This window comes from Salegentibacter flavus, assembly GCF_900115145.1.
Taxonomy (GTDB): Bacteria; Bacteroidota; Bacteroidia; order Flavobacteriales; family Flavobacteriaceae; genus Salegentibacter; species Salegentibacter flavus.
On the sequence record NZ_FOVL01000014.1, the window covers coordinates 57,672 to 106,104 of the forward strand.

Consider the following 48,433-nt stretch of genomic DNA (forward strand, 5'->3'; position numbering starts at 1 on the left):
TACCGGTTTTGCACATCTTTTTGAACACCTATTATTCCTTGAATCTGAAAACCTTGGCAAAGGCGGACTTGATAGGATGAGTGCCCGTATTGGCGGTTCAGGGGCAAATGGTTCTACCAGCCGGGATCGCACGAATTATTTCCAAACAGTGCCAAAGGATGCCTTAGAAAAAATGATCTGGGCAGAAGCCGATAAACTCGGGTTCTTTATCAACACCGTAACCGAGCCGGTGCTTGCCAAGGAAAAACAAGTAGTAAAAAATGAAAAGCGCCAGCGGGTAGACAACAGTCCGTACGGGCATACCTTCGCCGTGATCGATAAAAATCTATATCCCGAGGACCATCCCTATAATTGGCAGGTTATTGGTTCCCTGGAAGATCTACAAAGCGCTACCCTGGCAGATGTAAAGGAATTCTATAACAAATGGTATGTTCCCAATAATGTTACCTTAACGATAGCCGGCGATTTCGATACGGAACAGGCTAAGGAATGGGTGCACAAGTATTTTGACGAGATCCCGGCCGGAGAAGAAATAGAAAGACAGGAGAAACAACCCGTAGAACTTACAGAAACCGAAAAATTATATTATGAAGATAATTTTGCGCGCTTACCGGAACTTACCCTGGCCTGGCCAAGTGTTTATTCTTACCACGAAGATTCCTATGCCCTGGAAGTTCTGGCAAATTACCTGTCTCAGGGGAAAAACGCCCCACTTTATAAAAAGCTGGTAGAAGAAAAACAACTTACAGACCAGGTGCAGATGTTCAATTACACCTCAGAACTCGCAGGGCAGACTATGCTCCAGGTTAGGGCCTATGACGGAACTGACCTGGATTCTGTACAACGGGCTATCAAAGAAACTTTTGCTGAATTCGCTAAAATCGGGATTTCAGAAAAAGACCTGAAACGCATAAAAGCCGGGCAGGAAACCAGGTTTTACAACAGCCTTTCCAGCGTCATGGGAAAAGGCTTTCAGCTTGCGCAATACCAGATTTTTGCCAATGATCCCAATTACATCAATAAGGATGTGGAAAACATCCTTGCAGTGACCGCTGCCGACGTGAAAAGGGTTTTTGAAAAATATCTCTACAACAAAAACTATGTAGCCACTTCTTTTGTTCCGAAGGACCAGAAAGACCTTGCCCTGGAAGGAGCCATTGAGGCCGATATTATCGAGGAAGAAATAAGGGAAGATGCCGAAGCCGAGGTCAACCCCAATGCGGAAGTTACCTACGAAAAAACTCCCTCGAGTTTTAACCGAAGTACAGAACCTCCTTACAGTGCTGCTCCGGAATTAAATGTGCCGGAAATATGGGAAAGCAGAATGCCCTCAGGGCTGGAGATCCTTGGTATCACCAATTCTGAAGTTCCTCTGGTGAAATTCAGCCTGGAAATCGAGGGTGGGCTAATGCTGGAAGAGCCCGGGAAAATCGGCGTTTCTAATCTGTTGGCCAATTTAATGACAAAAGGCACGAAAAATAAAACTCCGGAAGAACTTGAGGAAGCCATTGAACTGCTGGGAGCCGATATCCGGGTAAGTGCAGGAGAAGAAAAAATCACTATTAGTGGCAGCACCCTGGCCCGAAACTATTCAGAAACAATGAAACTGGTAGAAGAAATCCTTCTGGAGCCACGTTGGGATGAAGCCGAATTTAAACTGGTAAAACAACAGGCCCTGAGCCAAATTAAACAACAGGACGCTAATCCTAACAGCATTGCGACCCGGGAATTTCAAAAACTCATCTATGGGGAAAATCACATTCTATCCAATCAGATTGTTGGGACCGAAAAAGGTCTGGAAAAAATAAGCCTTCAGGATCTTAAGACTTACTACAGAGATAATTTATCCCCGCTTAATGCCACTTTTCATATCGTGGGAGATATAGAAAAGGAAGACGCGCTGGATGCGCTTAAAAGTATCTCGGCAAACTGGCCACCACAACAGGTAAGAATACCGGAGCTCTCCCAGCCTCAAAAACCGGAGCGATCTCAAATTTTCTTTTACGATGTCCCCGGGGCGAAACAATCAATCCTGAGATTTGGCGCCCCTGCCCTCTCAGCAACCGATGAGGATTTTTACCCGGCTGAAGTGATGAACTACCGTCTGGGCGGAGGTGGTTTTGCCTCGCAACTCACCCAGCAACTCCGGGAAGGAAAAGGCTATACCTATAATATCCGGTCGGGATTCTATGGAGAAAGAAATACCGGGCCTTTTATGATTAGCAGCGGGGTTAGGACCAATATTACTTACGATGCCGTTAAGCTCATCAAGGAAATTCTGGAAGATTACCCCTTAAATTATAATCAGGAAGATCTGGAAATCACGAAGGGTTTTATGATAAAAAGCGCGGCCCGGAAATTTGAAACTCTCAATTCCAAACTCGGAATGCTAAGCGACATCAGCAATTATAATCTGGACCATAATTATATCAAGCAAAGGGAGAACCTGGTAAATAATATTTCGGCTCTTGAAATTCAGGAATTAGCCGAAAAATATATCAATCCTGAAAAAATGTATTTTCTAATTGTTGGCGATGCTGAAAGTCAATTAGAGAAGCTGGGAGAACTCGGCCTGGGAAAACCTGTTTTACTAAATAAAGAGGAACAGTAATGATATTGCCCTCCGTTTTATTGGTTTTAGGTCTTCTGGTGCTCATATTCGGGGCGAATTATTTAGTAGAAGGTGCTTCCGCCCTGGCAAAGAAGTTCAATGTTTCCGATCTGGCCATAGGACTTACCATAGTCGCTTTCGGAACTTCTGCTCCGGAGCTCGTAGTAAACAGTATTGCCTCTTTCCAGGGACACCAGGATATCGTTTTTGGGAATGTAATTGGCAGCAATAATTTTAACCTGTTCATCATTCTTGGCATCACAGGACTCATCACTCCGCTGGCGGTACAATCCAGCACGGCCTGGAAAGAGATTCCAATTTCACTTGTGGCGGTCATCATTTTATTCATGTTGGTGAATGACGGAATACTCACCTCCGGTGCCGAAAATATTCTGGAGAGATGGGAAGGCTTTATTTTGCTCGTCTGTTTTTTAGGCTTTTTATTTTACGTCTACAAACAGCTAACTTCAGAAGAAAGCCTGGAAACGAGTCCGGAGAAAAAATTGTCCAATCTCAAAATGAGTCTGTTTATCGCAGGAGGTCTGGCAGGACTTGTTATCGGGGGGCAATTGGTGGTGAACAACGCTATCGACATTGCAGAAAATTTAGGCATCAGTGAAAAAATTATCGGATTAACAGTAATCGCTGCCGGCACCTCCTTACCTGAACTGGCAACCTCTATCGTCGCGGCGGCAAAGAAAAATGCCGATATCGCGGTAGGAAATATCATTGGCTCCAATATTTTCAACATCCTTTTGATTCTGGGGACGGCTTCAGTGATAAGCCCTGTGAGTTATACCGATTCCTTCAATACCGATCTTTACATCCTGGCCGGGGGAACCCTCTTTCTTATGCTTGCCATGTTTACCGGAAAACGCAAAATGCTGGATCGATGGGAGGCCGCAGTGTTGCTTATCTTCTTTTTAGCTTATACAATATACCTGGTGGCCCGGGAATTATAAGAATTTTAACGGAAGAGAATAAAAATCAGTTTAATTTTATACTGATGAAAAAACTACTTTTAATTCTTACCGGAAGCCTCTTGCTGAGTTGCAGCAATGAAGCTGAAGAGGAAAAGACCAATTTGAAGATCAACGACCTCAAGGCTCAGGTAGATGCCTTGAAAGTTGAAAATGATTCTTTACAAAAAGAATTGTTCCTGCTGGAAAGTCGGAATCCGGTGGTGTTTTCTGAGGCTTTTGATACAATTCCAAACCCGGAAGCCTTTATCGTGGAGGCTCTAAAAAGCGATCCGGAGCTAATTCCTGAAAAAGGCGTGTTAGGAGGAACCATGCAGTTCATAAATACCGAAATTCTCAATGAGCGCTTTATCTGGGCTGAATTTGAAGATGGACACATAAACGGGCAGGCCATTTATCAATACAGACTTTCAAGAGAAGGAAAGCCTCAATTCAGGCTGATTTCTAAAATCCCTCAATAAAAAAGTTAGTTTGGCGAAAAAGATATCTTACATCCTAACTGCGACTATTATTCTCGGGCTGCTCATTGCCTATTTTACCTATCCTCCATTTGGAGATTTCATCAATAAATCCTGGGAGATCCTATTAAGTAAAGATGAGGAAAGGATCAGAGATTATTTCAAAGGTTTCGGTTTCTGGGGACCTTTGGCCATAGTAATTCTAATGATCCTACAGATCTTTTTAATTGTTTTCCCCAGTTGGCTACCCATGATTGTCGCGGTGATGGCTTATGGTTTTATTGGCGGAGTGCTTATTTCGGTGATCGGGGTCTTTCTGGCTTCCAGTTTGGGTTATACAATAGGCAGACTTTTAGGGGAAGACAATCTGGCTAAGATCCTGGGTAAAAATAAGAATAAGAAAGTAAATAATATGGTAGAAGAATACGGCTTCTGGGCAATTGCCCTATTCAGGGTTTCCCCTTTTCTTTCCAACGATGCCATCAGTATTATCGCCGGAATGCTAACTATGAGTTACCGGAAATTTATTCTGGCTACTCTCTCCGGAATTATTCCACTGGCAATCGCAATTGGTTATTTTGCTGAAGATCCTGATACTTTAAAAAACGGGCTTTACTGGATAGGTGGTGTCGGGTTTGTTATGTATGGACTCTATATCTATGTGGACAGACGAAAACAAAGAAAGAAATAGATATTTTTTAAATAATTAAAAACCTTCTTTTAATCTCCCTGATTAAAATAGATAGTTAATTCTTCCTTAAGCCGCTTAAGTTCTTTTGCTTTAAAATCTTTTAATTCAAGCATTGTACCTGCCGCAGCACCCGATTTAATAGTAAGATTATTTTTTGAGAAATGGATGGAGTCAATTTGTTCCCGGGTATAGATTTGAGGCTCATTATACAACTGGCCTATTTCAATTCTATCCCTGTCCCATGCGATGTACTCATCAGTCTTGTCCTTTTTACTAAATCCATAGATAAAATAGGCAATTCCAAAACCACCATAACCCAGGCCAAGCCAATTCTTATCTTCAAAATAGAGCATCAACACGCCGCCAACCAGCCAGAATACTCCCATGAGATAAAAATAATTACGCCGGAAAAAGGAGTTTGATTTAGAAATCTTTTGCATCAAAACAAAGCAACTTTACAGATACGTAAATTTAAACTATCTTTTTAAATATGAAAACGGTCCTGAAAATACTTGTTTTGCTGATCTTCGTGCCACTTTTGATCTATATAATTGCTGTAATTACAGGGATGCTCATCCCGGTTAATTCAGATTTTCAGGAAACTAATGACGGGGTAGAAATATACCTCCAAACCTCAGACGTACATACAGATATCGTGGTTCCTCTAAAAAATGATTTGAAAAACTGGGAGGAAGATATTTCGCTGCAGCATAGCCTTTCAGGAGTTCCCGGGGCAAAGTATATTTCCTTTGGCTGGGGTGACCTTGAATTCTACCGAAATACTCCACTATGGGAAGACCTGACCTTAAAAACCGGCTTTCGGGCCTTGTTTCTCAAAAGTCCGGCAGCCCTACATCTCAATTTTTCAGAAGAGCTCCCGCCCACAGAAAAAACAATTCCCTTAATGATTAGTCAAAATCAGTATTTAAAGCTCACTGCATTTCTTGAAAACAGTTTTGAATACGATGCTGAAGGAAATGTTCGGCACATCCAGGACCTGCATTATACCCGACGGGATGCTTTTTATAAAGCCAAAGGTTCCCTGAGCCTTTTTAAAACCTGCAATACCTGGACGAATAATGCCCTGAAAGCATCCGGGTTAAAGGCCTGTCTCTGGACACCCTTACCCGAAGGTATTCTCTACACTTACAGGTAGTAATTAACTAATAGATTTCATCCCCGAATTCTAAAGTTTTGTATTTTTAAGTAATGCTTCCATTACAATGAGTAAGATTATAAAAGCAAAACATACCTCCTTTCTTCTTTCCGGAATCATTCTGGCAATATTGGTTTTTGCCTATTTTGGTCTTCCATCTTTCCGGGAATTTATAGACTTCACTGTTAAAATATTGATCAACGGAAGCGAGGAATACACCAAGGAATATTTCAAAGAATTTGGGGTGTGGGGGCCAGTTGCGATTATTGCTTTTATCATTTTGCAGATGTTCCTCATTTTTTTTCCCTCCTGGCTTCCGGTAATCATTGCGGTTAGAGCCTACGGATTCTGGTGGGGAATTCTCATTGCACTCACAGGAGTGGTTTTGGCCTCAACCATTGGATATTATATCGGTAAAAGTTTTAAGGGGGCTTTCCTCAATAAAGTAATTGGAGAAAAAAAGATGGAAAAAATGGATTTCTGGATCTCTAATTACTCTTTTGGTTCGGTAGTTTTATTCCGGATTTCCCCGTTTCTCTCCAATGATGCCATCAGTTTTATAGCAGGGATGCTTCAGATGAAATTCAAAAAATTTATGCTTGCCACCTTAACCGGAATGGTCCCGTTATCAATAGCCATAGGCATTTTTTCTGAAGACATTTCAAAGCTGAAAGACGGCCTCTACTGGATTGGAGGTGTTGGTATTATCGCCTATGCTATTTATATCTATATCGATTATACCAAAAGGAGGAAAAAACACAATTCTAGTTCCTGATTCTTATTTAACCTCTCCTATTTCTTAACTTATTTTATAATTTTTTTATCACCTAAAGAAAGAAAGGTTTCTGCTTAAAACCTTAACTTAAAGCAGTTAACCAACACCATTCTAATATGTCGACAGATAAAAATTCATATTACGGAATTGAAAAATATTATCACCGACTCGAAAATTCCTCAGATCTCGACCCATTAATGGACAAGATAGGGGATTCAAAATATGTGCTGCTGGGCGAGGCCAGTCACGGTACCCACGAATACTATACATGGAGGGCACGAATTTCCAAAAGGCTGATAAAAGAAAAGGGTTTTTCTTTTATAGCGGTAGAGGGCGACTGGCCCGATTGCTATAATATCAATTCCTGGATTAAAAATTATAAAGATTCACCCGACGATATTTTTGAGGTGCTAAAAGAGTTCAAGCGTTGGCCCACCTGGATGTGGGCAAACTGGGAGATCGCTGCTTTTGCCACCTGGTTACGGGATTATAACGACAAACTTCCCGTGAACGAAAAAACAGGTTTCTATGGTCTGGATGTTTATAGTTTGTGGGAGTCTATGGAATCCATCGTAGACTATCTAGAAAAGGAGGACCCAGAAACAGCCAAACTTGCCCGGGAAGCGGTGTTATGTTTCGAACCTTTCAAAGCCAGGGATTCTTATGCTTCGGTGTTCTCTTCTTCCAATTCAGATTGTAAAAGGGAGGTGGTAGATCTGCTTAAGGAAGTCAGGAAAAAAGCCCATAGTTACGACCGGGAGGAAGAAGCCGGGTTAAACGCTGAGTTGAATGCCCTGGTGATGGCCAATGCTGAAAAATATTATAAAGCCATGGCGGGTTTTGGGGAAGATTCCTGGAATGTCAGGGATAGGCATATGGCCGAGACCCTGGACCGGCTTATGAAAAATCACGGAAAAGAAGCCAAAGTCATAGTCTGGGAACACAACACCCACATCGGGGATGCCCGGGCCACCGATATGGCCGCCGATGGCCTGATCAATCTGGGGCAACTCGTGCGGGAACAACACCGGAAAGATGGGGTATGCCTGGTTGGATTCGGATCTCATTCGGGATCGGTGATAGCGGGAAAAAGATGGGGCGCTCCCATGGAAAAAATGAAGGTTCCCGAGGCCATTAGTGGAAGCGTTGAAGAACTTCTCCACCGGGAGAGTGCACAGAATAAGCTTATCATATTCGATGAGGATGAGCGCTTAAAAGAAAAATTTTCTGAAGAAATGGGACACCGGGCAATTGGAGTGGTTTACCATCCCGTTCGTGAAAGGGGGAATTATGTGCCTTCCCGACTTTCGGAGCGGTATGACGCATTTCTATATATCGATAAAACCAGAGGGCTACATCCTCTTAAGATACATCCCCATCCTGAACTAACCCCTGAAACCTATCCCTTCGGAATTTAATGAATGTTCAACCAAAAAATAAAGGATTATGAGAATCTTAAATGAAATTACAGAAGTACTCGGTGATGATGCTTCCTACTACCTGGAACACGTTAGCAAAAAGATATCCAAAGACAGATTAACGGTTCCCGGACCCAGAAGCATCGAAAATTTTATAGAAAGCGATCGGAATCCCCAGGTGCTAAAAAGCCTTTCCCAGTTGTATAACCACGGTAACCTTGCCGGGACGGGTTACCTGAATATTCTGCCCATAGACCAGGGAATTGAGCATTCGGCGGCTTTTTCCTTTTACAAGAATCAGGATTATTTCGACCCTGAAAATATCATAAAATTGGCTATGGAAGCGGGATGCAACGGAGTAGCGACCACCTTTGGAGCGCTGGGATTGCACGCCCGCAGGTATGCACATAAAATTCCATTTGTGGTGAAAATAAACCATAACGAGCTGCTCACCTATCCCAATAAATACGACCAGATCCCCTACGGAACAGTGAAGGAAGCCTGGAACCTGGGAGCTACCGCTGTGGGGGCCACTATCTATTTCGGTTCTGAAGAAAGCAGCAGACAAATTCAGGAGATCGCCGTGGCTTTTGAGGAAGCCCATCAGCTGGGCCTGGCTACCATTTTATGGTGCTACACCAGAAACAGCGATTTCAAAACAAAAAAAGATGATTTTCATTCCGCTGCCGATCTTACCGGACAGGCCAATCACCTGGGCGTAACCATTAAAGCTGATATCATCAAACAAAAGCTGCCGGAGACCAATCAGGGCTTCAAAACAATAGATTTCGGAAAATACGATGACGCGATGTATGAAGAGCTCACTACAGATCATCCCATAGACCTCTGCAGACTGCAGGTGGCCAATTGCTATATGGGCAAGATCGGGTTGATCAATTCCGGAGGTGGTTCCAAAGGAGAATCAGACATCAAGGAAGCTGTTCGCACCGCAGTTGTAAATAAACGCGCCGGTGGTTCGGGGCTGATTATGGGCCGCAAAGCATTTCAGCGTCCCCTGGCTGAAGGAGTGGATATTTTAAGAAGAGTACAGGATGTTTACCTGGAACCGCAAATCACTGTAGCATAAGCTATTAACCCTTGCAGGATTCTAAAGCCTGCAAGGGTCTCAAAATTTAACATCAACGCGATGGCCATTGGCTAAATTTTCCATTTACCCCCTTTTCCTAAAGGGAGCGGAAAATTTAAAATAGACTAAATATTCGTTTTTTCTATACAGATTTTACCTTCAGCTCTTTCCTTTCCGGTTTTGGAGCGGCATTTACCGGTTCTCCATAAAGGTCGAAATCGGCGGCTTCGGTAATCTTTATCTCGTAGAATTCGCCTGTTTTCAGATAAATGGAAGTAGCATCAATCAGAACTTCATTATCCACATCTGGAGAATCGAATTCGGTACGGCCTACAAAGTAGTTTCCTTCTTTGCGGTCTATCACCACCTGAAAGGTCTGCCCTATCTTCTGCTGATTCAGCTCCCAGGAAATCTGGCTTTGTATTTCCATGATCTCGTTGGCACGATCCTGCTTCACTTCCTGTGGCACATCATCTTCAAGATTATAAGCGTGGGTATTTTCCTCGTGAGAATAGGTAAAACATCCCAAACGCTCAAAACGCATCTCCTTAACCCATTCCTTCAGTTCCTGAAAATGTGCTTCAGTCTCTCCGGGGTAACCTACTATAAGCGTAGTCCTTATGGCCATTTCAGGAACAATTTTTCTGAAATCTTTTAGCAGTTTTGTGGTCTTCTCATGAGTGGTTCCGCGGCGCATTGACTTCAGCAATTCAGTCGAAATATGTTGCAACGGAATATCAAGGTAATTACAAACCTTAGGCTCGCGTTTCATTACATCAAGCACATCCATAGGGAAACCGGTAGGAAATGCATAATGCAATCTGATCCACTCGATACCTCCCACCTTTACCAGGTTTTCCAGCAATTCAGCCAGATTTCTTTTTTTATAAATATCAAGTCCATAATAGGTAAGATCCTGGGCGATAAGGATAAGTTCCTTCACCCCGTTTTTCGCCAGATTTTCAGCTTCCTTCACCAGGGCTTCAATAGGCGTAGATTTGTGACCGCCACGCATAAGCGGGATGGCACAAAAGGAACAAGGCCTGTCACAACCTTCAGCAATTTTCAGGAAAGCGTAGTTCTTTGGGGTAGTGGTAAGCCTTTCTCCTAAAAGCTCGTGTTTATAATCGGCTTCCAGGGCTTTCAGCAAGCCGGGAAGTTCGGTGGTTCCGAAATATTCGTCTACATCGGGAATTTCTTTCTGAAGATCGGGTTTGTAGCGCTCACTGAGGCAGCCAGTCACAAAAACCTTATCCACTTCCCCTTCTTCCTTCTGCTTTACATATTCCAGGATGGTGTTCACAGATTCCTCCTTGGCGTTATCGATAAAACCACAGGTGTTTATCACCACGATATTCCCGTCCTGCTCGTGCACGACGTCCTTTTTATTGGCCCGCAACTGCCCCATCAACACCTCGCTGTCGTAAACGTTTTTACTACAACCTAGGGTTACCACATTGATCCTGTTCTTCTTAATCGACTTCGTCCTCATAGAATTCTGTTTTTCCTGCTTTGCTGAAAGCGGGTGCAAAGATACGATGTTAAATTGGAAATACCTTTCTTAGTTTTCTTGTTCTCAATGATTGAAAATATGAACTGAAAATTCCTTTTATTCTTTAAAGGATCTCGCCTGTTCATTTTTTTGCTTGTCCAAATCCTTCGTCCCTGCTCAGAGGAACCAAAACCCGCCTGCAGGACGGACAGGAAAGGACACTTTTTAAAACAGAAAAAAGCTATTTCGTATCTTCCAAAACAAAAACCACAAAAATGAAACGAGCTTTCCTCCTACTTTTTATTCTTCTTTTTAATATTTCTGAAGTTTTTTCCCAGCAACGTCTCCGGGATCTGGATATTGAGATCGGGGTGCTTCCCACCGGATCGATGAATGCCATTACCGATGTGGAGGGCGTGAAGGTTGGGCACAGCAGTTTGATAAAAGGCGATTCGGTGCGCACGGGAGTGACGGCCATCCTGCCGCACGGCGGAAATATCTTTCAGCAGAAAGTACCCGCGGCGATCTATATCGGTAACGGCTTCGGAAAACTTGCAGGCAGCAGTCAGGTGCAGGAACTCGGAAACCTGGAAACTCCCATAATTCTCACCAATACTCTCAATGTCACCACGGCCATGGATGCGGTAATAAAATATACGCTGAACCAGGACGGCAATGAAAATGTGTACTCGGTTAACGCGGTGGTGGGAGAAACCAACGACGGGTTCTTAAACGATATCCGCGGACAGCATTTAACTAATGAAGATATGCTTACCGCCATAGAAAACGCAACTACAGAAAACACCGAAGAAGGAAATGTAGGCGCCGGCATGGGCACCGTGGCCTTTGGCTTCAAGGGCGGGGTCGGGACAGCTTCCCGGAAACTCCCCGAAAGTTTGGGCGGCTACACCCTGGGCGTATTGGTGCAAAGCAATTTTGGCGGAGTGCTGGAAATCGCAGGTGCCCCCGTGGGCAGGGAACTGCAGCAATTCAGTTTTAGTGATAGGCTGATGAACAATGCCGATGGCTCCTGCATGATCGTGGTGGCCACCGATGCTCCTCTTGACAGCCGAAACCTGGAACGCCTGGCCAAACGCGCTTTCCTGGGCATCGCCAAAACCGGTGGGATCGTCTCCAACGGCAGTGGCGATTACGTAATCGCTTTTTCCACTTCTGAAAAAGTACGGGTGCCCTATAGAGTTGAAGGTGATACCCAAAGCCTGGAAGTAGTTCCCAACGATTTGATGTCACCCTTATTTATGGCTGCCATTGAAGCCACCGAAGAAGCTATCTTAAACTCCCTGTTCATGGCCGAAACTACCAAAGGCCATCACGGTACTATTGAAGCCCTACCTATGGAGAAGGTATTGCCGGTGTTGAGAGAGTATGGGGTTTTGAGGGATTGAAAATAAATATCAATCGCATTTTGCCCACGGTTTCAACATTGCCCACGGTTTTAACCCTGGGAGAATAAAATAATAATTATGTCACATTCCTTCAACAAAATATGGATACACGCCATCTGGGCTACGAAAGAACGGATGCCCCTCCTTGAATCTTCAGACCAAACACACTGCAGGATTCATTCAGACAGGTAAAAGCGGGAAGTAATCAGCGAAATTTTTATTGAAGCGGAAAACCTATTCCCTAAAAAAATGATAAATTCAATTATAACCAATTTTATCTTTTTTGAGTAAATCCAAGCAAAAGCAGTCTACGTTAGCCCGCACTATTTCCTTAAAAGTAGCCTTAAGCATAGGTGTAGGGATTATGGTCGGTGCCGGGATCTTTGTTTTTCCCGGTATAGCTTCGGGGCAAGCGGGACCGGCCGCTATGTTATCTTTTTTGCTTGCAGGAGCCATTGCCCTTATAGTCGCTCTATGTACCGCAGAACTCGCTACTGCAATGCCTGCCAGTGGCGGGGGTTATTATTTTGTTTCCCGGGCATTTGGGCCTTTCTGGGGAATTCTTATTGGCGTTGGGCAGTGGATGGGACTCGTCTTTGCCAGCTCCTTCTATCTCTATGGCTTTGCCAGCTATTTGATAGACCTGCTCAAAGAAACCGGATTGCAATTTGGGGATCCCTTAATTCTTATAGGAATAGGTACCGCGCTCCTGTTGACTTCTATCAATATTCTGGGAACCAAAAGTGCCGGGAAATTACAAAACAGCATCGTTCTCGTACTTACCGGGATCCTTACTCTTTTATTCCTTTACGGGATGTTACAGGCCCTGGGGATCATGGGAGCAACTAATTTACCGAAACCTTTTGCACCAAAAGGCCTAAGTCCTGTGGTGGGTGTCACTGCGCTTATCTTTACTTCTTATCTGGGATTTGTACAAATTGCAACCGTGGGAGGAGAAATTATCAATCCGCAAAAGAATCTTCCCCGTGCCCTGGTTGGAAGTGTGCTCATCGTAACCGCGCTATATCTTCTCGCACTGTTTGTAAGTAATAGCGTGCTTTCTACAGCCGAACTCGGGGAACTTGGGGAAACAGCCATAGTAGAAGTGGCGAGAGGACTCATAGGCGATATCGGGGCGATGGTGGTGCTCTTCGCAGGATTACTGGCAACACTTTCAAGTGCCAACGCTTCTATCCTCAGTTCCTCAAGAACCATTTTTGCACTTAGCAATGACGGACTTATCCCCAAATGGGTTTCAGTGATACACGAAAGATTTAAAACCCCACACCGTGCCCTGTTTCTAGTTGGTTTACCTATAACTGGCATCATGTTCGTGGGAAACCTGGAAGTACTGGCAGAAACTGCCTCTATGCTTCACTTGCTTATTTACGGTCTTATCTGCGGCTGCGTGCTGAAGCTGCGTAAAAACCGTCCTATCTGGTATGTACCGGGGTTTAAGTCACCCGCCTACCCTATCTTACCGATAGTGGGATTAGTGGCCAGCTTCGGACTTATATTTTTTATGAGACCGGTATCCCTTTTGCTGGGTGGAGCTGTTCTTTTGGTAAGCGCCCTATTTTACCTGGTCTACGCCCGCGGTAAAACACTTGCCACCCCCTCGCCTTCTCATATAGCGCCCGAACTGCGTAAACCCCGAATTCTCATCCCGGTTTCTCTTCCACAGAAAGAATCCCTTCCGCTGGCAATATTAAGAAGCTTTACAGATCTTGAAGTCTTAGTGCTTGGTTACAAAGAGCTTCCCGAACAAACCGACCCCGGACAGTATAAAGATGAGGAAGGGGACGAATCAAAAAAGCAGCTGGAAAAGGTTAAAAAAGAACTGGAGGATGAGGAATTTGATGTTAAAACTGAATTGGTCTTTACGCCAGACGTTTCGCAAGCCATCGATAATGTGATCGTAGAGCACGACTGCCAGGCGCTGCTGGTCGTCAAACCCATAAGCCAACTCAACCGACTGCTCATTCCGGTGTATGACATCAACCAATTAAGCAAACGATTTGCCACGGTTATTTATGAACTTACCACCGCCAGTAATTTGCCGGCAAGCCTGTTGTTTCTAAGCGGTTCTAAGGATTCTGAAGACTCAGAAGACAAGGACGGCGCAGATATTTCTGTGATGAAGAGAGAGGCCATTAGCAGGCTTAAGCAGGCCGGAATACATAAACATCAAATCAAGACCAGTCTTGTGGAGGTAGCGAATATTTCTGATGCGGTAAAAGAAGAAAGTAAACCCGAAGACCTGGTGATACTGGTAGAAGCCAATGCCAATGAGCGGGAAACATTTATCAATGAAATACGCGGGGAGATTAGTGATAAAATAAACTGTCCTTTACTGGTGGTCCTTGAGAAAAGGGAAAAAGAAGAAAAGCAAGCCGAAGAAAGCCCGGCAGAAGAGCAGGAATAACAAGCATACTAATCGCCCCCGGAATTAAAACCCCTATCATATTCTCAAAACAAATGTTAAGTAGTTGTTAATAAGAAGCCTGGTTTTTTAGATAAAAAGCCTTTTTTAAGAATTATCTTAGCAGGGAACTAAATTAAAATGCCTGACCTCAGCTGAGATTATCCCGGAAGAAAACGGGGTATGAATGTGGATTTTGAGGGTTAAAAGGAGTTGTGCTCCATAATTTTATTAAGATGTTCGATTCTAATGATCCTGATTTGATTAGTAAGTTACTAGATCAATCAAAGTATTTAAAAAAGGAAAGAAGTTTAATAGATAAGAACATTGAACCTTGGTTAAAAAAATTAGATGCCAACTCATATTCACTTATCGAGAGAAAACAAAAGAAAAAAGAGATTGAGGAATTAGGTCATTTTCTTTACCATTTCGATAAAGAGATCGTTATTGAAGAAGTTTTTACAGAAAGCCCTGATTTTATCGTTAAATCCTATGGTAATTTAATTGGGATAGAACTTAAAGATTTTATCACTAATGAATTTGAAAAAGAAAAAGAAGGACTATTAAAATTAATTTTTAATTCTGTTATTGATAATTTAGAAAATAACCTTGTTAATATAAAGGCAATTATAGAGTAGAATTTATTGAAGAAAATTTCTCTCTTAAAAGAAAGAATCGAAAATTAATTGAGAAAGAAATAATTTCAATTATTGAAGGATGCAATAAAACACCTGGAGTCGTAAAAAGTATTACTAAATTTCCTTATAATGGAATTGCGATTCATAAAGGAGAAACAACTATTGTTGGCAATATCAATAAAGAATTAGTTCAGAAAAAAATAAATTCAAAAGGAAAATTAATACCTCTTTACAGAAAGAAAAACTTAAATCAAGTTTGGCTAGTATTAATTATCGGGGGAGTTGAAAAATCATCTGATTTTTGTCTTTTCGATCGGGCAATAACTACTCAAGAGTTTGAATCAACTTTCGACCGAATTTTCATTTATGAATTCTTCGATAGAAAAATAACAGAACTAAAAATAACGTAGCACAACAAAGAACTAAGCTAAATTCCAGGCATTTTAACTCAATTTAGAAACAAAATTTTCGTCATAGACTAAACCCGATTTTGCGACGTCAAATAATGGGTATTGTCCAAAAAAATGTAATTTTAGAAACTATTAAAGAAAATAGTTAAACCTACAAATCCGCATCCCTTACTCTGCCAACAGGCGTTAACCGTAAGCCTTAACCTTAATAAAAAATGATCCTTATAGACCACCCATATGTTTCAGATTTTCTAGTAAGAACTATTAAAGAAAATAATTTTGAAATTATTTCTACTAAAGAAGCGAGGTCATTGATTAATGATGATTCTATGAATTGGATTTCTGAAAATGATGCGAAGAATAAAATCCTAAACAGCCCAAACCCTCTTATTTATACAAATTCTGAGAACTCATTAACATGGATTTTCAACTATTTAAAAGAAACTAACCTACCTCAACAAATAAGATTATTTAAGGACAAAATTAAATTTAGAGAACTAACTAAAGATTTGTTTCCTGATTTTCTGTTTAGGAAAGTTAAAATAGATGATATTCAAACCTTGGATTTAGATATTGATGAAATAAAAATGCCATTTATTATTAAGCCTTCATTAGGTTTTTTTAGTATTGGAGTACATATTGTTCGTAACAAGTCTGACTGGTATACTGCTCAAAAAGAATTAAACTATGATAATCTAAAAAGCATTTACCCTAAAGAGGTAATGGATGCTTCTACTTTTATTATAGAAGAATACATAGAAGGAGAGGAATTTGCCATAGATGCCTATTTTAATAATGATGGAGAAGTAGTTATTCTAAATATTCTACATCATATGTTTTCTTCAGGTACTGATGTAAGTGATAGGGTTTACTCTACTTCTCAAAGCATAATTCGTAAGTACAAAGAAAGCCTTGAAGAGTTTTTAAAACCCATAGGAAAAAAAGCTAATTTGAAAAACTTTCCTTTACATATAGAGGTTAGAATTGATGAAAAAGGAGTAATAAAACCAATAGAAATAAACCCGCAACGATTTGGAGGGTGGTGCACGACCGGAGATCTTTCGTGGTATGCATTTAATTTTAATTCATACCAATATTTCTTTCAAAATAAAAAACCGAATTGGGATGAGATTTTTAAAAATAAGAAAGATGAAATTTATAGCATTGTTTTATTAAACAATAATTCAGGTTTTAAGCCATCAGAAATCTCTCATTTTGATTTTGATATGCTTGAACAGGATTTAGAAAATATATTAGTTACCAGAAAATTAGATTTTAATAAATTCCCTGCATTTGGAATCTTATTTACTGAAACAAGTGAAGGAAATGAAAGAGAACTAAAAGAAATACTAAATTCCGATTTAAGTAAATATATTAGAAAATAGAAATTACTAAGGCTAAGAAAGAGCTGAGTTAAAAACAAGTCCTCTAAGCTAACTTCGAAACAAAATTTTCCTCATAGAGTAAAACCGATTTTGCGACTCCTTAAACCAACCAACCTACTTCTCTACTCCTATAACTTGTTACGAAACTATTAGCGGTAATTTAAAAATATGAATATAGAAAAAATCTTTCGGGACCTAAAGTTCGACTTAGAGTCAATAAACGAAAAAGCAAATGAAAGATTACTGAAAGAAGAACAAATAAGATCAAGTATTTACTGTTCTTTGCGAAACCAGGGTTTTATTGTTGCGGCCGAAAGAAATTATGATAAGAATTCGGAGGTAGAATGTGATTTGGTTTTTTGGGGAAATTCGAAATCCGAATCCTGGATGGAGATAAAAACTGCCAGGTATTCAAAAGCAATAAATGATTTCAGAAAATTAGATAAAAAAGGAAAGGATAGTTGGAATAATGGAGAAAAAGGTCAGTTTATAAGTTGGAAAAAGGATATTGAAAAATTTAATTTATTAAAAAATAAAGATGTTGAGAAATACTTTGTACTTGTAGAACAATGCTTTGACCAATCATTATTTGATAAATTGTATTCCCAAAATAAATATGAAATAAAACAGCTTTTTGGGAATTTTGAATACAAAAAAATTGAATTTGAATTAAAATGGAACAAAGCTCCTGTGAATAAATGTATTATAAGAATATTTGACCTAAAGAACTACAATCAACAACATATACCACAAAAAACTTTTGCCGAAAAATTGTAAATTAGAAAACCTGGAAAGAAAACGGAATCAAACATCATCCTGTCTTTTTTCCAAACCTGCCTTATCAAACCGAAACGAAAAAGCAAATAAGAAAAAATAAAAACCAATCTTTGCAGTGCTTTAAAGCAGCACCCACTAAAACGGGTAATTTTCGATTCGCTCATTTTCACAAATAGTGCTAGATTACTCCACATAACAGCGCATAACCGCCATTGAAAAACAAGGCTACTTATACGCAGACTTTAGCAAAAAAATTGGAAATAAAGTCACCCCATGAAAGAACCAGAAATACCTGTAAATGAACCGGAACGACTAAAAGAATTAGAAAGTTATCAATTGACAGGACTTGTAGAGAATGACGATTATGACTTTATCACTTCCATGGCTGCCCAAATATGCGGCACCAAAATTTCTTTAATTAGTCTGGTAACCGATGATAAGCAATGGTTTCTTTCCCACCATGGCCTGGAGGCTCGTAAAACGCCAAAAGACTATGCATTTTGCGCTCATGCTATTAATACACCAAATGAGCCGTTTATAGTTGAAGATGCCCGAAAAGATGAGCGGTTTCATGACAACCCCTTGACAACCAATGATCCGCATGTCATCTTTTATGCGGGTATTCCTTTGGTTACCTCCAGGGGCTACCCCTTAGGAACGCTTTGTACTATTGATGACAGCCCTAAAAAGCTCAATAAAACCCAGCTTGAACGGCTTCAGAAACTGGCAAGACAAACCGAAAAACTTTTTGAGAGTAGAAAAAAAAGTATTGAAGTGGATCTTCTTAATCAAGAGCTGAAAAAAAAGAATGATTTGCTCCGGAATACTCAGGAAGCAAATCAGCTAGGCACCTGGGAAATGGATATCCCATCGGGAAAAACTACCTGGAGTGATATGGTATATAAGATCCATGAAGTACCTAAAGATTTTGATCCTGATGAGGTAAAAAAAACAGAGTTTTACCACACTGTTTACAGGCCCGTCATTAACAATGCTCTTAAAAGATGCATTTCCCAGGGTATCCCATTTGATTTGGTAGCCCAAATAATCACCGCGAAAGACAGACTGATATGGGTGAGGTCAACAGGACGAAAAGTGGGAGACAAACTCATTGGTAGTTTTCAGGATATTACCGAAATAAAGCAAAATGAAATTAGATTCAAATCGGTAATTGAAGGCACCGACGTGGGCACCTGGGAATGGAATGTTCAAACCGGAGAAACCGTCTTTAATGAGCGTTGGGCTGAAATCACTGGTTATACCTTAGAAGAGCTCACTCCTATAAGTATAGAAACCTGGATGAAATTAGCTCATCCCGATGACCTGGAAGAATCTGGGCGTAGGCTAGACTCCTGTTTTGAGAAAAAGACGGAGTACTACGAGCTTGAAGCCCGCATGAAGCATAAAGCCGGGCACTGGGTTTGGGTCTATGACAGGGGTAAAGTTTTTGAATGGACCAAAGACGGGAAACCCCTTATTATGTATGGCACCCACCAGGATATTACAGAAAGAAAGCATAGAGAAGAGAGACTGCGAATTAGTGAGGAGGCTTTCAGGGGAAATTTCGAAAATGCGGCCATTGGAATGGCTTTGTTGGATGAAAAGGGGAAATGGTTGAAAGTAAATGACAAGCTTTGCCAAATTGTTGGGTATTCACAAGAGGAATTATGTGAACTTACTTTTCAGGATATTACCCATCCTGATGATTTAAATTCAGATTTGACCTTTTTGCAGGAACTTATTGAAGACAAAAGGGATCATTACCAGATGGAGAAACGATACTTCCATAAAAAGGGACATATTGTTCATATCCTTCTGGCAGTCTCTATGGTAAGGAATAACGAGGCTAAGGTGCTCTATTTTATTTCGCAAATTATAGATATCTCTGAAAGCAAAAAGCTCCTTTCAGATATTGATTACCAAAAAAACCTGTTATCTGCTTTATATAATTTATCTCCAATAGGAATAGCCCTAAACGATTATGAAACCGGTAAATTTTTAGATGTAAACGATAAATTGCTGGAACCAACCGGCTACAGCAAAGAGGAATTCCTATCCTTTAGTTATTGGGATACCACGCCCGGAAAGTATGAGCCATTAGAAAAAAATATGCTTAAACAAATAGAAAGCAAAGGAAGCTATGATCTGTTTGAAAAGGAATATATCCGAAAAGATGGTACAACCTATCCGGTGGCATTGCAGGGGGTGGTAATTAAAGATGCCAATGGAAAAAAACTAATTTGGTCTTTTATAAGGGATATTAGCAAGGAAAAAGAGGCCGAACGCAAACTGCGGGAAGCTATTTCCAGCCTGCAAGCCATATTAGATGCAAGTAAACAGGTTTCCATTATGGCCACCGATACAAATGGTACAATTACTTTGTTCAACGCTGGTGCCGAAGAAATAACGGGCTATAAATCCGAGGAGATGATAGGCAAACATAATCCACAGTTGATTCACCATCCCGATGAGATAAAAGAGCAAAGCCTTGAACTGTCTAAAAAGTACAACAAAGAAATAATAGGATTTGAGGCCTATTTTTATGAAGCTAAAATTGGAGTGCCAACTACTAAAGAATGTACCTATATAAGGAAAGACGGTACAACTTTCCCCGTTTTGCTTTCTATAAACACCATCCTTGACCATGGAGATATTGTAGGATACCTGGGTGTAGCTACTGACATCAGAAAATTAAAGAAGGTAGAAAAGGAGATCAAGTCCTTACTTGATATTACCAATGAGCAAAACGAAAGACTCCGCAATTTTGCGAATATTGTATCCCACAACCTACGGTCTCATAGTTCAGGCATTTCCGGAATTCTTGACCTGATTCAAATGGAATTTCCGGAAATATCGAAGAATGAATTGGTTAAACATCTTAATAGAGGAGCCGAAAACCTGAAGCAAACAGTACATGATTTAACTGAGATCGTTAAAGTTAATTTATCGAAAAGTGGTATTTCGCCCATAAGGCTCTATGATGTGCTGCAAAAAAATACAGAAAGCCTTAGTATAAAAATCAAACAGGCCAACTTAGAAATAATCAACCAAATTGACAAAGACCTGGTAGTAAAAGGTATTCCTGCTTACCTTGATAGTATTGTATTGAACATGATTACAAATGCCATTAAGTATAAAAGCGAGGAAAGATTAAGCTATTTAAAGATTTTTGCTCGCGTAGAGCAAGCGGTGGTAACTATCTTTTTCGAAGATAATGGCCTGGGCATAGACCTAGAAAAACACGGTGATAAACTGTTTGGCATGTACAAAACATTTCATAAACACGATGACTCCCGGGGAGTTGGCCTATTCATCACCAAAAACCAAATAGGAAGTATGGGCGGTAAAATAGAAGTAGAAAGTGAAGTAAACCTAGGTACAACCTTTAAAATAACATTACCAATATAATATTAATCTAATTTGTGATAATGAAAAAGTTCGCCTACAGTTTTCCGATCTTAAAAGATAAAGTTGATCAATGGCTAAATTTCGCCAGGGAGGTAAATACTACCCACAAGGAAGAATTCAGTAAAATGCATCAAAGAATAGGTGTTAAAAAAGAAAGTTGGTTTTTGCAGGAGTCAGCCGAGGGATATTCTGTGGTGGTATATACCGAGGCGGAGGATGAGCATTTTATGAACAAGTTCAAAAATGATCAATCTGAGTTTTCGGAATGGTTTAGAGAGCAGGTTTCAGAACTTCAGGGTGTAGATCTTGATTTCACTACCCAAATGCCTGAAATAGTTCTGGATTGGGAAGAGAACGATCAATAAAAAAGGGACTATGCCGGTTAGAAACCGTGGAATTATCCTCAATCAGTTCTTAACCATATATGAAGAAAGAGTTCAACTTAAAGTAATAAAGCCAGACCCCTTTTTTTAAAACTTACACACTCTACGGGACAGTGTCGTTATATTAAAAATCAAGTCTTAAGGAGTTTCCAAAACATCGGCCAGAGGCCGCCTGTAGGAATAGGGCATCTTTTTAGAGTATCCTAATCGTATCAATAGCAAGGGATGCCCTGTGAGCTTAAATTGTCTTGCCATTTTATTTCGAACCTGTATTTCTTCACAAGGCATATTTACGTGAGCATGACTAATATTTAATTGGGTGGCTGTTAAGCCAAAACGCTGAAAAGCTCTTCCTAGCAGAACCCAGTGAGCCACATCATTTTTTTCGACTGTAAACAAAGCAAAACCCGCAGAAGCCTCTATTTGTTTCTTCCATCGCTTTGCCTCACTGCTTGCAGAAACAAACTTTTTCATAATGATATTGCCCAATGTTCTCCCAACCTCAGGCATTCCCATACTCGCTTGCCATATCCCGTCTCTTTTTTGTTCTACTTCCTTTTTGGAAAAACGAATCCAGGAGACAAGCTCCTTTACAAAAGCCTTATTTTGAAACTGCCTGTTACTCCCTTCAGTAATGCATAATCCGCTGAAAGCGGACAGGCGTTCCGTTTCAAAACGGACACTTTTCTTCTAAAATTTTGGTTAAGTTAATTAAAATTTTTTTGCTCTTATTTTCTAAATTTTCTCATCGATTCCCCTTGCAATTCTATGCGGTAAGAACCATTGGTTAATCGATCAAGGATCGCGTCGGCAACCGTTGGTTCCTTAAAGCAGTCGAACCAGGATTTTACAGGCAATTGTGAGGTTATGATCGTGGAAGAACTTCCATGTCTCTCGTCAACAAGATCCAATAGCATATTACACTGTTTATGATCGATTTGTTTAAGACCAAAGTCGTCGATGATAAGCAGTTTTGTTTTAGCTATTTTATCCATAAACTTAAAATAACTGCCATCTGCCTTGGCCAGTGTCATTCGGTCCAGGAGTTTATTAGCCGTAAAATACATGGTTTTAAGTTCCTGAGCACATGCCTGGAATCCCAAAGCACAAGCGATAAACGATTTACCAACCCCGGTTGGTCCTGTGATGATCAGGTCTCTTGACTTTTTAATCCAATCTCCCTGTTGTAGGCGAAGCAGCATATTTTTATCCATACCTCGGGGCTGATTAAAATTGATTTGTTCAAAGGAGGCTTGCTGTTTAAACCGTGCCTGGCGGATCAGACGCTTTAATTTCTTATTGTAGCGGTCTTCGTATTCGGCTTCAATAAGATGGGCGATACACTCATCCAGGGAGAAGTTCTTCTCCTGGGTGCTATCGGTAATTTCCCGATAGGCTTGTGCAAAGCCGTGTAAACGCATAGTGTGTAACTTTTCGAAGGTGGCATTTGTATTCATAAGTATTGATTTTAATTAAAGTTTTCTTTTCCTCGTATATTATTATGGGTGGGTAATTCGAACAGTTCAAGAGGTTCCTCTTCCACATTAAAAGTCTTGTTATTGAGCATATTCTTGATGAACTTATATTGCAGACAATTCATTTCAAGGGCTTTTTCACAGGCTTTTCGATAAGCTGGTTTGGGATGTTTTTTGGCCAGGTTTAATAATCCCATACAGCTTCTGTAGGCCTGTTCCGGGTGGGGACGACTATCTAGTATCCTAGCAATGAGTTGTTCCACTTCAGGTCCTATGGACCGGCCCCAACTGATGAACCGCTCCGAGGTCCATTCCGCCTGAAAACGGTGATGGGCAGGACGGTGTTCATTCTTAGTTGTATAGCCATAAGGCTTACGATTTCGCTGGTGCAAAGCAATTCTTTCATTATTAAAATAGGCCTCCACATTCGAGAGGGTATAAATAACTTTTACCTTTTTGCCGGTATATTTAAAGGGAATGCTGTAATAGTGTTTATCAGCTTTTAAATAAATATGATGATTGTATTGCACCTTGAGTTGACAGAAGTGTTTTAACTCATAGAAGGTAGTTGGCAAGGGTTTTAATTCCTGCTTTTCTACCTGATCAAAAAGGCTTTGCCGGCTGTAGGATTTATGCTGAAAGTTCTTTTTGTTATGCAGCTCAAGCTTCTCCCAAAGTGCCTGATTCAGTTCTTCCAGGGAGTAGAAAACCTCATTGCGTAAAGGAGCATAAATACGTTGGTAGGCTAAACGTACAAAGTTCTCCGCTAGACTTTTATCTTTCGGATGTAAAGCCCTGGCCGGTAATATTACGGTTTGATAATGCTCCCCAAAATCCTGATAGGTTTGATTTACTTTAGGCTCGTACTTATTGGATTTGCTCACCGCAGAGCGAAGGCAATCCGGTACAATGGCGGCAGGGGCTCCTCCGTAAAATTGAAGTGCATTTTGATTGACTGCTATCCAATCCTCTTTCTTTTGTGAGTGGACCGCTTCGATATAACTAAGCTGGCTGCAACCCAGTACACTGACAAATACCTCGCAGGCTTCTCGCTCCCCGGTAGCCGGGTCAGTGATGTAAAGTTTTTTACCCGTAAAGTCCACAAAGAGTTTATCTCCAGCCTTATGCTCCATATGCATGCTGACTTTACTCTCTTTGCGCCAATGGTAATAATGGTGGCAGAACTGGCTGTATTCATAGCCATCCTTGTGCGTTTGTTGATATTCCTCCCACAGCAGATGCAGGGTGACACCTACTTTCTTAAGGTCTCTTTCAAAGTCAGGAAATAGCTTTTCTAAGGCCGTGTAGCGGGGGTTCTGTGTCTTCTTTCTGATGTTAATCAGGTTGATGAGTTCACTGTCATTCATCCCGGAGATTGCCGAAATGGAGACCCCGCTGCTTTTAAAACCAGCAATATACTGGCTTGCTGCAGTTTTCCCAATACCGGCTACCTTAGCCGCTTTCCGGCCACTGAGTCCTTGTTTAAAATATAATCGTAATAGTTCGCGTACTTCTCTCATACCTATCGGATTGTTGGCCATTATCCTTTCTTTTAAAAGTTAATGGCACTAAGATGAGAAAAGTGTCCGTTTTGCGGCTCTTCGTCACTTTTGGTGAATTATGCAGAACTCGCCAACACCATTTTTCTTAAAAGGTGAAAATCAGCTCTACCGTACATCATTCTTTTGATATTCTTTAGTTTATTAACGTGCCCTTCAACTTGTCCATTGCTGATGGGACTTACCACGGCCTGGTTTACAGCATCAAAATCTTTTTGTATCCCTTTGGCAAAATTCCGCAGTTCTGATGTGGGTTCTGACGCCTTTATAAGCCAATCCTGTAATGTTCCCTCTATTTTATCTAAAAATAAATTCTTAAAGCCGCTGGTAAGCTGAGCTGTGGCCTTAATCCCTGGAGCTTTTCTATAAAGGAAATCGAGAAAACTCTGATCCTTTGAATTCAATTTATCCTTCTGCTGTAATACCATAAAGGAAAGTCTTGAAGTAGACCAGGTTTCTATGGGAGGTAATTTTGGCAACCGAGGATTGTCAGGTTTAATGAATCGATTCATATTATGGCAGAACTGCGTGTACTTTCCATTAAAACCCTGAGCACGGATATTAGCATATAGAGTTAAATAATCCTGAACTTGACAAAATTCCTGGAGATAGGCCTTGAATTGAAAAAAGTTTGTCAGTGATTTTCCGTTTAATGGGGATTTTTTGCGAGGTAATTCCTCCAGCTGAAGATATTTTTTTATAGTTCTGTGGTGAGCGTGAAGCATTTTGGCAATCGCTTTTATGCCATAGCCTTGCAGGGAAAGTTCTTTGGCTTTTTCAAATTTTATCTGCCGCTGAGAGTTGGGGGTATCTGGTTTAAAAAGAACTTCGGGAACTTTTTCTGATACGAGTTCTCCCCGACTATATTCCACAAATGCTTCTTTAAGTACTGAATTATGCTTGTAAAGTGTCTTTTGGAAGGCTTCTCTCAGGTTAACCAACAGATGGAATCTATCGGCTACCTCAATGGCATTTGCAGTACCATCTTTGATGCCTCTGGAATATGCACTGGCTCGATCCCGGGAGACCGTGTGGATTTCGGGATGCCTTGAAAGCCATTGAGATAAAGTACCTGCTTCCCTATTAGGTAATAAATCGATTACTTTCCTTTGCTCAAGATCGACGATAATGGTTCCATAGTTCCTCCCTTTCTTAAATGCCCAATCATCTACTCCTACGATTCCGGAAGTGGTGAGTGGTTCTATTATTTCCAGTTGTTTCACAAGGCGTAACATTGTCGAAGAGCTCACCGGACTTCCAACAATACGGCTGATCACCGCTCCCTTGTTTCCGCCAACCTCGAGACCTATCCTACGCAGTACATCTGCCGATCGACATAAACGTCTGGCATATGGCCGGATCCCAGTGGTAAAGCGTTCCGTAAATACCTTACGTGGGCAGCGTTTATTCCTGCAAAAAAATTTTCTCGATCTCAACTGTAATTGTACTAGTTTTCCTGATATTGGAAGATCTGCCAAGGTTCGGACATAATGACTGTGAATGCTGTTACTATTTTTAGTGCATAAAGAACAGCTACTGATTCTTTGTTTAGGAATCATCGTCAAAACAATATTTGTATCAGTTTGATATATAGCTATTTGTTTTATTTTCAAATTCGGGGGGAGCATAGTAAAGAGTTTATAAATACCCTATTAAAATACACAAATAATACGTATATTTACGCCTTTTTTAGAAGAAATTCATGACAAAAAATACCATAAATCCGGAAAGATTAAAGCCTCAGAAGATCAAAAAACTTCTAAAAAGCAAGGAGGAATATAAGATCGCTTTGAGGTTGCAAATGGTTTATCTTATATCCCAAGGAAAATCAAGCAGAGAGGTAGCCGAAATTTACCAGGTGAGTTTTAAGAATGTGCTAAACTGGGTCCATCGGTTTGAAAAGGAAGGAATTGAAGGTCTCAAAGATAAAGAAGGACGCGGTAGAAAAGCTTCTTTAAGTACAAAGGACCAAGACCAAATTAAAAATACCATTATAAATATATCTCCTTCTGAATTTGGCTATTCAGCGGAGAGATGGACTGGACCTCTTTTATTAAAGTGGGTCAATGAAGAATATGAAACAAACTTCACAGCCACTACAATTTATAAACTACTTGATAAAATTGGACTGGAGTTCCAGAATGGGAAAGGTTTTGTTCCGCAGAAATGACTTGTGTAAAAAATTAAAAGAGTTTTCACCAAAAGTGACGAAGAACCCGCTTTCCAGCGGAATGGGTGTCCGTTTTCACCGGATTGTGCATTCAGTAATGAATGCTTCTAATTTTTTAATATCTTCAGCAGTAGTAAACATTAAAATTTGGATACCTTTAAAATTGAAAGATTCCTGCAGGGCTGCTATGTGTGAGGAAGAAACTTTATCATTTATATACAAATTCCGCGTGGATTGTCTAATGTTAATGTAGTCGAACAAATTATCCTTCTCTATAGATCCTGTTTTATTCAACAATAGTTTAATGAAACTTATGTTTTTATCGTTTGTTACAACATTAACTGTACACTCATATCCAAAATGTTTTGCTGCTAAAAGCATATTTTCTGCAGCGCATCCCAGGCTAATGAATAAAGCGTGATTATCTGGATCTACAATGGGCAATTCCCTTTCAAAATCAGGGTGTATCTGGATCTCATTTTCCTTAACTAAAAACTTCCAGGGCTGAGTATTATGGCCGGAAGGTGCTTTGGTTCCGTATTCGATAATTTCATTTATTTGCTCCGGATTTTTCATATTTTTAAAATTTAAAGGAGTTATTCAATTCTTACTTTTTGGTAGAAACAGGGCTCTGATTTTAAGTCTGCCACTGGTTTTATTTGCTTTGTTTCATTCTTTGTTGGTTTCCAATATGTTTTATTTTTTGTTTCCTGAAACGTAGCGCCAGTAAAAGCATCATTAATGGCGCAGTAATTATCCAGGGGATGCCAAGTAGTAATATTTTTTCAGAAAAATAAGGGTAGAAATACACAAACGCGATAAGTGGTGTGACCAGTACATTTGCCAAAAATGCAGCTCGAACCCACTTGTCGAATCCTTGCTTTTTAAACAGGGGAAGCACGAATAGAGAAGCTATCCCCATAGTGATGTAACCTATAGCATCAAAATTCCAAAACAGGGAATGTGGATACTGTACGAGCACTTCAATTTGGTCGGCTCTGCCCTGTAAGGTAAAAGGAATAACCGTTGCGAGCTGCACCACGTAATTTGCAGTAACAAAAATCGCGTAGATCACCGTGAAGATAAGCGCAGCGTGGCTCCAGAATTTTTTCTGCTTAGGTGTTACATAATGAAGCGCTAAGATCTCTAATAAAAACGGAATCACGATACAGAGAGAAAATCCATAGATTGAAATCTCATCATAAGGATAGCTAAGCAAACCCAAAAGTTGGAGGATTTGCGCAATCACAAAAAATACGTTTGCCGTAAATGCAAACATTCCGGCTATAAAACCTATGTTGTAGATTTTCCTCATCGTGGCGTTTTATTAATACTTTATATCAAAAACCTAGAACTCTCCCATAACCGCTGGCTCAGGATAAGGACAGATGGCCCATTTTAAATATGATTTAGTTTGTAACAAATTTTTTATTAAAAATAGGATGCATCAACTATTTTAAAAATGATATATCTCAGCATAAAAATCTATTAAACAGATAATTAGCTGGTTTTTGGTTAATCTTTTAATGAGAAGTAGAATCCGAAACCAATGTCTAATCTTTAGGCTTTACTGTTTAAAAAATCACATAGGGAATTTGCTGATATGGATTTAAAACAGGAACAAGCCCTCCCTTAAACAAGTGTCAAATTTTTTATTATTTAACAAATTTTTACGCAACTCCCCTATTTCTTTGTATTTTGAAGGCTATGAAGTTAAAAAGGAGTGCTCTTTTCATTGTTGTTCTTATAATTTTCGCAGCTTGTTCTCAAGGGAATAATGGCTCCGGGGATGGCGTGTTTGGAACCAAACAAGACCCTAAACCTTATAAAATTTCTAAAGATCTAAAGGCCATACAGGAAGATGGGGTGCTACATGCGATAAGCATATACAATTCCACAAGCTATTTTCTGTATAAGGGAATGCCCATGGGCTTTGAGTATGAGTTATTATCCCGCCTCGCCAAAAACCTAGGCTTAAAACTGAAAATCACAATCGCTGAAGATATCAATGACCTATTTGATATGTTAAACAATGGCGAAGCCGATTTAATCGCCTATGGTTTAACCATAACTGAGCCCAGAAAAAACCTGGTAAGTTTTACAGAAAACCACTACGTAACCCACCAGGCTTTAGTACAGCGAATGCCCGACAATTGGCGCTCCCTACCCGGCTACAAAATCGATAAACAATTAATTTTAAACACGCTGGAATTAATAAACGATACCGTATGGGTTAGAGAAAATTCATCTTATGCTGAAAGACTTGAAAACCTGCAGAATGAGATTGGTGCTGAAATTCCGATAGAACATATTGAAGGAAATATTACTACAGATGAAATAATTAAAATGGTAGTGGATGGCGAAATTGAAAGAACAATTGCCGATTATAATATCGCGGCTGTTAATAAGACCTACTACCCTATTCTAAATATCGACACCAGGGTTTCCTTTTCGCAACGCATAGCCTGGGCGGTAAGACAGAATTCTCCCAACCTGCTCAAGGCGATAAACAAATGGATTAAAAAAGAGAAAAAGTCAGACGATTACTATGTGATTTATAACAAGTACTTTAAAAATACCAGATCTAATAGGAGTAGGATTAAAAGCGATTTCTACAGTAAAAACAGCAATAAGATTAGTAAGTACGACGATATTATTAAAGCAAATGCTTCTGAAATAGGATGGGATTGGCGTTTCCTTTCTTCCCAAATTTACCAGGAATCCAGGTTTGATCCTAAAGCAGAGTCCTGGGCAGGGGCAACCGGCCTAATACAATTAATGCCGGCTACCGCCAAAGAAGTTGGCGTTAGCAACAATTACAATCCGGAACAAAATGTAAAAGGGGGCGTAAAATATTTAGAAAGGATGCGTGATAATTTTGAAGTCGTGGAAGACTCAATCCAAAAAGTGAAGTTCACTTTAGCCGCTTTCAACTGTGGCGCCGGTCATGTTTATGACGCTATGCGCCTGGCAGAAAAAAATGGCAAGAACCCGCATGTATGGGATGAAAATGTAGAAAAATATATGCTGAAATTAAAGGATAAGAAATACTACCTGGATGATGTGGTTAGACATGGGTTCGTGAGAGGAACAGAACCATACAATTATGTAAGAGATATATTTTTACGCTACGAGCACTACAAACAATTTATTGAAGAATAAACCCCGACTTAAAGATGGTCATCACTCATTCTGCCTTTTTTCACAAAGAACAAATGCCTGGTAACTCTACTAAATCCCTAGCTCCTGGTGCGTTCTATAAAAAACTGCTGTAATTTTTTAGTAATACTGTCTTTGCTGGCACTATAAACCTTTTTGTTTTTGTGGGTAATGGAAGTTACGGGGATAATTTGCGTGGTGGTACCGGTTACAAAAATCTCTTCTACTTCCACCAGTTCGTCAATATGAACGGCTTTTTCACGCACTTTGATCCCTAAGTCGGAGCAGATTTTAATCACTTCGGCCCGGGTAATGCCCGAGAGAATCTGGGGACCTTCGGGATGGGTATGCACCACCCCGTATTTTACAAAAAAGAGGCTGGAGTGGGAACCTTCGGTAAAATATCCTTTACGTACCAGCAGGTTTTCAGCGAAACCGGCAGCGACGGCTTCTTCGTTGGCCATTACATTGGCTAAAAGGGCGGTAGATTTAATATCACAACGATGCCAGCGCTTATCTTCAGTAGCCATTACGTCCCAGGTCTTTTTTTCAAAGCCTTCCAAAATCACGGGGAAGACATACAGCAAAACGGTGGGCCTGGCATCCTCGGGATAATAATGGGTTCTGGGGGCCACCCCGCGGGTAACCTGCATATAGACCGCGCAATCTTCAGTAGAAAGTTTTGCCCGCTCTATGGCTTCATAAATAACCTCCTCCAAAGAAAATGCATCAAAATCCAGGCTTATCTCATCCAGGCAATACTGAAGCCGCTGCAAATGCTCCTTCAGTTTAAAGGCTTTTCCCTTATAAAACGGACTCACTTCGTAGATCCCGTCCCCCAGCATAAAGCCGCGGTCAAAAACAGAGACCTGTGCTTTTTCCGGTTTTAGCCAGCTGCCGTTCAGGTAAACTTCTTTGGGATAGGATTTTTTAGGTTTCACGTTGAGATGGTATAAAGTATATTGATTATAGAATAATTGCTCTTCAATAGATAAGGTAAAAATCGGAAAATACAGGAGAAATCAGCTTAAAAAAAAGATAATGTTTTTTCCCATCACCCTGAACCTGTCTTGCCGGCAGGCAGGCTCGATTCAGGGTCTCAATTTAGTGAATAGGGAACATTAAACAAATAAAACTTAACTCGATGGGATTCCGGGTCACGCCCGGGATGACGTACATATTTAACTTCCGGTTTTCAGCCGCCGAAATAACTTTCAATGGCGATCATCCAGTCCTGTTCAAAATACCGCACCAGGCTTATCACGATGGCTCCCGCGATCACGTAGGCCCAGTGGTAGCTTTTCTTTTTGACCATCACCCAGCCAACTGTGGCAAAAGCGAGATATGGCACAGCCAGGACTAAATTGGCATAGGGAGCATTCCCACCCACCGCTGCGATTATTTTCATCACCACATAAAAGATGCTGTAAAAGAAAATGATCTTCGAGATGAGCGAAAGATAATCACTGCGCATTAGTCGGTGTATTTTTCTGGAGCTTCACGTCTTTTAGATTGCTTTTCGTAAGCTGCGGCCCAGCTTAACAGGTTCTGCTCCCCATTGGGAGTTGTTATCATTGTCAAACCTTTTGGCGCACCCTCTTCATTAAAGCCCATAGGCACTGTTATAGCAGGATATTTGGCTACCGCTGCAAATCCGGCGTGATAATTATTTATGGAAAGCACGGCGTCAAGATCGTGTTCCTTCATAGGCGCATCAAAGAACTGCTTCCCGTTTCGGTTTAAGGTATCTTTTATGGCTGCAAAATCTTCTGCGGAAGCTGAATCCTGCAGGATCCCTTCAAATAAAGCCTGGCCATAAGGCATTCTAAGTGTTGAATCTTCAATATTGAATTTCACAAGGTCTTCTACGGATGAGAAGCCGGTATTCCCGCCATATTTGTCAAAATATTCGGGCAGGTCGTTTTTCATATCCAGATTCAAAAGTCTTACAAAATTAGGAAGCTCAACTTCTTCGGCTTCAAATTCCACTACTTCGGCTCCTGCTTTTCTTAGATCTTCCACAGCCCTTACATACAGCGTATCTTCCATCAGTTCTTTTATCGCACCAAAGCGTTTTCCCGCTACGCTGGCATTTTTCAAATCACTGTAGTAATCCTGCACAGGAGCTGCAAAACCTTCTGAAGCAGGATCGGTGTCATCCTTCCCGGTCATAGCCGATAACAGGATCGCATTATCTACCACCGATTTGGTGATAGGTCCCGGAGTGTCAAGCGTCCCTGAAATTGGTACGATCCCACCCCTGCTCAGGAGTCCGATAGTAGGTTTAAGACCCACCAGGGAGTTCTGACTCGATGGCGACAGAATGGAACCTGATGTCTCAGATCCTATGGCTACAGGCGCTAAATTAGCTGCCACAGCCACGGCACTTCCTGAGCTGGAACCGCCTGTATCAAAAATCTTTCTTCCGTAGGGGTTAAGGGTTTGCCCCCCAATGGCCGAATACCCGCTTGGGCAGTCACCACAAAAGAAATATGCCCATTCGCTTAGGTTGGCTTTACCTAAAATGAGGGCTCCGTTCTTTTTCAGCTGCTCCACGATGTATGCATCTTCGGTTTCATTATTCCGCAGTGCCACCGACCCCGCAGTAGTTGAAGCAATTTCAGAATTGATATTATCTTTTAAAAGCACCGGAATTCCGAAGATAGGATGACGGTCGCCTCCGTTCTTCAGGGCTTCATCTTTTTCCCGGGCTTCTTTCAGAATGTCCTTGTTCAGGGAAATAACCGAGTTCAGGGAAAGCTCGTTCTCCCTGTCGTATTTTTTGATTCGGTGCAGATAGAACAAGACAAGCTCTTCATAAGAAAGCTCCCCGTTTTTAATCTGCTCCTGAATTGCAGGGATATCGGCTTCCAGCAGGTTTTCCTTTAATTCGGAATAGCGATCATCAGCAAAGGCTGCGAGTTCCTGTTCAAAAGGAGCCCAAAGCGAATCCAGTAAGATAAATTCTGAATCCAGGACCTTATACTCCAATTCTTCCGGTTGCGCGACTGTGTCTTTGGTATTTTCTGAAGTATCTTTTTCGGTTTCTTTATCGCCGCAGGCAATAAACAGGGCAAGACTAAGCAGGAGTATAAGTTTTTTCATAAGAGGGGTTTTATTGTTTAAAGAAAGAATCAACGAATTCATATTTATTGAAAACCTGTAGGTCTTCAACGCCTTCGCCTACACCTATATATTTTACAGGGATTTTAAACTGGTCACTGATGCCGATTACCACGCCACCTTTTGCGGTACCGTCAAGTTTGGTGACCGCAAGAGAGGTCACCTCGGTAGCGGCGGTAAATTGTTTAGCCTGTTCAAAGGCATTCTGCCCGGTAGAGCCGTCTAAAACCAAAAGCACCTCGTGTGGAGCATTCGGAATCACCTTTTGCATCACGCGTTTCACCTTGGTAAGCTCGTTCATTAGGTTTACCTTATTATGCAAACGGCCGGCGGTATCGATTAGCACTACATCGGCATCCATTTTAACGGCGCTCTGTACGGTATCGAAGGCTACGGAAGCAGGATCGCTTCCCATTTTTTGTTTTATGATAGGTACATCGGTGCGATCGGCCCAGATCTGTAGTTGGTCTATAGCAGCAGCACGGAAGGTATCTGCAGCCCCCAGGACCACCTTTTTTCCCGCGCTTTTAAACTGATGTGCCAGTTTCCCGATGGTAGTGGTTTTTCCCACTCCGTTAACCCCAACCACCATAATTACGTATGGTTTTACATCGGGTAGTTGGATATTGGCAGCTTCTCCAGATTCGCTTTCTGACATAAGAGCAGCGATCTCTTCTCGCAGGATCTTGTTAAGCTCATCGGTTCCCAGGTATTTATCCCGGGCTACTCTTTCTTCTATTCGGTTAATGATCTTGATAGTGGTGGCTACACCTACATCGCTGCTTATCAGCACGTCTTCAAGGTCATCTAAAACCTCATCATCTACTTTAGATTTACCGGCAACAGCCTTGCTCATTTTATCAAAGAAGCTGGATTTGGTCTTTTCAAGGCCTTTATCAAGGTTTTCCTTCTTATCCTTGGAAAACATTTTTTTAAATAAGCTCATTTCTTGGTTTGGTTTAAAAAAAGGGAATTTCCGGCAAGAGAAATTCAGCAATAATAAGTGTAAATATACATAAATGGGTTTGCATACCACAGTCTGCGCTTACAGAAAATAAGAACCGCCTCCCGGGCCGGATATGCTCCTGCACAAAGCCGCAAACAAAGAAAGCCGCCCGGAGATTATCCAGACGGCTTTTTATAATGTCTTGTACTTTAAGTACTAAATTACTTTTTCTTTAAAAAGTCGTTCACGTTTTCCGGAGCCATAATTGCTTCTACAAAAGTATAAGCACCGGTTTTTGGAGATTTAACCATTTTAATCGCTTTGGTCAATCTTTTAGCCCCTGTTTGTATAGTTCCTACTGATTTCTTTGCCATGACTTAAATTATTTTATCTCTTTGTGAACCGTCATTTTCTTAAGAATAGGGTTGAATTTCTTCAGCTCCATTCTATCCGGTGTATTCTTTTTATTTTTGGTAGTGATGTATCTCGAAGTTCCTGGTTGCCCAGACTCCTTATGCTCTGTACACTCTAAAATCACCTGTACTCTGTTGCCTTTCTTTGCCATTATTCTATGTTTTTATGCCTGGGAATTATTTCTTTAAAAAGCCTTTCTCCCTTGCTTCTTTCATCACAGCAGAGATGCCTTTTTTATTAATATCTTTAAGTGCAGAAGTAGAAACCTTTAAAGTTACCCATCTGTCCTCTTCAGGAATAAAAAAACGTTTTTTAACCAGATTGGCGTTAAATTTACGCTTGGTTTTGTTCATCGCGTGAGAAACATTGTTTCCTACCATCGCCTTTTTTCCCGTAAGTTCACAAACTCTTGACATTGTTCTATTCTTTAACTTGTTATTTCAAAACAGGCTGCAAATTAACGATTTTTTTACCTAATCGGCAACTCATTTTTTAAAAAAATTTCGTGGGCTTTATTTTTTCTTTCTTCTGAATTTCTGCTCCCGGTATCCCCCTGTTATTAAGGCTTCAATCAAAAAGCTATCCCCTTAATTTACAGACGACAAGCAACATGTTGGCTTTCAGGCATCTCCTCATTGCTAACAAAACGGCAAACCCAGGTAGAAGGCTGAAAAAAATTATGCATTAGCAAATTTAAGAATTTCACTTAAAATAAGCTCCATACTTTTATGCACAGCTTTCCCGATCACTTTTTCCCGGTGATTTCCGAAGATGAATTTTTTGGAATACACACCTTCGGGAGTGGCAATACCTATAAAAACGGTGCCTATCTCTGCATCGCTGTCTCCTTTTGCCGGTCCCGCATTTCCGGTAGTAGCAATGGCAAAATCGGTTTTAAGAATCAACCGGACATTCCTTGCCATGGCTTCAGCTACCTCTGCACTAACCACGCTGTGTTTTTCTATTAATTCGGAAGGGATCTTCAGTATCTCTTCCTTAATTGCGGTGGCATAGCTCACCACACTGCCTTTATAATACACAGAAGCTCCGGGCGGAGTAGCCAGTAAATTGGCAATGCGGCCGCCGGTACAACTCTCTGCGGTTGCAATGGTTTGTTTTGCAGATGAAAGCAATCTGCCAATTTGAATCTCTACGGGTTCATCATCTTCGTAGCCCACAATAATATCCCCGATCAACTGATGCAGGTCGGTAAACAAGCTGGCTATAGAATTTTGAAGGTGCTCTTCATTATCTCCAATAGCGGTGAGCCTTATCCTTACCTTCCCAAAATTGGGCAGGTATGCACATTTTATATTTTCAGGCAGTTGGTCCTCCCAGTCTGATATTTTTTCGGCAATGGCACTTTCGCCAAGTCCGTAGGTAATAACTGTTTTATGAAGAATTACAGGACGTTTGAATTCCTGTTGCAGCCTGGGCAGCACTTCATTCTTCACCAGTTCTTTCATCTCAAAAGGCACTCCCGGAAGGGAGATATACATTACCCCATCCTTACGTAATAACATCCCCGGCGCGGTTCCGTATTTATTGAAAAGCACTTCGGCCTGACTCGGCACAAGGGCCTGTCTTCGGTTTAGATCAGAAATTGGGGTTTCTATATATTTTTCAAAGAGCTGCTCAATATGCTGCAGGACCTCTTTATTTTCGGTGAGCTCATCTTCAAAATAAGCGCAAAGACTGGATTTGGTGACATCATCCCGGGTTGGACCTAAACCACCGGTTATGAGCACGATCTCTGCCCTTTGAGAAGCTTCTTTTAAAGCGGTAAGAATATGGGATCTTTTATCTTCAATACTGGAGATCTGATGTACAGCGATCCCGATCTTATTTAACTCAGAAGCGAGAAAAGCCGAATTGGTATCTATAATCTGGCCTATTAGTATCTCGTCGCCAATAGTAATTATCTCTGCTTTCATTCGAGTTCAAAATCTCTTCTAAGGGCGATGCCTGCCACCTTTACTTTTTTGGTGATCTTGGCTGCCGCCTGTGGCACTTCATCCTTCTTCCTTCCTGCTTTTGCCCAGCTTTCTATCACTTTTACCTCATCCATAAGCTCCAGACCAAACAATTGCAGGTTAGGTTTCATCTTGTGTGCATACTGATATGCCAGAGTAGGATTATTATTAGAGATAGCTTCATTCATCGCATCTACATCCGGTGGAATTTCTTCTAAAAAAGTCTGCACCACCACTTTCATGAATTCCTTGTCACCTCCAGCCATCTCTTCTACACCCTCTAAATTGTAACTGCTCATAATCGCTATTTAATATTGATTGAAAACATTTTTTCCTTTTCCAAAAATCCAGTCAACCTGTCGTTGGCTTCAACTTTTCCTACTCCCGCAGGAGTTCCTGTAAAAATAACGTCCCCTATCTTGAGGGTAAAAAACTCTGAGACATAGGCTATCAACTCATCGATTTTCCACAACATATGAGAGGTGTTGCCCTGCTGAACGCTCTTTTCGTTTTTCAGAAGACTAAAGTTAATATTATTTATATCGGAAAACGATTTTTTGGATATCCATTTTTCTCCTATCACGGCTGCCCCGTCAAAGGCCTTTGCTTTCTCCCAGGGCAAACCTTTCTCTTTCAATTTCTTCTGAAGATCCCGCGCGGTAAAATCTATTCCCAAACCTATCTCATCGTAATACTTATGAGCGAATTTAGGCTGAATATGTTTTCCCACTTTCTTGATCTTCACTAAAACCTCAACCTCATAATGCACCTCTTCAGAAAAATCGGGAATGAAGAACGGCTGTTTTTTGAGCAAAATAGCCGTATCGGGTTTCAGGAAGATTACGGGTTCTTCGGGTTTTTCATTTTCAAGCTCGGCAATGTGTTCGGTGTAATTTCTACCTATACAAATAATCTTCATAGCAAGAAACTTCTACTTAATTTTGGTATTTAGTTTTCTTAATTTAATAGCGGTTAACACTCTTTTGGTATACAGGGGAAAATCGGCATTCTGGATCCAGCCAAAATAACCCGGCTCTTTTTCAAAAACCTCGGCTACGTTCTTTCCTTTAAACTTTCCAAAACCAAATACTTCATCCCCTTTTTTATCATACACCACGAAACCGGCAAAATCGGCAAAACGCTTTCTCGCTGAATATTCGGCGAGGTACTTTATGTCGTTTTCAAGATCTTCATACCGCTCCAACTGAGATTTCAACACTTCATAAGTCGCATTGGTATCTGCTTCGGCAGTATGGGCATCTTCGAGATTCTTTCCGCAGTAAAACTGATAAGCTGCAGAAAGGGTTCGTTGTTCTTTTTTATGAAAAATTGTTTGTACATCTACAGCGACAACATTCTTCAGGTCGAAGTCTATCCCTGCCCGAAGCAATTCTTCCACCAAAAGAGGAATATCAAAACGGTTGGAATTATAGCCGGCAAGGTCGCAGCCTTTTATCATCTCGTAGACCTTTGAAGACAGTTCCTTAAATGTAGGCTCATTAGCCACTTTCTCGTTTGTGATCCCATGGATGGCGATAACTTCCTCCGGAATGGTGATTTCAGGGTTTACCAGCCAGGTTTTACTTTCCTTATTGCCGTTGGGAAATATCTTTAAAATGGCGATTTCAACAATGCGATCTTTTGCCAGGTTAGTTCCGGTGGCCTCAAGATCAAAAAAACATATAGGTTTGGTTAAGTTTAATTCCATGAGAAAGCTTCTTTTGGGCAAATATACCATAATTTAGCTGGTTGCTTTAGCCGAAAACCCAGAGAAGAACTCCTTATTCTGTGGAAAGGATTTTATATCTTTGAATAGATCTGAAACTTTTTATAAGTGTTAAAATACCTCTCTTACGTTAGTCAGCAATCTCATTCCTTAACCGATTCCGCCCTGGAAAACATGCTTTCCCAGGCCAGGAGCAGTAATGAGGCTGCCGGAATTACCGGCATGCTCATTTGTTATGAGGGTTTGTTTATCCAATTTCTGGAAGGAAAAGAAGAAGATATAACCAGCTTATTCGAAAAAATATCAAAAGACAAAAGACATCAGGAGGTTTTGATCCTGGATTATGGATATTCTGAAACCAGGAGCTTTGCAGACTGGTCTATGGCTTTTGAAAGTCTTAATCCTGAAGAAGCCAGGGAAATAACCGGTTATAAAAACCTGAATCGGCAGGCGCTTTTTTCAGAAGCAATAGATAAGGAGCACCCGGCCTTGCAGCTGCTTAAGTCCTTTATTAAAAATCTATAAAAAAAGCCGCAAAATCAATTGCGGCTTTCCTTTTTACTAAATTTTGTTTTCTAAATCGTTCTGTCGCTATCAAAACTTTCCAGGTACTGAGCTACGCGCTGCACGAACTGTCCACCCAGGGCTCCATTTACCACCCGGTGATCATAGCTGTGCGATAAGAACATTTTATATCTTATTCCTATAAAATCTCCGTCGGGAGTTTCAATTACAGCAGGAACTTTTCTAATAGCGCCTAATGCAAGGATTCCAACCTGTGGCTGATTGATAATTGGAGTTCCCATTACACTGCCAAAGGTTCCCACATTTGTGACGGTATAAGTACCCCCCTGAATCTCATCCGGTTTCAGTTTGTTCTGGCGGGCACGGCTCGCAAGGTCGTTAACAGCCTTAGCCATACCAACAAGGTTAAGCCTGTCGGCATTTTTAATTACGGGTACAATAAGGTTTCCATCGGGAAGAGCAGCTGCCATTCCCAGGTTAATATTTTTCTTTTTGATGATCTTATCGCCATCAATAGAGATATTGATCATCGGGAAATCACGAATTGTTTTAGCTACGGCCTCCATAAAGATTGGGGTAAAGGTTAATTTTTCACCTTCCCGCTTAGCAAATTCCCCTTTATGTTTATTTCTCCAGTTCCAGATTTTGGTTACATCAACTTCAATAAAAGATTGAACGTGCGCTGAAGTCTGGGTACTTTGAACCATATGATGAGCAATCATCTTGCCCATTCGGTTCATTTCAATAATTTCATCTTCCCCGGAACGCATAGTGGTTTCTTCCCCGGCCATCGCGCCTTCAAGTTTACCGGTATCTATAGGTTGCGCCTTGGGCTGAGCCGGTTTGTCTTGCGCAGGCTGTTCTTTTCTGGTTTTCACATAACCTAGAATATCATCTTTGGTCACGCGACCATCCTTGCCTGTTCCTTCGAGCTTTTCAAGCTCTTCGAAGCTAATGCCTTCCTCTCTGGCAATATTTTTTACCAGTGGAGAATAAAAACGATCAGAGTCTGAGAAATCCTCGCTTCCTACAGCTACCTTTGCTGCTTCCACGCTGGCTTCTACTTCCTCGGTGAGTGCTTCTTCAGACGCTTCCTCGCCCAGATCCACTTCAAGATCATCATCGGCTGAGATTTCAGCATCTGTTTCAATAATAGCTATAGTCTGGCCCACCTGCACTACATCATCAATATCGAAGAGTTTTTCTATCAATTTCCCTTCTACTTCACTTGGGACTTCACTATCAACTTTGTCGGTTGCTATTTCCAGTACGGGTTCATCGGCATCAATGGTGTCTCCCACCTCTTTTAACCAACTGGTAATGGTTGCCTCGGCAACACTTTCCCCCATCTTGGGTAGCTTAAGTTCGAATTTTGCCATATCTATATTAGAACGCTAATTTTTTGGTTTGTATTTGCGAATTTACCAAAAATACTCCATTTGAATATTAAAAAATCAATAAAACTTGGTTTTAATAATGATTTATCGAAGCTAATGATAAAGTCGGATTCCGGTAAATTTACAATTTCAAAGGCTGAAACTAAATTTTTACCCGAAAAAAAATCGAATTTGGCACTTTTGTTAGCCCTTTAATGAACTTTCAAAGGGAACCCGATTGGCAATGCTTCGCCCCAGTGTTACCTCATCGGCATATTCGAGCTCGTCTCCGACAGAAATTCCGCGGGCAATGGTAGAAGTTTTTATTTTAGTGCCTTCCAGTTGTTTGAAAATATAAAAGTTGGTGGTGTCTCCTTCCAGTGTACTGCTAAGTGCAAAAATAATCTCCTCCACTTTCCCGGCCTTCACCTTTTCTATGAGGGGATGAATATTAAGTTGCGAGGGTCCCACTCCATCCATCGGGCTAATCTTTCCGCCCAGCACGTGATAATGCCCCCGGTATTGCCCGGTGTTCTCAATAGCCATCACATCGCGGATGTCTTCTACCACACAAACCAATTCTTCATTCCGGGCCGGATTGGCACAGATATCACATAATTCGGTATCGCTAATATTAAAACAGTTTTTACAGAGTTTTATCTCGCTGCGTAGTTTCGTTAATGCGGAAGCCAGGTTTTGGGTTTGAGCTTCTGGTTGCTTCAATAGATGCAAAACCAACCTTAAAGCGGTTCTCTTTCCTATACCCGGTAACTGTGACATTTCGTCTACAGCCTGCTCCAGCAATTTTGATGAAAAATCCATAGCGCAAAGTTAAGATTTTTACCGGACGAATTTTGGCCGAAAACTCCCAAGTTTAACCTGAATTTGTAAATTCGCCTTTTCAGAAGAAAATCTTATGCAGCCTTACCAAATCTTGCTTTTGATCGCCGCCTATTTCGGCGTCTTGTTTTTAATCTCCTTTTTTTCCAGCCGTGCCGGCACCAATGCTGAATTCTTCAGGGCAAACCGGCAATCGCCATGGTATATTGTAGCCTTTGGGATGATTGGAGCCTCCCTGAGTGGAGTGACCTTTATTTCACTTCCCGGTACAGTTACCACCGATAGCTTTAGTTATTTCCAGGTGGTTTTGGGGTATACTGTGGGTTATGCAGTGATAGGCCTGGTATTGCTCCCGCTTTATTACCGGCTAAACCTCACTTCGATCTATTCCTACCTGGATTCCCGCTTCGGAAAATATTCCTATAAAACCGGGGCATCATTCTTTCTGCTTTCGCGAATTGTGGGTTCAAGTTTCAGGCTTTTTCTGGTGGCAAATGTTCTTCAGCTTATATTATTTGACGGACTGGGAATTCCGTATTATGCTACGGTTACGGTAACAATTTTTCTTATCTGGCTTTACACCTTCAGAAGCGGGATTAAAACAGTAGTCTGGACAGACACCTTACAAACCCTGTTTATGCTCTTGGCACTGGGAGTTACCCTGGTGGTACTTTCAGAAGAATTAGGAGTCTCAGGAGCAGGAATGATCAATTACCTTTCTGATACCGGGTTGACACAGATTTTCTTTTTCGACGATTGGAAAAGCAGTCATCATTTTATAAAACAATTTGTTAGCGGGGCTTTTATCGCGATAGTAATGACAGGTCTCGACCAGGATATGATGCAGAAGAACCTTACCTGCAGGAATCTTAAAGATGCACAAAAAAATATGTTCACTTTTACGATGGTGCTCACCATAGTAAATATGCTGTTCTTAATTCTGGGGGTTCTACTCACTCAATATGCCGACCTTAACGGAATTGACGCTATTAAAGATGAACTTTTCCCCGCAATTGCCACCAGTGGAGAATTGGGAATTGGCGTTGCCATACTCTTTGTGCTGGGTTTGATCGCTGCAGCTTACTCCAGTGCCGATGGCACCTTAACTGCGCTCACCACGTCTTTTAGTTTAGATATCCTGGAAATCGAAAAGTATTATAACGAAAAAAAACAGATAAGAATTAGAAAACAGATACACATCGCAATATCTATCCTGATGATACTGGTGATGCTGATCTTTAAGTATGCCATCGCCGATAAAAGTGTGATCAATAAACTCTTTGAATTCGCCGGTTATACTTATGGCCCTTTACTGGGACTTTATACACTTGGGCTATTCACAGATTGGAAGATAAAAGATAAACTCGTACCCCTGGTGGCAATACTTGCTCCGATACTTTCTTATATAATAAGTATCAACAGCCTTAACTGGTTCGGATTTGAATTCGGGTTCTTTATCCTGATATTAAATGGTGCCTTAACCTTCCTGGGCTTAGTATTGATTCGTAGAGAGCATAACTAAAGTACAGGCAGGCTCCACTTCAATATGATTTTTCTGCAGAATTTCATAAAATTCAGGATTCTCTGTGCCGGGATTAAAGATCACTCTCTCCGGGTTTAAAGAGAGAATATAATCGTAGTATTCGGATTGACGTGGCGCACTCAGGTACAAAGTAACTGTATCTATGTCTTCAAACTGAGGTTTATCTTTTTTTATTTTAACTCCCTCGACCTCTCCCTCACGCAAACCTATCGCAACGGTAGGCTGGCCGTGTTGCACCAGGCGCTTAATGGCAATGTTAGAATAACGGGAGGGTTTTAAGGATGCGCCAATAACTAATGTTTTCTTTTCCATATAACAAAAGTAAAATATCTGTTTAACTGTAACAAGTTAATTATTGAATTGTCTTTTTATATAGGAAGCTTCCCCGGAATCCCGGTATAATGTGATGGTTAGTGTTGGGAGAGGGGATTTTTCTTAACCCATACCAGAATTTTGGTATGGGTTTATTTTTTTTTAAAAAAAGTGTAACATTTTAGATTTACCTGCGTCTTTTATAGTGAAGGCTTTTTTAAAATTTAGAAGTTTTAGGTCTTTTTATTATGTATAACAAAGTACATTGCTATACACAAAACATTTAAAGTCTTTAAGAATTGCAGAGATAAATACTTTTGAATAGCCCACATAATAAGGCTATTTCGGGGGACACAAACCTAGAATTAATATGTATAACAAGGTATCATCTATTAAATACTAATCATCAAAATCAATCAGAAAATGAAACAGTTATTTTTAATCATCGCACTTTTTTCTTCCGCCATAAGCCTGGCGGATAACGAACCCTTCGGAAATATTACCGGCGAGGTAATAGACGAAGAATTACAGGAACCTATCCCTTATGCCACGGTAGTGATAAATGATATGGAAGGGAACCTTATCTCCGGAAACACCTCAACCGGTGATGGCAGCTTCGTCATAGATAAAGTTCCTGCGGGAAAATATGTCCTCCAGGTTCAGTTTATCGGTTACAAAACCTACAACCGCGAAGTAGACATCAACAGCAGAAATTCGAACATTAACATTGGGAAGATCTATCTGGAGCCCGATGTTGCCATGCTGGACGGGGTAACCGTCATTGCTGAAAGAACCACCATTGAACAACGCGTAGACCGCAAGGTTATTAATGTTGGAAAAGACTTAACAACTACAGGCGCCAGTGCTTCTGACATTATGAATAATATCCCTTCAGTAAATGTAGACCAGAACGGAAATATCGCCCTGCGGGGAAATTCCAATGTGAAGATCTTAGTAGACGGGCGTCCTACCAACATGGATGCGGCCCAATTGCTCAGGCAAATTCCCTCTACCTCCATTAAAAGCATTGAGCTTATCACAAATCCTTCAGCAAAATATAATCCGGAAGGCATGAGTGGGATCATCAATATCGTTTTGCATAAGAATGCTAACGACGGCTTTAACGGCAATTTAAACGCCGGAGTAACCCAGGGAGAAAATACCCGCTATAATAGCTCCCTAGATCTGAATTACCGAAAAGGCAAATTCAATTTCTTCGGAAATTTTGGAGCACAATGGGGGGATCGCTTTAATTTTGGCCGTATTTACCTCACTGAAGATAATTACCGGCAAAACTTTGATCTGGTAAACAGCAGACGTTCTTTATTATTTAAAGTTGGAGTAGACTTTTATCTGAATGACAGAAACACCTTTTCCTTTTATACCAATCAGAATCCTTATAAAGGAGGCCCGGATGGTTCGCTCAGTATCCTCTACCCCGACAATCCGGAAAACAATCTCACCCAAAATTTGGATTTCGATTACGAAAACCAGAACTCCACTTATAATTTTATTTTTGACCATAAGTTCAATGACGAAGGGCACAAGATCCTTTTGGAGAGCAATTACAACTATTTTGATGAAGACGAGAATTCCAGTTTCACTTTTGAAGGTAATACCGGGAACCTGGCAGCATATCGCGATCATGTTAAGGAAAAAAGAGAAAATCTCGTTGTAAATCTGGATTATGAGAATCCGTTAAACGAACACAGCAAACTGGAAATGGGTGCTGAAGCAAGAATTCTTAATACCGATAATGCTTTTACCACGACAAATGAGGAAATGAGCGATGCAACATACCAGTATAACAGAGACATTTACAGTTTTTACACCACCTATGGTCAGAATTTTGAAAAATGGTCTTACCAATTGGGGGCAAGACTGGAAAGCTTTAAGGTGAATGCGATCTATAATAAAGAAGAAATATTTACCGATGATTATTTAAACCTTTATCCTTCCGGTTTTATCACTTACACTCCGGGAGAAAAGAACACCTATCAGCTTAGTTATAGCCGAAGGATAGACCGGCCGGGTTTCTTCCAGGTAACTCCTATACGGGATGTTAGCAGTCCGAGATTAACGGTATCAGGTAACCCGGAATTACAGCCACAGTTCACTAATTCGCTAGAATTTAATTATACCCGAAAATTTGAGGAGAAAGGTAGTTTTAGTGCGGGGGTTTTCTTCAGAAATCTAAATGACGAGATTAGTCAGGTTTTTCTTGAAGATCCGGAAGAGCCGGGATCCCTATTGCTGCAATTCGCCAATTTTGAGGACAACAACTCTTACGGACTGGAATTATCTACCAATTATAAATTCACCAAATGGTGGAGCACCAACACCAGCTTTGAAGTGTACAGCCAGAAATTAAAAGGGCAGGTAGGAACCCAATATTTAGAAACCGACAATACTGCCTTCACCTTTAGAAGCAGCCATAATTTTAAGGCTTCAGAAAGATTAAGCTTCCAACTCTTCGGATTCTACCGCGGAGAAAGCAAAAACCTGCAAATGGATATGGAGCCCATGTATTTCATGAATGCGGGAACTCGTTATTCCTTTTGGGATGATAAAGCCAGCCTGAGCCTGAATTTTAATGATATTTTTAACAGCCAGGAATTCCGGTTCATTAACGGCAGGCCTCTGCCCCAGGAAGGCCGGTTTAAAGGAGAGTCACAAACTGTTTATTTAGGTTTCTCCTATCGCTTTGGGGGCGGAAAAAATAAAGCTCTGCAAAGAAAACAGAGAGATGACAACCAGGCTGAGGGCGGCGGGGTTTTCTAAAAATTTCACTTATAAGTTATTTGGTTAGTTGGAAAAGGTCCCGGTGTAAAAGCCGGGGCTTTTTGTTCTATAGCACCAAATATTTGACTTTTGTGATTAAGGTCACATTCTTAAAGTACTAAATAGGCCTATATTTGCCGGCAAATGGAGAAAAGAAGTACACTTATTGTTCTGCTTTTTGTAGCGGTTATGCTGTTTAACAGCATAAAAAGTGGCTTCATGGTAAGTTTTTACCTGGTAGACAATTCAAGTTTCACAGAGTTATTTTGTGTGAACCAGGACAAACCCGAAATGGAATGTAACGGAAAGTGTGAGCTTTCCAAATTAAATAAGGATTCAACATCTGACGAGAAACCATCGCACCTTGATTTTCTGCAGCGGCAGGTGGTTCTCTTTTTTAATCCTATGCAAAACCTGGAGGTCTTCCAGTTTTCAGAAGAACGGGAACCTGCTACAGCCTATTTAAATAATTACAAATACCAACACTTACCAAGGATTATCCATCCCCCTTCTCTTTAAGCTTAATTTTTTTCAGATAATTATAAAATCGATCGGTACTAACCGGTGGATACAATTTACTTATATCAATTTTAATCAGAATTAAATGAAAATTTTAAGCATATTAATTTTCCTTTCCTCAACCCTATTGCTGCAGGCGCAATCCAAATTAAGCCTTATGGACGAGCTTAGTATGGAGCCTGTAGAAAATGCTACTATCCGCATTAAAGGCAGTAATAAAGCTGCGGTTAGCAATGAAAAAGGAGAGGTATTTATAGATTTTTCTGAAGAAGATACGCTTCAGATAAGTCATTTAAAATACAGAAAACAAAGTCTGACAAACATAAAACCGGGAGAAGTTATCTATCTCGAAAGACTGACTTTCAGGATTAGCGAGGTCCTTCTTAGAGGGAACCCACAAATAGATCCTGCACAAAGCCTGGTGAAAACGAATTTCAGGGAAAAAGTAGTACAGCCTAAAAATGTGGGTGAGCTTTTTAGCGACATCAACGGGTTCTCCCTAATTAAACGAGGCAGCTACGCGATGGATCCCAGTATGCGTGCCAGCCAGTATGAACAATTGAACATTCAGTTTGATGGAGGCACTAAAGCCATGCACGCCTGCCCAAGCCGAATGGACCCTATCACCACCCTGGTAAATCCCGAGGAAGTTACCCGAATTGAAATTATTAAAGGTCCATTCAGCGTTCGTTACGGAAATACATCTGGTGGGATCATCAATATGGTCACCGATAATGCAGTGGAAACCTCCGACAAATTATCGGGCAGCGTTTCTTCTGGTTACGAGAGCAACGGAAATTCTATGGTAAACATGGTTCAACTTCAGGGAAACCTAAATAAACTGGACCTATCGGGAAATTTCAGCCACAGAGATTACGGTGATTATGAAGATGGAGAAGGAAGAAGTATTCCTTCCTCCTTCCGAAGCCTGGGTTATAACCTGGAAGCAGGTTACTCCTTTAATGAAATCAACAGGCTAAAAGCCGGTTTCAGGCAATCTTTTGGGCGCGATGTAAAACACGCGGGGTTAATGATGGATACCGATGAGGATAACAGCAGTATTTATAGCCTGGACTATAATTACAGACCCGAGGAGGGAAAACTAAGAGGTTTAACCGCGAAGGCTTACTACTCTTTTGTAGACCATATTATGAGCAACTACAATCGTCCCTCATTTAACCGAACTGCGGCTATTTCTGTGGTAGATGCAACCACCTATGGTGGAAAACTGGAAACCGAATGGAAACTGAACAACAAGTGGCGGCTCTTTACAGGTGTAGATGTCACAAATCTTTCCCGGGACGGGCAAAGAGAGCGCCTGGTTAAAGTGAGTATGGCCGGAGAACCTTTGGCAATGCCGATGGAATTCCAGGATAAGGTTTGGCAGGATAGCTACGTGAATGATTACGGTGTTTTTACCGAAGCCAAATTTATCTTAAGCGAAAAGGACATTTTCAACTTTGGGGCTCGTTTGGATCATATTGTTGCTGAAAGTAAAGATCCGGATGCAGGCTTTGCTGAATTATACCCGGATACCGGGAAAAGCGACGAACAGCTTTTTAGCGGAACCGTTTCATACAAACGATTGCTAAAGGATAATTATTCCCTGGAGTTTTCCTACGGTAGAGGTGCCAGACCGGCAAATATGGAGGAACGCTATATCGCATATTTCAATATAGGTAGAGATCCTTATGAGTATGTAGGGAATCCAAACCTGGAAGCAGAGGTGAACAATCAGTTCGAAATTGGGCTTAAAGGAAAAGAGATTTATACCGGAAACCTGAAGCATTTCAGCTTCTCGGCAAGTGCATTCTATTCAATTTATGAGAATTATATCGTTGGACTAGTAGACGAAAGTTTAACCAGAAGAAATATGCCGAGTCAACCTCCTGTGCATCCCAAGGTTTTCAGAAACCTGGATGATGCCTACAAAACCGGATTTGAACTCTCGGGGGAGCTAGCCTTTACTTCCGGATTTAAACTGGGAACAGATCTCGCTTACACCTACACCCAAAATGAAGATCTTGGGGAATCCCTGCCACTATCCCCGCCACTGGTTAGCCGCTCGAGGATAGAATATGAAAATGAGAAATTCTGGGCCGGGGTTTATTATAACATCACCGCCGACCAGGAAAATATTGCCCCATCTTTTGGCGAAACCAGAACCCCGGGCTACAGTCTTATGGACCTGAAAGCCGGCACCACCGCGATAAAAAATCTGAATATAGGAGTTGGAGTGCTAAATGTCTTTGACAAATATTATCACAGCCATTTGAATTTCGCCTTTAATAACCAGGCAGATTTCACCCGGCAACCAATTACCGAACCGGGAAGGAATTTCACTGTGTTTGTGAACTACAATTTTTAATTCTTTCGAACCCTAAAACAAAAGGAGGCTGTCTAAAAAGGCAGCCTCTTTTTTGTATAATTAAGTGCTCATGTTTATTTTTAAGCATGAGCAGCAAAGTAGTATTCAAGACTTACCAACAGGACCA

The 48,433-nt window shown here is 40.9% G+C and carries 44 protein-coding genes (1 of these 44 running past the window's edge); 22 read left to right on the forward strand and 22 right to left on the reverse strand.

From position 1 onward, the window contains the following. The 4 genes in view from BM266_RS11500 to BM266_RS11515 are tightly spaced (at most 44 nt apart) and all read left to right on the forward strand, a layout consistent with a single transcriptional unit that may run on beyond the window. On the forward strand, positions 1-2,611 hold the 3' portion of the coding sequence (locus BM266_RS11500; protein WP_093409760.1) for a M16 family metallopeptidase. Its footprint begins 212 nt before the window's first position; only the last 2,611 of its 2,823 coding nucleotides appear in the window; its start codon lies off the left edge, out of view; its stop codon occupies positions 2,609-2,611. Then, the gene (locus BM266_RS11505; protein ID WP_093409763.1) at positions 2,611-3,573 is read left to right on the forward strand and encodes a calcium/sodium antiporter; all 963 of its coding nucleotides are present in this window, start codon (positions 2,611-2,613) and stop codon (positions 3,571-3,573) included. The genes BM266_RS11500 and BM266_RS11505 overlap by 1 nt, the downstream gene beginning before the upstream one ends. Positions 3,574-3,617: 44 nt before the next feature. Then, positions 3,618-4,052 carry a hypothetical protein gene (locus BM266_RS11510; RefSeq protein ID WP_093409765.1) on the forward strand — a complete coding sequence of 145 codons (435 nt, stop codon included), beginning with the start codon at positions 3,618-3,620 and terminating at the stop codon, positions 4,050-4,052. 10 nt (positions 4,053-4,062) lie between these two features. Next, a complete protein-coding gene (locus BM266_RS11515) occupies positions 4,063-4,740 on the forward strand; it encodes a TVP38/TMEM64 family protein (protein WP_093409768.1) in 678 nt (225 codons plus the stop codon). A gap of 29 nt (positions 4,741-4,769) precedes the next feature. On the opposite strand, the gene BM266_RS11520 is transcribed toward BM266_RS11515, so the two are convergent. Next, positions 4,770-5,180: a hypothetical protein gene (locus BM266_RS11520; RefSeq protein ID WP_093409773.1), complete on the reverse strand. Its 411-nt coding sequence runs from the start codon at positions 5,178-5,180 to the stop codon at positions 4,770-4,772. Between the two features lie 50 nt (positions 5,181-5,230). On the opposite strand from BM266_RS11520, the gene BM266_RS11525 reads away from it, so the two are divergent. The 4 genes from BM266_RS11525 (at position 5,231) to BM266_RS11540 (ending at position 9,176) form a co-directional block, all read left to right on the forward strand. Then, a complete protein-coding gene (locus BM266_RS11525; RefSeq protein WP_093409776.1) occupies positions 5,231-5,896 on the forward strand; it encodes a TIGR02117 family protein in 666 nt (221 codons plus the stop codon). A 67-nt stretch (positions 5,897-5,963) separates the two neighbouring features. Continuing rightward, complete coding sequence (locus tag BM266_RS11530) at positions 5,964-6,671, forward strand: TVP38/TMEM64 family protein (protein WP_093409778.1); 708 nt, start codon at positions 5,964-5,966, stop codon at positions 6,669-6,671. Positions 6,672-6,787: 116 nt separating this feature from the next. After that, on the forward strand, positions 6,788-8,089 hold the full coding sequence (locus BM266_RS11535) for an erythromycin esterase family protein (protein ID WP_093409781.1): 1,302 nt from the start codon (positions 6,788-6,790) through the stop codon (positions 8,087-8,089). Positions 8,090-8,117: 28 nt separating this feature from the next. Next, complete coding sequence (locus tag BM266_RS11540; RefSeq protein ID WP_093409783.1) at positions 8,118-9,176, forward strand: class I fructose-bisphosphate aldolase; 1,059 nt, start codon at positions 8,118-8,120, stop codon at positions 9,174-9,176. Between the two features lie 142 nt (positions 9,177-9,318). Here the strand turns inward: BM266_RS11540 and rimO are convergent, their stop codons facing one another. Continuing rightward, a complete protein-coding gene (gene rimO, locus BM266_RS11545) occupies positions 9,319-10,668 on the reverse strand; it encodes a 30S ribosomal protein S12 methylthiotransferase RimO (protein ID WP_093409885.1) in 1,350 nt (449 codons plus the stop codon). Positions 10,669-10,943: 275 nt separating this feature from the next. Here rimO and BM266_RS11550 point away from each other — a divergent pair, with 275 nt between their 5' ends. From BM266_RS11550 to BM266_RS11580, 7 genes are all read left to right on the forward strand, one after another. Further along, entirely contained in the window at positions 10,944-12,074 is a 1,131-nt protein-coding gene (locus BM266_RS11550; protein ID WP_093409785.1) for a DmpA family aminopeptidase, read from the forward strand. Positions 12,075-12,357: 283 nt separating this feature from the next. Beyond that, positions 12,358-14,499: an APC family permease gene (locus BM266_RS11555; protein ID WP_217648157.1), complete on the forward strand. Its 2,142-nt coding sequence runs from the start codon at positions 12,358-12,360 to the stop codon at positions 14,497-14,499. 233 nt (positions 14,500-14,732) lie between these two features. Then, positions 14,733-15,134, forward strand: a complete 402-nt coding sequence (locus tag BM266_RS11560) for a hypothetical protein (protein WP_093409790.1) — start codon at positions 14,733-14,735, stop codon at positions 15,132-15,134. A gap of 625 nt (positions 15,135-15,759) precedes the next feature. Then, positions 15,760-16,929, forward strand: coding sequence for an ATP-grasp domain-containing protein (locus BM266_RS11565; protein ID WP_093409792.1), 1,170 nt, complete (start codon positions 15,760-15,762; stop codon positions 16,927-16,929). 168 nt (positions 16,930-17,097) lie between these two features. Beyond that, positions 17,098-17,706 carry a hypothetical protein gene (locus tag BM266_RS11570; RefSeq protein WP_093409795.1) on the forward strand — a complete coding sequence of 203 codons (609 nt, stop codon included), beginning with the start codon at positions 17,098-17,100 and terminating at the stop codon, positions 17,704-17,706. 273 nt (positions 17,707-17,979) lie between these two features. Further along, positions 17,980-21,114 (forward strand): PAS domain S-box protein, encoded by a 3,135-nt coding sequence (locus tag BM266_RS11575; RefSeq protein WP_093409797.1) that lies wholly within the window; start codon positions 17,980-17,982, stop codon positions 21,112-21,114. Positions 21,115-21,134: 20 nt separating this feature from the next. After that, a complete protein-coding gene (locus BM266_RS11580; RefSeq protein ID WP_093409800.1) occupies positions 21,135-21,479 on the forward strand; it encodes a hypothetical protein in 345 nt (114 codons plus the stop codon). Between the two features lie 156 nt (positions 21,480-21,635). Here BM266_RS11580 and BM266_RS11585 read toward each other — a convergent pair whose 3' ends face one another. The 4 genes from BM266_RS11585 to BM266_RS11600 all read right to left on the reverse strand — a co-directional run bounded on the left by BM266_RS11585 (position 21,636) and on the right by BM266_RS11600 (position 26,159). Further along, positions 21,636-21,971 carry a hypothetical protein gene (locus BM266_RS11585; RefSeq protein ID WP_093409802.1) on the reverse strand — a complete coding sequence of 112 codons (336 nt, stop codon included), beginning with the start codon at positions 21,969-21,971 and terminating at the stop codon, positions 21,636-21,638. Positions 21,972-22,225: 254 nt separating this feature from the next. Beyond that, positions 22,226-22,954 (reverse strand): IS21-like element helper ATPase IstB, encoded by a 729-nt coding sequence (gene istB, locus BM266_RS11590; RefSeq protein WP_093409805.1) that lies wholly within the window; start codon positions 22,952-22,954, stop codon positions 22,226-22,228. An 11-nt stretch (positions 22,955-22,965) separates the two neighbouring features. Then, positions 22,966-24,513 (reverse strand): IS21 family transposase, encoded by a 1,548-nt coding sequence (istA, locus tag BM266_RS11595; protein ID WP_093409807.1) that lies wholly within the window; start codon positions 24,511-24,513, stop codon positions 22,966-22,968. A gap of 77 nt (positions 24,514-24,590) precedes the next feature. Next, positions 24,591-26,159: an ISL3 family transposase gene (locus tag BM266_RS11600; RefSeq protein WP_093409810.1), complete on the reverse strand. Its 1,569-nt coding sequence runs from the start codon at positions 26,157-26,159 to the stop codon at positions 24,591-24,593. 74 nt (positions 26,160-26,233) lie between these two features. Between BM266_RS11600 and BM266_RS11605 the strand changes: the two genes are divergently transcribed. Beyond that, positions 26,234-26,701, forward strand: coding sequence for a helix-turn-helix domain-containing protein (locus BM266_RS11605; RefSeq protein WP_093409812.1), 468 nt, complete (start codon positions 26,234-26,236; stop codon positions 26,699-26,701). A gap of 75 nt (positions 26,702-26,776) precedes the next feature. Here BM266_RS11605 and BM266_RS11610 read toward each other — a convergent pair whose 3' ends face one another. Continuing rightward, positions 26,777-27,277 (reverse strand): nitroreductase family protein, encoded by a 501-nt coding sequence (locus BM266_RS11610; protein WP_093409815.1) that lies wholly within the window; start codon positions 27,275-27,277, stop codon positions 26,777-26,779. Between the two features lie 79 nt (positions 27,278-27,356). Next, positions 27,357-28,016, reverse strand: coding sequence for a hypothetical protein (locus BM266_RS11615; RefSeq protein ID WP_093409818.1), 660 nt, complete (start codon positions 28,014-28,016; stop codon positions 27,357-27,359). Between the two features lie 392 nt (positions 28,017-28,408). Between BM266_RS11615 and BM266_RS11620 the strand changes: the two genes are divergently transcribed. After that, positions 28,409-29,863: an MltF family protein gene (locus BM266_RS11620; protein WP_093409820.1), complete on the forward strand. Its 1,455-nt coding sequence runs from the start codon at positions 28,409-28,411 to the stop codon at positions 29,861-29,863. Positions 29,864-29,940: 77 nt separating this feature from the next. Here the strand turns inward: BM266_RS11620 and BM266_RS11625 are convergent, their stop codons facing one another. The 11 genes from BM266_RS11625 to BM266_RS11675 all read right to left on the reverse strand — a co-directional run bounded on the left by BM266_RS11625 (position 29,941) and on the right by BM266_RS11675 (position 38,024). Then, complete coding sequence (locus tag BM266_RS11625; protein ID WP_093409823.1) at positions 29,941-30,801, reverse strand: aminotransferase class IV; 861 nt, start codon at positions 30,799-30,801, stop codon at positions 29,941-29,943. A gap of 254 nt (positions 30,802-31,055) precedes the next feature. Further along, a complete protein-coding gene (locus tag BM266_RS11630; RefSeq protein ID WP_139220635.1) occupies positions 31,056-31,334 on the reverse strand; it encodes a hypothetical protein in 279 nt (92 codons plus the stop codon). Next, positions 31,334-32,965 carry an amidase family protein gene (locus BM266_RS11635; protein ID WP_093409887.1) on the reverse strand — a complete coding sequence of 544 codons (1,632 nt, stop codon included), beginning with the start codon at positions 32,963-32,965 and terminating at the stop codon, positions 31,334-31,336. The genes BM266_RS11630 and BM266_RS11635 overlap by 1 nt, the downstream gene beginning before the upstream one ends. 10 nt (positions 32,966-32,975) lie before the next feature. Then, positions 32,976-33,929 (reverse strand): signal recognition particle-docking protein FtsY, encoded by a 954-nt coding sequence (gene ftsY / locus BM266_RS11640; protein ID WP_093409828.1) that lies wholly within the window; start codon positions 33,927-33,929, stop codon positions 32,976-32,978. A gap of 221 nt (positions 33,930-34,150) precedes the next feature. Beyond that, entirely contained in the window at positions 34,151-34,303 is a 153-nt protein-coding gene (locus tag BM266_RS11645; RefSeq protein ID WP_093409831.1) for a DUF4295 domain-containing protein, read from the reverse strand. Between the two features lie 8 nt (positions 34,304-34,311). Further along, the gene (gene rpmG, locus BM266_RS11650; protein WP_081211513.1) at positions 34,312-34,494 is read right to left on the reverse strand and encodes a 50S ribosomal protein L33; all 183 of its coding nucleotides are present in this window, start codon (positions 34,492-34,494) and stop codon (positions 34,312-34,314) included. Positions 34,495-34,519: 25 nt separating this feature from the next. Then, on the reverse strand, positions 34,520-34,759 hold the full coding sequence (gene rpmB / locus BM266_RS11655; protein WP_093409833.1) for a 50S ribosomal protein L28: 240 nt from the start codon (positions 34,757-34,759) through the stop codon (positions 34,520-34,522). Between the two features lie 261 nt (positions 34,760-35,020). Beyond that, positions 35,021-36,277 (reverse strand): competence/damage-inducible protein A, encoded by a 1,257-nt coding sequence (locus tag BM266_RS11660; RefSeq protein ID WP_093409836.1) that lies wholly within the window; start codon positions 36,275-36,277, stop codon positions 35,021-35,023. Further along, a complete protein-coding gene (locus BM266_RS11665; RefSeq protein ID WP_093409838.1) occupies positions 36,274-36,615 on the reverse strand; it encodes an Hpt domain-containing protein in 342 nt (113 codons plus the stop codon). The genes BM266_RS11660 and BM266_RS11665 overlap by 4 nt, the downstream gene beginning before the upstream one ends. A gap of 5 nt (positions 36,616-36,620) precedes the next feature. Then, the gene (locus tag BM266_RS11670) at positions 36,621-37,235 is read right to left on the reverse strand and encodes a fumarylacetoacetate hydrolase family protein (RefSeq protein WP_093409842.1); all 615 of its coding nucleotides are present in this window, start codon (positions 37,233-37,235) and stop codon (positions 36,621-36,623) included. A gap of 12 nt (positions 37,236-37,247) precedes the next feature. Next, positions 37,248-38,024, reverse strand: a complete 777-nt coding sequence (locus tag BM266_RS11675) for a 3'-5' exonuclease (protein WP_093409844.1) — start codon at positions 38,022-38,024, stop codon at positions 37,248-37,250. Between the two features lie 126 nt (positions 38,025-38,150). Here BM266_RS11675 and BM266_RS11680 point away from each other — a divergent pair, with 126 nt between their 5' ends. Further along, positions 38,151-38,567, forward strand: coding sequence for a BLUF domain-containing protein (locus tag BM266_RS11680; protein WP_093409847.1), 417 nt, complete (start codon positions 38,151-38,153; stop codon positions 38,565-38,567). 50 nt (positions 38,568-38,617) lie between these two features. Here the strand turns inward: BM266_RS11680 and BM266_RS11685 are convergent, their stop codons facing one another. Both BM266_RS11685 and recR read right to left on the reverse strand, forming a co-directional pair. Further along, positions 38,618-39,946, reverse strand: a complete 1,329-nt coding sequence (locus BM266_RS11685) for a dihydrolipoamide acetyltransferase family protein (RefSeq protein ID WP_093409849.1) — start codon at positions 39,944-39,946, stop codon at positions 38,618-38,620. 201 nt (positions 39,947-40,147) lie between these two features. Next, positions 40,148-40,765 carry a recombination mediator RecR gene (gene recR / locus BM266_RS11690; protein ID WP_093409852.1) on the reverse strand — a complete coding sequence of 206 codons (618 nt, stop codon included), beginning with the start codon at positions 40,763-40,765 and terminating at the stop codon, positions 40,148-40,150. Positions 40,766-40,859: 94 nt separating this feature from the next. Between recR and BM266_RS11695 the strand changes: the two genes are divergently transcribed. Then, complete coding sequence (locus BM266_RS11695; protein ID WP_093409854.1) at positions 40,860-42,305, forward strand: sodium:solute symporter; 1,446 nt, start codon at positions 40,860-40,862, stop codon at positions 42,303-42,305. On the opposite strand, the gene BM266_RS11700 is transcribed toward BM266_RS11695, so the two are convergent. Then, positions 42,276-42,638, reverse strand: a complete 363-nt coding sequence (locus BM266_RS11700) for a CoA-binding protein (RefSeq protein WP_093409857.1) — start codon at positions 42,636-42,638, stop codon at positions 42,276-42,278. The genes BM266_RS11695 and BM266_RS11700 overlap by 30 nt on opposite strands. A 423-nt stretch (positions 42,639-43,061) precedes the next feature. Between BM266_RS11700 and BM266_RS11705 the strand changes: the two genes are divergently transcribed. The 3 genes from BM266_RS11705 to BM266_RS11715 all read left to right on the forward strand — a co-directional run bounded on the left by BM266_RS11705 (position 43,062) and on the right by BM266_RS11715 (position 48,306). After that, a complete protein-coding gene (locus BM266_RS11705; RefSeq protein ID WP_093409859.1) occupies positions 43,062-45,419 on the forward strand; it encodes a TonB-dependent receptor in 2,358 nt (785 codons plus the stop codon). Positions 45,420-45,563: 144 nt separating this feature from the next. Then, entirely contained in the window at positions 45,564-45,938 is a 375-nt protein-coding gene (locus BM266_RS11710; protein WP_093409861.1) for a hypothetical protein, read from the forward strand. An 85-nt stretch (positions 45,939-46,023) separates the two neighbouring features. After that, positions 46,024-48,306, forward strand: coding sequence for a TonB-dependent receptor domain-containing protein (locus BM266_RS11715; RefSeq protein WP_093409863.1), 2,283 nt, complete (start codon positions 46,024-46,026; stop codon positions 48,304-48,306). Positions 48,307-48,433 lie beyond the last annotated feature (127 nt).

What these genes read in the sequence shown, in the direction of transcription:
- BM266_RS11505 (WP_093409763.1), top strand. Translation starts at nt 2,611, where the DNA reads ATGATATTGCCCTCCGTTTTATTGGTTTTAGGTCTTCTGGTGCTCATA.
- BM266_RS11510 (WP_093409765.1), top strand. Translation starts at nt 3,618, where the DNA reads ATGAAAAAACTACTTTTAATTCTTACCGGAAGCCTCTTGCTGAGTTGC.
- BM266_RS11520 (WP_093409773.1), bottom strand. Translation starts at nt 5,180, where the DNA reads ATGCAAAAGATTTCTAAATCAAACTCCTTTTTCCGGCGTAATTATTTT.
- BM266_RS11525 (WP_093409776.1), top strand. Translation starts at nt 5,231, where the DNA reads ATGAAAACGGTCCTGAAAATACTTGTTTTGCTGATCTTCGTGCCACTT.
- BM266_RS11530 (WP_093409778.1), top strand. Translation starts at nt 5,964, where the DNA reads ATGAGTAAGATTATAAAAGCAAAACATACCTCCTTTCTTCTTTCCGGA.
- BM266_RS11535 (WP_093409781.1), top strand. Translation starts at nt 6,788, where the DNA reads ATGTCGACAGATAAAAATTCATATTACGGAATTGAAAAATATTATCAC.
- BM266_RS11540 (WP_093409783.1), top strand. Translation starts at nt 8,118, where the DNA reads ATGAGAATCTTAAATGAAATTACAGAAGTACTCGGTGATGATGCTTCC.
- rimO (WP_093409885.1), bottom strand. Translation starts at nt 10,668, where the DNA reads ATGAGGACGAAGTCGATTAAGAAGAACAGGATCAATGTGGTAACCCTA.
- BM266_RS11550 (WP_093409785.1), top strand. Translation starts at nt 10,944, where the DNA reads ATGAAACGAGCTTTCCTCCTACTTTTTATTCTTCTTTTTAATATTTCT.
- BM266_RS11560 (WP_093409790.1), top strand. Translation starts at nt 14,733, where the DNA reads ATGTTCGATTCTAATGATCCTGATTTGATTAGTAAGTTACTAGATCAA.
- BM266_RS11565 (WP_093409792.1), top strand. Translation starts at nt 15,760, where the DNA reads ATGATCCTTATAGACCACCCATATGTTTCAGATTTTCTAGTAAGAACT.
- BM266_RS11570 (WP_093409795.1), top strand. Translation starts at nt 17,098, where the DNA reads ATGAATATAGAAAAAATCTTTCGGGACCTAAAGTTCGACTTAGAGTCA.
- BM266_RS11575 (WP_093409797.1), top strand. Translation starts at nt 17,980, where the DNA reads ATGAAAGAACCAGAAATACCTGTAAATGAACCGGAACGACTAAAAGAA.
- BM266_RS11580 (WP_093409800.1), top strand. Translation starts at nt 21,135, where the DNA reads ATGAAAAAGTTCGCCTACAGTTTTCCGATCTTAAAAGATAAAGTTGAT.
- BM266_RS11585 (WP_093409802.1), bottom strand. Translation starts at nt 21,971, where the DNA reads ATGAAAAAGTTTGTTTCTGCAAGCAGTGAGGCAAAGCGATGGAAGAAA.
- istB (WP_093409805.1), bottom strand. Translation starts at nt 22,954, where the DNA reads ATGAATACAAATGCCACCTTCGAAAAGTTACACACTATGCGTTTACAC.
- istA (WP_093409807.1), bottom strand. Translation starts at nt 24,513, where the DNA reads ATGGCCAACAATCCGATAGGTATGAGAGAAGTACGCGAACTATTACGA.
- BM266_RS11600 (WP_093409810.1), bottom strand. Translation starts at nt 26,159, where the DNA reads ATGCTCCCCCCGAATTTGAAAATAAAACAAATAGCTATATATCAAACT.
- BM266_RS11605 (WP_093409812.1), top strand. Translation starts at nt 26,234, where the DNA reads ATGACAAAAAATACCATAAATCCGGAAAGATTAAAGCCTCAGAAGATC.
- BM266_RS11610 (WP_093409815.1), bottom strand. Translation starts at nt 27,277, where the DNA reads ATGAAAAATCCGGAGCAAATAAATGAAATTATCGAATACGGAACCAAA.
- BM266_RS11615 (WP_093409818.1), bottom strand. Translation starts at nt 28,016, where the DNA reads ATGAGGAAAATCTACAACATAGGTTTTATAGCCGGAATGTTTGCATTT.
- BM266_RS11620 (WP_093409820.1), top strand. Translation starts at nt 28,409, where the DNA reads ATGAAGTTAAAAAGGAGTGCTCTTTTCATTGTTGTTCTTATAATTTTC.
- BM266_RS11630 (WP_139220635.1), bottom strand. Translation starts at nt 31,334, where the DNA reads ATGCGCAGTGATTATCTTTCGCTCATCTCGAAGATCATTTTCTTTTAC.
- BM266_RS11635 (WP_093409887.1), bottom strand. Translation starts at nt 32,965, where the DNA reads ATGAAAAAACTTATACTCCTGCTTAGTCTTGCCCTGTTTATTGCCTGC.
- ftsY (WP_093409828.1), bottom strand. Translation starts at nt 33,929, where the DNA reads ATGAGCTTATTTAAAAAAATGTTTTCCAAGGATAAGAAGGAAAACCTT.
- BM266_RS11645 (WP_093409831.1), bottom strand. Translation starts at nt 34,303, where the DNA reads ATGGCAAAGAAATCAGTAGGAACTATACAAACAGGGGCTAAAAGATTG.
- rpmG (WP_081211513.1), bottom strand. Translation starts at nt 34,494, where the DNA reads ATGGCAAAGAAAGGCAACAGAGTACAGGTGATTTTAGAGTGTACAGAG.
- rpmB (WP_093409833.1), bottom strand. Translation starts at nt 34,759, where the DNA reads ATGTCAAGAGTTTGTGAACTTACGGGAAAAAAGGCGATGGTAGGAAAC.
- BM266_RS11660 (WP_093409836.1), bottom strand. Translation starts at nt 36,277, where the DNA reads ATGAAAGCAGAGATAATTACTATTGGCGACGAGATACTAATAGGCCAG.
- BM266_RS11665 (WP_093409838.1), bottom strand. Translation starts at nt 36,615, where the DNA reads ATGAGCAGTTACAATTTAGAGGGTGTAGAAGAGATGGCTGGAGGTGAC.
- BM266_RS11670 (WP_093409842.1), bottom strand. Translation starts at nt 37,235, where the DNA reads ATGAAGATTATTTGTATAGGTAGAAATTACACCGAACACATTGCCGAG.
- BM266_RS11675 (WP_093409844.1), bottom strand. Translation starts at nt 38,024, where the DNA reads ATGGAATTAAACTTAACCAAACCTATATGTTTTTTTGATCTTGAGGCC.
- BM266_RS11685 (WP_093409849.1), bottom strand. Translation starts at nt 39,946, where the DNA reads ATGGCAAAATTCGAACTTAAGCTACCCAAGATGGGGGAAAGTGTTGCC.
- recR (WP_093409852.1), bottom strand. Translation starts at nt 40,765, where the DNA reads ATGGATTTTTCATCAAAATTGCTGGAGCAGGCTGTAGACGAAATGTCA.
- BM266_RS11695 (WP_093409854.1), top strand. Translation starts at nt 40,860, where the DNA reads ATGCAGCCTTACCAAATCTTGCTTTTGATCGCCGCCTATTTCGGCGTC.
- BM266_RS11700 (WP_093409857.1), bottom strand. Translation starts at nt 42,638, where the DNA reads ATGGAAAAGAAAACATTAGTTATTGGCGCATCCTTAAAACCCTCCCGT.
- BM266_RS11705 (WP_093409859.1), top strand. Translation starts at nt 43,062, where the DNA reads ATGAAACAGTTATTTTTAATCATCGCACTTTTTTCTTCCGCCATAAGC.
- BM266_RS11710 (WP_093409861.1), top strand. Translation starts at nt 45,564, where the DNA reads ATGGAGAAAAGAAGTACACTTATTGTTCTGCTTTTTGTAGCGGTTATG.
- BM266_RS11715 (WP_093409863.1), top strand. Translation starts at nt 46,024, where the DNA reads ATGAAAATTTTAAGCATATTAATTTTCCTTTCCTCAACCCTATTGCTG.